The following is a 55,003-nucleotide window of genomic DNA, read 5'->3' as shown; positions in this document are numbered from 1 at the left end:
CGACGGGCGAGGATCTTGCCGAACTGCATCTGCATGGGGGCAGGGCGGTCGTCGCGGCGGTGGAAGCTGCACTGGCGGAGATGCCGGGCCTGCGCCGCGCGGAACCGGGCGAGTTCACCCGCCGCGCTTTTGCCCATGGCCGCATCGATTTGGCGGAGGCCGAAGGGCTGGCCGATCTGCTCTCTGCCGAAACCGAATTGCAGCGCCGCTCGGCCATCGCCATGGCAGGCGGCGCCTTCTCGCGGCAGGTCGAGGACTGGCGCGAGCGCGTGCTGCGCGCTTCCGTGCAAGTGGAGGCCGTGCTCGATTTCGGTGATGAAGACGATGTGGCCGACCTGCCGCCAGACTTCGCGAAGGGGCTAGCCGCTCTGGCCGGTGAGCTTTCGGACTGGCTGGGCCGCCCGCGCGCGGAGGCCTTGCGCGAGGGCTTTCGCGTTGTACTGGCCGGGCCACCCAATGCGGGTAAGAGTACTCTGTTCAATGCGCTGGTCGAGGATGAGGCCGCCATCACCGCGCCGCTCGCCGGAACCACGCGCGATGTGCTTACGCGTGCGGTGGCGATCGGCGGTGTGCCTTTCGTTTTCGCCGACACCGCGGGGCTGCGTGACGAATCTGGCGACGAGATCGAAGTGATCGGCATTGCCCGCGCCCGCGCCGCGTTGGACCGGGCGGACCTGGTGCTGTGGCTCGGGCCGGAGGGGGAGGGGCCTGCCGGAAGCTGGGAGATTGCAGCGCAGTGCGACCGTGAAGGGGCGGTTGCCAAGACGAGCCCGCACCATCGTGTCTCCGCCGTGACAGGTGAGGGGCTCGACCCTTTGCGGCGGGACCTTACCGATGCAGCGGCGAGAGCGATGCCCCGCCCCGGCGACGCCGCACTCAACCAGCGCCAGCATGCCTTGCTGGCGCAAGCGGAAGCCGCGCTGCGCGATGCCCTGCGTGAGACCGATCCCTTGCTGGTGGCCGAGGCACTGCGTCTGGTCCGTGTGGCCTTCGACGCGTTGATTGGCCGGGCCACGACCGAGGATATGCTGGATGCATTGTTCGGGCGGTTCTGCATCGGGAAGTGATCTTCAGTTCGTATCGAACGACGTCTAACACGGATGGGCAGTGCCGGTCTGATTGTCCTCCCTCCGCTCATCCTGAGCTTGTCGAAGGATGTGGTTCCAGCGCAGCGTTGCGTCCTTCGACAAGCTCAGGACGAGCGAGCGCGGGGGGCTAATGAGACCATACGAAACCCAAACCAAAGTTTCACGTGAAACACACGAAGCGGCTTTGACGCGAATCTCGCTGTGGAGTATGCGCGCGCCATGCTTTCATTCGATGTGATCGTGATCGGCGGCGGGCATGCCGGCTGCGAGGCGGCTGCCGTGGCTGCCCGCATGGGCGCGCGCGTGGCGCTGGTCAGTTTCGATCTCGAAGCCGTCGGCGCCATGAGCTGTAACCCGGCCATCGGCGGTCTGGGCAAAGGGCATCTCGTGCGCGAAGTCGATGCTTTCGATGGCCTGATCGCCCGCGCCGCCGATGCCGCCGCGATCCACTACCGCATGCTCAACCGCTCGAAGGGCAGCGCGGTGCAGGGGCCGCGCGTGCAGGCCGACCGCAAGCTGTTCAAGGCGGCGATCCACCAGCTTCTGAAAGAGCAGGGCGACTTGACGCTGGTCGCTGGCGAAGCGGCGGCGCTGGTGCTTGAAGGGGGCAGGGCGGCCGGTGTGGACCTCGCCGATGGCACGCGCCTCGATGCACGGGCGGTGGTGCTTTGCACCGGTACGTTCCTGGGCGGAACCCTGTTCCGGGGCGAGGAGCGGATGACCGGCGGCCGCATTGGCGAGGCTTCGGCACAGAAGCTGGCCGCGCAGATGCGAGAGGCGGCGCTGCCAATGGCTCGCCTTAAGACCGGCACGCCGCCTCGCCTCGATGGCCGGACCATCGACTGGGCCCGGCTCGATGAGCAGCCCTCCGATCCGGAGAGCTGGACGATGTCGGCGATGGGGCCGGGGCGTGTAAACCCGCAAGTCTTCTGCGCGATCACCCGGACCAACCCGCGCAGTCATGACGTGATCCGCGCCAACCTCCATCGTTCGCCCTTGTTCTCAGGTGCGATCGGGGCACAGGGACCGCGCTACTGCCCGTCGATCGAGGACAAGATCCACCGCTTCGCCGACCGCGACGGGCATCAGATCTTCCTCGAACCCGAAGGGCTCGATACGCACCTTGTCTATCCCAATGGTGTGAGCACATCGCTGCCCGCCGATGTGCAGCTGGACATGCTGCGTACAATGGAAGGGCTGGAGCAAGTGGAGATGGCCGTGCCCGGCTATGCCGTCGAGTACGACCATGTCGATCCACGTGCCTTGCGCAGCAGTCTGGAGCTGCGGGCGATTCCCGGGCTCTATTGCGCGGGACAGATTAACGGCACCACCGGCTATGAGGAAGCAGCAGCGCAGGGGCTGGTCGCGGGCATGAATGCCGCAGCGGTGGTGCTGGGCCGCGAGACCGCTCCGCTCGACCGGGCCAACAGCTACATGGCGGTGATGATCGACGACCTCACGCTGCATGGGGTGAGCGAGCCTTACAGGATGCTCACGGCCCGCGCCGAGTATCGTCTGCGCCTCAGGGCCAACAATGCCACCACGCGGCTGACGCCGCTAGCCATTGCGGCGGGGGCAGCGGGGGCAGAGCGGACCGCGTGGTTCGCGCGGCGCGAGGCGGCGAAAGCGGCGCTCGCCGGTGCGTTCGATATGCCGGTTCCGGCAGCCGATCTCGCCGCCAATGGCCTGCCGGTACGGACCGATATCGGGCGCCTGCCCATCCGTGAGTGGCTGCGCTTCGGCGGGGTCGATCTTGCCGGGCTGTCGCACTGGATTGATCCTGTCTTGCTGGAGGACAGCGGGCTGGTGGACGAAATGGTCGAGGACGCGGCCTATGCGCCGTACCTCGAACGGCAGGAGCGCGAGCTGCGCGACTTGCGGGCGAGCGAGGCGCTGCCGCTGGGCGATCACTTCCCCTACGAACGTATCCCGGGCTTGTCGCGCGAGATGGTCGAGCGGCTGAGCAAGGCCCGGCCTGCCACGCTGGCAGCCGCCGGGCGCATTCCGGGTATTACCCCTGCAGCGCTGGCGGCGCTGCTGGTCCACGCCCGCCGGGAGGCCGCATGATCGAGACCGAAGATCAGGCGCGGGCCTGGCTCGCCCAATTGCCTGAATGCGACGCAGCGGCGCTGGAGCGGCTGGAGCTGCTCTGCGCCTTACTGGTGGAGGAGAACCAGCGGCAGAATCTTGTGTCGGCAGCGAGTCTCGATCAGGTCTGGCTCCGGCACATCGTCGACAGCGCGCAGCTTCTGCCGCACGTTCCACGTGAAACAACGGACCCTTGGCTCGACCTTGGGACCGGAGCCGGATTTCCCGGTCTGGTGATCGCAGCGCTGCGGCCCGAGTGCGAAGTGCTCATGGTCGAATCGCGTAAACGGCGAATCGAATGGCTAGACCGTGCGCGAATCGCCATGGGGCTCGATCGGGCGCAAGTGATCGGGCAGCGTCTCGAAATGGTCGAAACTCGTCAGGTCTCCGTCATATCGGCGCGGGCATTTGCGCCTTTGGAGCGTCTGCTGGCATTATCCGCGCGCTTTTCCACAAGCGACACGATATGGCTGTTGCCCAAAGGGCGCTCCGCACAGCAAGAATTGGATGACCTTCGCAAGTGGCGGCATATGTTCCACGTGGAACAGTCGCTCACCGACCCGCAAGCAGGCATTATTGCCGGAACTCTCGCCGGCAGGAAGGACAAGGCCAAGTGATCCGCATTGCCATCGCCAACCAGAAAGGCGGCGTCGGGAAGACCACGACTGCGATCAACGTATCGACCGCGCTGGCCGCCACCGGCTGGAAGACACTGATGATCGATCTCGATCCGCAGGGCAATGCCTCGACCGGGGTCGGCATTTCGGCGTCTGAGCGGGATGCGTCGTCCTATGACGTGCTGGTGGATCGCACGCCGGTGACGGACTGCGTGATCCCCACGAGCATTCCCGGGCTGGACCTGCTCCCGGCGACGGTCGATCTGTCCGGGGCCGAGGTTGAGCTGGTCAATGAGGACGACCGCGCTCATCGCCTCCAGCATGCCTTGCGCGGCGATCTGGGATATGATGTCTGCCTGATCGACTGCCCGCCTTCGCTGGGGCTGCTCACGCTCAATGCGCTGACAGCCGCCGATACCCTGCTGGTGCCGCTGCAGTGCGAGTTCTTCGCGCTCGAAGGGCTCAGCCAGCTCCTGCAGACGGTGGACCGGGTGCAGCAGCGCTTCAATCCCGATCTCGGTATCATCGGCATCGCGCTCACCATGTTTGACCGGCGCAACCGGCTGACCGATCAGGTCTCGGAAGATGTGCGCTCGTGCCTCGGCCAGCTCGTTTTCGAAACCACCATTCCGCGCAACGTGCGCTTGTCCGAAGCGCCTAGCCATGGCGTGCCCGCGCTGATCTATGATCATGCCTGTGCGGGCAGCCGTGCCTATATGGCGCTGGCGCGCGAACTGATCACCCGGCTGCCCGAGAAGAGGAAAGCGGCATGAGCGACGATTCCATTGTGCGCATCAGCGTGCCCCAGGCCCAGAAGGCCGCCCCGAAGCCAGGGCAGGCTGCGTCTTCTGCCAAGAAGTCCAAGGGGCTTGGGCGCGGCCTTGGCGCGCTTCTGGGTGAATCGCGCCGCGAAGAGCCGGTCGCGGCAGCATCTGGAGGGGAGGGCGGTGCTAGCCGGGCCGCTCCCGCTCGGGCCGGTGGACTGGCGACGCTGGCGATTGCTGACATTACGCCTCACCCGGACCAGCCCCGGCGCATCTTTGACGAGACGGCGCTTGAGGAGCTGGCGGCATCGATCGCCCAGCGCGGCGTGATCCAGCCGATCATCGTGCGTCCGACCGATAATGGCCGTTATCAGCTCGTCGCGGGCGAACGCCGCTGGCGCGCGGCTCAGAAGGCGCAGCTCCATGAAATTCCCGCGCTCGTGCGCGATCTCACCGAGCGCGAGGTCATGGCGCTGGCGCTGATTGAAAATCTCCAGCGCGAGGATCTCAATCCGATCGAAGAGGCCCGGGCCTACAACCGGCTGGCCGAACTCGAAAGCATGACTCAGGCCGAGATCGCCCGCATGGTCGATAAGAGCCGCAGTCATGTCGCCAATTTCCAGCGCTTGCTGGCGCTGCCGGACGGGGTGATCGGCCTTGTCGAGAAGGGCGACTTGTCGATGGGCCATGCCCGTGCGCTGATCGGCTGCGACGATGCCGAGGAGATCGCCGAAGCCGCCGTTGCCAAGCAGATGTCGGTGCGCGAGGTCGAAAAGCATGTGCGCAAGAAGCTGCGCGGCGATGCGGCCCCGCGCCGGGCCGCCCGCGCTGCCCGCAATACGACGGCCGAGGACGCGGATATTGCGGCCGTGCAGGGCCACCTCGAAGAATTCCTGGGGCTGCCGGTGAAAATCAATGCCGATGCCGATCCCAAATCGGGTTCAGTCACGATCCGCTATGCGACGCTTGATCAGCTTGATCTGATCTGCCAGCGGCTGACGGGCGGCGCGATTTAGGCTGCGGATCAAGGAGGCTTCGCCTTGCAGCGAGCCAGTGTGCTTCGTACGATCTAGACCTTTCTCCTCTTTAAGCCATAACTATCTGCTCTTGCCTTGACACTGTTCCGGATTCTGATCGCAATTGGATAAATACCTGTGGTAGGCGAGGCGCTTAGATTACAGCTACGTTTCTTCTACTGGCTGTTGGGAAAACAAACGCCGGCATAAGCGCGTCGGGCGTTTTTCAAGGTGAAAGCATCGCATTAGACCCCGCTTGTGCAGGTGAGCACGAGGGAATATTCAGCCGCAACACTCTCGTTATTATTGAGGGCGATAGGGGCAAGGTCACTGGCCTTGTCAGACGTTTCAGATCTAATGAGACAGGCGGACACTATGATCGTGGCAGGGGAATGATGAACAAGGCGGAAAAGGCACACGCTGACGGTGCGTTAGTCGCAAAGGCAGAGCATGATCCCTTTCTTGGTGCACCATCATTCACGTTGAAACACCGTATTTTCCGGTTCTGCTGGGCAATCGTCTGGGCGCTCTTTGCCTCTTGGACGCCACCTTTCATGCATCGCTGGCGCATTGCTTTGCTCAATCGATTTGGTGCTCAAGTCGATCGTTCATGTTTCATTTATGGCTCGGTCCGTGTTTGGTATCCACCACATTTGACAATGGAATCCCATTCGACACTTGGGCCTAGAGTAGATTGCTATTGTATGTCCCCAGTCAGAATTGGCGCTTATACCGTGGTCTCCCAAGGAGCCTTTCTGTGTACGGGAACGCATGATTTTCGCTCCCCGGAGTTTCAGATATATTCCCGTCCTATTTCCATTGGCGCTCTGTGCTGGATTTGCGCGGATGCATTCGTCGGGCCCGGCGTTACAGTCGGAGAAGGCGTGGTGTTGGGGGCTCGTGCAGCTGCATTTAGCGATCTGGAGCAGTGGATGGTCTACTCCGGGAACCCCGCTCAACCGGTGAAAAAGCGTGAAATCATCAAACGTGCATGAAGTGCTCTATCCGTGTGATGAAGGGGCGATCATACTATGGAAAAAGTATCTATTCCGGGGATTGGTTTGTCTGTTTCCCGGTTTATCTTCGGAACGGCAAGTCTGTTTAACGCTGGGGATTCATCTGCACGCCAGAAACTATTGCATTCAGCCGTTGAGCAAGGCTTCAGTCACTTTGATACAGCACCATACTATGGTTTTGGCGCTGCTGAAAGGGATCTTGCTCCAGTGTTACGCGCCTATCCTGGTGTTAGTGTGACAACCAAGGTCGGAATATATTCGCCTGGTGGTGAACGACAGCCAGATTGGCTGATCTTTGGCCGTAAGGTTGCGGGCCGGGCAATCAAAGCAATCTCGCGACCGGAAATCGATTTCTCGATTGATCGGGCAAAAAGGGCGCTTTCAGACAGTTTGAGTCGGCTCGGCCGTGACCACATTGAACTCTATATGTTGCATGAGCCAGAAATAGGCCTGCTAGATACAGATGAATGGCAATACTGGCTAGAGAAAGAGAAAAGCAGAGGGCGAATTGGCGCATATGGCCTTGCATTGCGGGCTGACCAGCTTCGTAGGTTTATTCAAGTCTGCCCACAATTTTGTGGCCTAATTCAGATGCAGGATAGCCTTGACTATAAAGAAGCCGATTTACTGGCCCTATTTAGTCAACCCATGCAGATAACATATGGCTATGTTTCGGCGGCCCGGGCGCGTGGCGACGAGCGTTCAGTTGCAATGATATTGCAGAAGGCGTTGGAGCGCAACCGTACCGGCGCGCTGATCGTGAGTTCGACGCGACCGGAACGATTGGGGCAGTATCGTGTCTTGCTGGAGAAGGGTTCGTGATCCGCGACCTAGCAGAAGCGGGGGACACGGCAGTAGAGACAGAATTTCTGGTTATCGGTGCTGGAACTGTGGGCCTGCCGATTGCGACGATGCTGGCGCGTGCAGGCAAGCAGGTGCATTGTATTGAATCAGGAGGCCGGGACCAGGCTGCGGAAACCCATCCATTCAATCACGTCGAGCAAGGCGGAATGGCATATGTGGGTGCGGACCAAGGCCGATTCCGCTGTTTGGGCGGGACATCAACCCGGTGGGGGGGCGCGCTTATTCCGTTCCTTGCCCACGACATGGCTGATGCCGACTGGCCTGTCGGTGTGGACGAACTCGCCCCTCAGGTGGAGCGGGTCGAGAAGCTTTTCGGCCTTCAATCGGGCCGTTATGAAGAGCCCGATCTCATGGGAGGGCCGGACCATATTGCAAGGCTGGCGAAATGGCCGCCCTTCCGAAAACGCAATGTCTATAATCTGCTCAAGGGGGAGGTGGACTCTGCGAAGGGGCCGGTCGTTTGGCTCAATGCCAGCGCTACCAGCTTCGAGATTTCCGATGGCAAGCTTGCCAGCGTGACAGCGCAGGCTCTGAGCGGCTCGACGTTGCGCATCGCGGCGCGGACCGTAATTTTCGCGGCGGGCGCCATTGAGACGACGCGGCTACTGCTTATCGCGGATCATCAAAATAGCGGCGTGGTGAGGGCCGGACAGGATATTTTGGGTCGATATTTTCATGACCATCTATCGACCGTTGTTGCCGATCTGCAGGTTTTCGACCGCAAGCGGCTCAATGAACTGGTAGGCTTTCGATTTGCTCCCGGGGGCGGCATGCGCAATGTGCGCTTCGAGCTTTGCGAAGATAGTGTTTTGCGATCAAATGTGCCGCCTTGCTTTGCTCACATAGCTTTTGACGATCAGGCAGGGAGCGGCTTCGACGCGTTGCGGGACCTGTTTCGTCGACTCCAGCGCCGACAAATCCCCAGCGTTGACCTTGCTATGAGGCTGGCGAGCGCCAGCCCGTGGCTCGCACGGGCGGTTTGGTGGCGTTTTGTTCAACATCGCCTCCTCTATCCGGACCGGGCGTCTCTACAAATGCATATGGTTGTGGAGCAGGCGGCGCGTCGCGAAAACCGGATCAGTCTTTCGCCTCGTCAGCTTGATCCTTTTGGTCAGCCGGTCGCCCGGATCGATTGGACGATAGGGGAGAGCGACTATAAGGCGATGCATCGTGCCACAGAGGCTTTTTGCGCAAGTTGGCAAAAATCAGCTTTTGCGGATTTGGCGCAATCTACGCGTCGGCCTGCGCCGGAAATCGAGGCTGCAATGGCCGAAGGTGGTGGAATCTACCATCCTGGCGGAACGACGCGCATGGGAAGAAGTCGACAGGATGGTGTTGTTGACCGGGACATGCGGCTCTTTTCGCTTCCCAACGTCCGCGTGCTCGCGACGTCGGTCTTGCCGACTGGAGGCGGTGCTAACCCGACGATGACACTGTTGTTACTAGCGATGCGCTGCGTTGATGACATGCTGCGTCATCCATGAGCGTTGCCCAGCCCAATAGCCGAGCCAGCCATCGTCCTGTCATGTTTCAAGCTTGTAGCCCGTGAGATTTTCCAGCGCGGAGCGTTTGTCGTCCGTCGTCCTGCAACGGGTCAATTCCATTTCGAACTCATAGATTTTGCAGGCGACTAAATAGCGATACCAGAAACCCTGCAGTAGATGGTATATTGTCCCTTCCTTGCCGTCGAGGAAACCCATCCGGATCACATAGCGGTAAAGGAAATATGCGAATGGCCCGGCCCAAAGCGGCAGATGATTGTAGATGTGTTCCTTGATCCAGCGTTTGATCTTGGCTTGACGGGCCGCAATGTGGAACTTTCTCTGCCGACTTGGGGATAAATTGTATCGATTGATCAAGACGTCGATGGCTTCGCGTGTTGCATAGCCATTGTGCTTTGCTATGAAAAAACTGAGGCCGTTCTCGTTTCGATCTTCAAAGCCCCCCTTGAACGTGATTGTCCGCCCGTCCCACACGTGCACGTGTTCGTCCATCCAGCGGTCTTCGACCCTGCCTTTTCCTGTTCGCCACAGCCGCAACATACGCAGCGGATATCGAGCCCCGTGGCGGATCCATTTGCCCATAAAAATATGCTTGCGATCGAAATTGACCCCTACAATGTCTGAGGGCAACAACGGCAGCTTCTGATTGATTTCCGAAGCTAAGTCGGACTCTATCACCTCGTCTGCATCCAGGCGCAGTACCCAGGCTGTACCGATATTGAGGTTGTCGAGCCCCCAGTTGAACTGCGCAGACTGGTTCACAAAAGCATGCTGTACCACTTCGGCGCCAGCGTCATGTGCGATAGCGACGGTATCATCGGTCGAATAGGAATCGATTACCAGGATGCTCTGTGCAATGTTGCGGACACTTTCAATGGCTCGTCTGATGTGAAGTTGCTCATTGTAGGTCAGGATGATAACCGTGATATCGCTATTTGTATGCTGGCTTGAGGGTGCCGCAGCTATTTGCATCGTGTCTCTTTCACAACTCTGCTCGTCGCATTTCAGCAGGAACTGGCCTTACCCGAAAAAGGCGGCTTGGCGGAGCAGCCATGATCGGATAACCTGATATCTCTTGACGTTGCAACATAATATGAAACTTGCAAGAAGATAGCGCTATATAGCACGGAACTTCAAAACAGTTTTGTATAAATTTGAAATACCGTGTTTAGGTGCTTTGTGTCCTGCATGACCATTTTATTCAATAGTGAAAAATTGTGTTGGTTTCATTTTTCGGAGCATTTGATGGATTATGCGGGAGGCTGGGCGCTGAGAGCGCGTCGTATCGGGCAAAATATCGGCATTCTAAGGCCAATGGTCCGCTTCTATAGAAAAATGTTAAACGTCGACTATGAACAAGCGTTCGACAGGGGGGTAACTCAACGCATCAGGCCGGGCGACACAATATGGGATGTCGGAGCCAACATAGGCCATTATTGTGCTGCATTCAGTCGGGCAACGGGGCCTGGCGGGAAGGTGATTGCGATTGAGCCTTCGCCCTCTTCACTCCAGAAATTGAACGAGTGTGCCCGCAATTTCACAAATGTGGCGGTTGAAAATCTGGGGCTGGCGGACACCGAAGGCCAGACGGCGTTTTACATCAGCAAGTCGGGAAACACAGTTGTAGAGGGGCTCAGTCGAAAATCTGTAAATGACGATGCAGAAGAAATTAGTGTAATGGTCATGAAGGGGGACCGATTAGCCAAAAAATACCCGCCCAATCTTATCAAGATCGATGTTGAAGGTTTTGAGCTTGAAGTTCTTGAAGGTTTGACAGAGACATTGAAGCATCCTGCACTCCATACTGTAGCGATTGAAGTGCACTTCATGACTCTAGCTAGCCGGGGCAGGGAAGAGGCACCAACTGCAATCCGAGATATTTTGGTTGAGAACGGTTTTGTGTGTCGATGGACCGACCCTTCGCATGTAGTCGCCTCGCGCACGTTTGCTTAAGGCATCGACGGCGGTGCGGCGTTTGCTTGGTTTCAGATCAATTCCTGAGTTCACGGGGCTGCACCAAGCGAGCCGAAATACTATCAATGGCCTTCGGTTACTTATAGTTTTGCCCAGCCAGTTCGCATAATGCGCTATATTTGAGTCAGCGTCTTGGCAAACTGATGAATGGTGTTTGCCGCTATGGCTTTTGGGATGGTCCCGTTGATATCGCCAAATAGACTCTGCAGTCCTATCGACTTTGAATGAGAGACTGCGTTAGCTTGAGCAAACGCAGTTTGCTGGCTCTTGAGTTGACGTAAATCAACGATGTGAAGGGGGCGGATATCCACTAAAGAAAAAATAGAAGCTGGGTGATGTTAATATACCAATAGATGGCGAAGGGTCTCTGTGAAGCAAGTTATTCTTCATATGAAAAATAAGGTACCAAGCGTATGTATCTTGGCATTTAGCGTATTCGCTATAGTGACAGCCTTAGGGGGAGGGTCTTCTCGTCCAGATATTTACTGGCTGTTGTTTGTGAGGCCGGTCACGGTTATATGCCTAATGGCGATGCTTCTATCTGCGAAACGGTTGCCTTGGGCAGAGATCCAGCCGCTTCCACTCTTGTTCGCAGCCTTTGCAATCACTATTGGAATTCAACTGATCCCGCTTCCGCCAGCCCTCTGGCACGGCATCCCAGGGAGGGCCCAATACGCTGCAGTGGCGGCAGCACTGAATGGCCTCCATGATTGGCATCCACTAAGCCTTGCGCCAGATCGGACTTGGAACAGCTTAATATCGCTTCTGGTGCCATTCACGGCAATGGTGGGGTTCCTGATCCTGAACGATCAGCAGCGCCGTGCATTGCTATGGCCGATATTGGGCTTCGTTGCATTTAGCATGTTGCTTGGGTTGGTGCAGTACGCGGGTGGTGCATCTTCTTCTTTTTATTGGTATTCTGTGAGTGGACGAGGGCAACCGATCGGACTGTTCGCGAACCGTAATCACCAAGGGGCCTTTCTGACTCTCGCATTGCCGCTTCTTCGCGTATGGGCATTGCAGGCACAAGAGAGCAGCTCCGCTCGCAAATTACGTAATATTATAGGAATAAGCGCAGCAGCATTTATCTTTGTCTATATTCTCGTCCTCGGTTCGCGGGCTGCCATGGGCCTTACCATCATCGGGTTGCTCGGAGCTTTTCTAGTTCAGCCCTCTTACGGTTCTGGTCGTCTGATGACAAAACGTCAGCGCATTTTGATCGTTGTGAGCTTGTTGATCGGTGTACTCCTCCTCACATTGGCAGCACTAAATGCGGATCGAGCCGAGACGATTATGCGCATTGTCCATAATAATAACTTTCTTGAAACTGAAGGGCGTGTGCGAGCTCTACCTACTCTTCTTCATATTATATCTCAAACATTCCCATTCGGGACTGGATTTGGATCATTTGTTCCGGTGTATGCAAGTTTCGAGCCTGATTATTTATTAAAGCCTACATATTTCAATAATGCGCATAATGATCTCATAGAATTAACTATAACTGGCGGCCTTCCGTCGTTGCTTGTTTTGGTTGCCTTCCTTGTGTGGTACGGACGTGCCGTATACCGGAGTTTCACAGTTTCTTCGCCAACGAGCATTTTACAACGCGCTGTTGCATTCTCAATCTTGATATTGTTACTTTCCAGCCTTGGCGATTATCCTCTACGCACTCCATTTCTAGGCGCCCTTTTCATAGTTTTTACTTGCTGGCTGGCTGCTTTACAAAAGAAAAATTTGCTCGAAAATTATAGATAAACGCCAGGTTTCACTAACAGAATGCTTCAGCCACAGCCCGTTCGTTCCCACACGGCTTTGATTTGCCGACGTCAATGATCGCCGTTGTACTTATCTAACTCTTGTAGAGCGCATCGATACGCGAGCCGTAGCGTTCCCTGAGCTTGTGGCGCCGGATTTTGAGGCTCGGCGTCATTTCCTCGTTCTCGATCGAGAACGGTTCGTCGGCAAAGGCGAACTGTCGGACTTTCTCGATAATCGAAAGCTCGGCGTTGACCCGGTCGATGGCGCTGCGGATAGAGCCGCGGAAAGCAGGAAGTGCCTGCAATGCCTTGAAATCGAATGTTTCTCCGTTCTCCTGCGCCCACTGCAGGGACCAGTCTGCATCGGGCACGATCAGGCCGACGACGTAAGGGCGGCGGTCGCCATGGACCATGGCCTGGGCGATCTCCGGCTGCAGCGTGAGCATCGATTCGACACGCTGCGGGGAGACATTGTCGCCCTTGTCGTTGACGATCATGTCCTTCTTGCGGTCGGTAATCTGGAGGCGGCCCTTGCTGTCGATATGGCCGATATCGCCGGTATGGAGCCAGGGGCCGGTGCCGGGGTGTTCGGGATCGAATTTCAGGACATTCGCGCTTGCCGCCTCGTTCTGCCAGTAACCGTGCATCACCAGTTCGCCGCGCACGAGAATCTCGCCGTCTTCGGCAATGCGCACATCGACTCCGCGCAGCGGCGGGCCGACCGTATCGAACTTGATGCCCGCCGAGGGGCGGTTGCAGCTGATGATCGGGCCCGATTCGGTCTGGCCGTAACCTTGCAGCACCGTGAGGCCCATGGCGCTGAAGAAGGAGCCGATTTCCGGATTGAGCGGTGCGCCGCCCGAAACCATCGCCTTGATTCGTCCGCCGAACTTGGCGCGCACCTTGGGCCGCAAGGTATGTTCGAGCAGCAGGCCCAGCGGGTAGTCGGTCAGGCGGCGGTGGCCGCTTTCCTTGCGCAGCGCGCTGGACACCGCCCAGTCCATCAGGTGCCGGGGGATCATGCCCCGCTTGTCGATCTGCTTCATGATCCGCGTGCGCAGCACTTCGAACAGGCGCGGCACGACGACCATGATCGAGGGGCGCACTTCCTCGATATTGGAGGCCAGCTTGTCCAGCCCTTCGGCGTAGTAGATCTGCGCGCCCAGGCCGATCGGGAAATACTGGCCGCCGGTATGCTCATAGGCATGGCTCAGCGGCAGGAACGAGAGGAAGGTCTCGTTCCTGTCACAGCCGAAATCGCGGGAAATGAGCTCGACCGCGCCCATCACATTCATCAGCAGCATGCCGTGATGCTGGCGCACGCCGCGCGGGGCGCCGCCAGTGCCGCTGGTGTAGATGATGCAGGCGAGGTCGTCGCGCCCGATGTCCACCAGCCGGGCTTCGGTTTCCGCACGGGCGAGGACGGGATCGCCTTCGAGCAGGCCATTCCAGTCATGGACGCCGAACGCGCCGCCCTGCAGGGGCTTGAGTGGCTCCATGGTGATGACATGGCGGCACATGTCCGTCTGCACGATCGCCGGGAGCAGGGCCTTGCCCAGCTTGGCGGAAGACACGATGGCCGCGCGTGCGCCGGAGTTTTCCAGAATGTGGATGTGATCGCGGGGGGTGTTCGTGGTGTAGGCAGGCACGGTCACGCAGCCCGCTGCCATGATCGCCAGATCCGCCAGACACCATTCGGGCCGGTTTTCCGAAACGATCAGCACCCGGTCGCCCGCCTGCAGCCCCAGACGGCGCAGCGAGGCGGCCATCAGGCAGACGCGGCGGGCGGCTTCGGCCCAGTTCAGCGAAACCCACTGCCCGTCGCGCTTGGCCCAGAGCATGGGCGATTCGCCATGCGCATCGGCGCGTTGCAGAAACAGCGAGACAAGATTCCTGCACTTGTCGAAATCTGCGAGGTCCATGGTGCCCCAGCCTTCCCCCGTTTGTGTCCTATACCGGCCCCGCCCCTGAGGCCTTCGTGTTACAGCCAAACGTCTAGGCGCGCCGGAAGGTTGCGGCAACCGTGCTTCATGCGGGCGTCTGGAGAGTGGGCTATTCGGTGCCCACGGCCTCTGCGATGGAAGCGAAACCGTCGCGTTCCATCAATCCGGCCAGCCCCTTGCAGATCCTGCGGGCAATGCCGGGCCCTTCGTAGACCATGGCGCTGTAGAGCTGGACGAGGCTGGCCCCGGCGCGGATGCGGGCCCAGGCGTCTTGTGCCGTGGCGATTCCGCCGACCCCGACGAGCGGGATCGCACCGCCGGTGGCTTTGCGGAAATCGCGCAGGCGCTGCTGCGCCAGATCGCGCAAGGGGGCGCCGGAAAGGCCGCCGGTCTCACCGGCATGGGCGGAGGCGAGCGGGGGGCGCGAAATCGTGGTGTTGGATACGATCAGGGCGCCGAGCTGCTTTTCGATGGCGATTCGCGCGATGGCATCGATATCGGCCGGTTCCAGATCCGGCGCGACCTTGAGGAAGACCGGCGGCCGCTTGTCCGGACCGCAAGCCGAGTCGCGCGCTTCGATCACGGCGTCGAGCAGCCCGGTCAGCGCCGATTCGTCCTGCAGGGCGCGCAGCCCCGGCGTATTGGGGCTGGAGATGTTGACGGCCAGATAGCCTGCGAGCGGGGCCATGATGCGGGCCATGGCGGCATAATCCGCCACCCGGTCCGGCGAATCCTTGTTGGCGCCGATGTTGATGCCGACCACGTCTGTCTGGAGCTTCGCCTTGGAGCCCGGCTCCCCGGCAAGGGCCGCGAGTCGCGTGGCTGCCGCTTCGGCGCCGCCGTTGTTGAATCCCATGCGGTTGATCACCGCGCGGTCCTCCACCAGCCGGAACAGGCGCGGTTTTGGGTTTCCTGCCTGGGGAAGCGGGGTGATCGATCCCACTTCGGCGAATCCGAAACCCAGGGCAAGCAGCGCGCCGGGCACTTCGCCGTCCTTGTCGAAGCCTGCGGCCATGCCCACCGGGTTGGGAAAATCGATTCCCGCGACTCGCGTGGCAAGCGCCGCAGGGCATGCGGGCGGACGGCCAGGTGCGGTCAGTTTGAGCGAAGCGATGGCAAGGCCATGGGCCTTTTCGGCATCGATTCGGAACAGGACGGGGCGGATGAGCGAATAGAACACGAGGCGAGCGCATAAACCGGGAATGGCTGTGGCTCAATTGCTTCTATCCATAACAACTTCGCTGCGCGGAGGGACCAAAATCGGTTGCATACCGGTCCGCCAGGTGCCGCATGTCGCAATTGTACAATAAATCGCCCGGGGTGGCGCATACACGAAACCCGCGACCCGAAGGGCTCGTAGCGGGATGCGCACGAGTTCTTACTTACCTTGATGGCGGTTTCCGGCTTGTCCGGAAACCGCCTTTTTTCTGGTCCGGGGTGCCATTTTCCGGCGGGTTTTGGTGCACTGCAAAAACACCCATTGAAACGGGCCCGGTGGTGCGGTAAATAAATCGGAAGGAATTGATCCGATTTAGCGGCCGCAGCGGCCAGACCCGGAAAGTGATCTTATGCGCCTGTCCAGTATGGCAGACTATGCTGTCGTGATCATGTCAGCCGCTGCGCGGCATTGTGGTGGCGCGCGCGTGTCTGCCGGGCAGCTGGCGGAAGAAACCGGGCTGCCGGCGCCGACCGTGCAGAAGCTGGTGAGCAAGCTCACGGCGGCGGGCCTGATGCGCTCTTCGCGCGGTGTGGGCGGCGGGCTCAAGCTGGCCCGGCCCCCGGCGGCGATCACGCTGGCCGATATTGTCGAGGCTGTCGAAGGGCCGATTGCGCTCACCGGCTGTCTCACCCCGGACCGCAAGGGCGAATGCGCGCGGGAAGACGCCTGCAGCGTGCGTGGCCACTGGCCGGAAGTGAATGCCGCCGTGCGCGGTGCATTGGCACAAGTGCCGCTGACTCAGCTTGCCGAGGAAGTGTGAATGACGGAAGAAGCCATCCCCACCGTACCCCAGGAGCGTGATGCCGCGGCTCGCGAAGCCGCCGAGCGTGTGGCCGATTACGAACACGGCTGGTCCTCCGATATCGAGCAGGAATTCGGCCCCAAGGGGCTGTCGGAAGACACGGTTCGTTTTATCTCCGCCAAGAAGAACGAGCCGGAGTGGATGCTCGAATGGAGGCTCAAGGCCTATCGCCGCTGGCTGGAAATGACCCCGCCGGACTGGGCCAAGCTCAGCATTCCGCCGATCGACTATCAGGAGTCCTATTACTGGGCCGCGCCCAAGGCCAAGGACGGGCCCAAGAGCCTCGACGAAGTCGATCCCGAGATCCTGCGCGTCTACGAAAAACTGGGCATTCCGCTGGAGGAGCAGAAAGTGCTCGCCGGGGTGGAAGGCGCGCGCAAGATTGCGGTCGATGCGGTGTTCGATTCGGTTTCGGTCGCCACCACGTTCCGCGCCGAGCTGGAGCAGGCGGGCGTGATCTTCCGCTCGATCTCCGAGGCGATTCGCGAATATCCCGAGCTGGTGAAGAAGTGGCTGGGCAAAGTCGTGCCGCAGCATGACAACTACTTCGCGGCGCTCAACTGCGCGGTCTTTTCGGACGGTACTTTCGTCTATGTGCCTGAGGGCGTGCGCTGCCCGATGGAGCTTAGCACCTATTTCCGCATCAATGCCGAGAATACCGGCCAGTTCGAACGCACGCTGATCGTGGCCGACAAGGGGGCCTATGTCTCCTACCTCGAAGGCTGCACCGCGCCGCAGCGCGACGAGAACCAGCTCCACGCCGCCGTGGTCGAGCTGGTCGCGCTGGAGGATGCTGAGATCAAATATTCCACGGTGCAGAACTGGTATCCCGGCAACGAGGAAGGCAAGGGCGGCATCTACAACTTCGTGACCAAGCGCGGGCTGTGCCAGGGCGCGCGCTCGAAGATTTCGTGGACGCAAGTGGAAACCGGCTCGGCCATCACCTGGAAGTACCCCTCGTGCGTCCTCAATGGCGAGGATTCGGTGGGCGAGTTCTACTCGGTCGCCGTCACCAACAATTACCAGCAGGCCGATACCGGCACGAAGATGATCCACAACGGCAAGGGCAGCCGCTCGACGATCATCTCCAAGGGCATTTCGGCAGGCAAGTCGAACAACACCTATCGCGGGCTCGTGCGCGTGGGCGGCAATGCGGAGAACGTGCGCAATTTCACCCAGTGCGATTCGCTGCTGCTGGGCAAGGAATGCGGTGCGCATACGGTGCCCTATATCGAAGTGAAGAACCCCACCGCGCAGATCGAGCATGAGGCGACCACCAGCAAGATCAGCGACGATCAGCTCTTCTACGCCTTGCAGCGCGGGCTCGATACCGAGCAGGCCGTGGCGCTGATCGTCAATGGCTTCGCCAAAGAGGTGCTGCAGCAGCTGCCGATGGAATTCGCCGTCGAAGCGCAGAAGCTGCTGGGCATCAGTCTTGAAGGGAGCGTGGGGTGAGCCTGAGCCCTCAACAAACCTCGGCGCGTACCAATTCCCCTCCCCTTCAGGGGAGGGGCAAGGGGTGGGGGCTATCGGCCGCACGCAATGCGCAGATTGCAAGCCACGCTCACGAAATGCGCCGTAACCCTACCGAGCCCGAAAAGCGGCTGTGGAGGGCGCTCTCCCGCTCGCAGCTTGGCGGTTTCAAGTTTCGCAGGCAGGCGCAGGTGGGGCCGTTCATTGCCGATTTCCTGTGCCCGCAAAAAGCGCTGATCGTCGAAGTGGACGGCGAGACGCACGATGTCGATTCCGACCGGAGGCGTGACGCGGCACTGCACGGGATGGGGTTCGCGGTTGTGCACGTCACCAGCCCGGACGTGATGCACAATATTGAGGGCGTTCAGGCTGCCATCCTTGGCGCCTTGCACGCCCGGCCAGACCGGTGGGAGAGCCCCCACCCCAACCCCTCCCCTGAAGGGGAGGGGCTTTGTGAAGACGTAGAAGGAAATTTTGAATGACCGCCGCTCGTAAAACCCTTGGCATCAGCCGCGCCGCCGCGCCCAAGGCCGATGCCCGTGCAGGGTTCAATGTGACCGGCGCCCGCCTTGAAACGCTCAAGGAACGTGCGCGCGAGCAGCGCCGCCATCCCACCGAAGCGCAGAAGGCGCTCTGGGCCGAGCTGTCCGGCTCGCGGCTGGGCGGGGTGAGGTTCATGCGCCAGTCGGTGGTCGGCTCGGTGATTGCCGACTTCGCCTGCCCCTCGCGCTGGATCGTGGTTTCGCTTTCGCCCGAAGGTGCCAATCCGGAAGTCGATGCGCTGCAGGACAAGAAACTCACCGACGTCGGCATTCGCGTGCTGCGTTTCGGCGAGGCCGATGTGCTGGCCGATACCGATGCCGTGGTGAAAGCGATCAACGCCGAAGTGAATCAGCCGTTCGACAAGCGCGCCGCCCGCCGTGGACCGGCCGCGAATGCTCCCGTCCCCACGTTTGAGGATGCCGAAGTATGACTCTGCTCAAGATCGATAACCTCCAGGCCTCCGTTGGCGAAAAGCCCATTCTCAAGGGCCTCTCGCTAACGATCAATCCGGGCGAGATCCATGCGATCATGGGCCCCAACGGCGCGGGCAAGTCCACCACCGGCTATGTGCTGGGCGGACGGCCCGGCTACACCGTGACCGGCGGCTCCGTCGAGTTCATGGGGCAGGATCTGATGGAACTCGAACCGCACGAGCGCGCCGCGCTCGGCCTGTTCCTCGGCTTCCAGTACCCGGTCGAGATTCCCGGCGTGTCCTTCGTCCAGTTCCTGCGCGAGGCGGCCAATGCCCAGCGCAAGGGGCGCGGCGAGGAGCCCTATTCGGGCGGCGAATTCCTCAAGCTCGCCAAGGAGAAGGCGGGGCTGCTCAAGATGGACATGGACATGCTCAAGCGGCCGGTGAACGTCGGTTTCTCGGGCGGTGAGAAGAAGCGCGCCGAGATGGTGCAGATGGGCATCCTCGATCCCAAGCTGGCGATCCTCGACGAGACCGACTCCGGCCTGGACATCGATGCGCTGCGCATCTGCGGCGAGGGCATCAATTCGATCATGCGCGCGCCGGACAAGGCGGTGCTGCTGATCACCCACTACCAGCGGCTGCTCGATTACGTGAAGCCGGATTTCGTCCACGTCCTCGCGGGTGGGCGCATCGTCAAGTCGGGCGGCCCCGAACTGGCGCTGGAACTGGAAGAGCAGGGCTACGAGGCAGTGGCCTGATGGGCGCTGCCTCCCTTTCGCACGGCAGGGAGGACCGGATATGAACGTCGAACTCACGCTCCCCACCCGCAAGGACGAGGATTTCCGGTACGCGGATATCGAGGCGCTCGGCACCGTCTGGCCCGTGCTGCGCGAGGAAATCGTCATCGCCGCCGGGCGGGAAGAATCGAGCCAGGTGATCGAGCTGGGCGAGGGCGCCGTCGTGCGCCATCTCGATATCCGGCTGGAGAAAGGCGCGAAGTTCGATCTGCGCGTGCTGACCGCCGGGCCCGGCTATGGCCGCATCGCCGTCGATGTGACGCTGGCCGAAGGTGCCGATTTCACGCTGGGGGCGGCGCAGCTCGCGACGGGCAAGGAGATGCTGGAACTCGTCACCAAGGTCCGCCATGCGGGCGAGAACGCCACGTCCAGCCAGATCGTGCGCACCGTGCTCGCGGGCTATTCCACCGGGACTTATCTTGGCTGCATCGCCGTCGATCGCGGCGCGGACGGGACCGATGCCGAACAGTCGGTGCGGGCCATGCTGCTCGACCGAACGGCGACGGCCAATGCGCGGCCCGAACTCGAAATCTACGCCGATGACGTCAAGGCGGCGCACGGCTGCGCGGTGGGCGAGCTGGACGACGAAGGGCTGTTCTACCTGATGTCGCGCGGGCTGCCGCCTGCCCAGGCCAAGAAGCTGATGCTGCAGGCCTTCATTGCCGAGGCTTTTGCCGGGGCGCCGGAGGAAGAGGCTCTCGATACCGCCGCGCTGGAGCGGCTGGCCAAGCTGGTGGAGGCCGGGCTGTGACGACTGCGACGCTGACGCTGAAGGACGAATTCCCCGGCCTCTCGGACGGCTGGCATTACCTCGATACCGCCGCCACCGCGCAGAAGCCGCAGGCTGTGATCGATGCCACCGTGAATGCGCTGGGCCGCGACTATGCGACTGTGCATCGCGGTGTCTATGCCCGCTCGGCCGAAATGACGCTGGCGTTCGAGAGCGCCCGCCGCCGCAGTGCCGCATTCGTGGGCGGGGCGGAAGAGGAGATCGTCTTCACCCGCGGCGCGACCGAGGCGATCAATCTCGTGGCGCAGACCTGGGGCGTGGCGAACCTCAAGGCGGGGGACCGCATTCTGGTTTCCATGCTGGAGCATCACTCCAACATCGTGCCCTGGCAGCTCCTGCGCGAGCGGACGGGCGTGGAGATCGATGTTTGCCCGCTGACGGCGGAAGGCGCGATCGATCTCGATGCCGCCGAAGCCATGCTCACGCCCGCGCACAAGCTGGTGGCCTTCGCGCATGTCTCGAACGTGCTGGGTGGCGTGCTCGATGTGCGCCGCGCGGCGGATCTGGCGCATGGTGTGGGCGCGCTGCTGCTGATCGACGGATGCCAGGCCGCGCCGCGCATCGCGCTCGACATGGCCGCGCTCGATTGCGATTTCTACGTGTTCTCGGCGCACAAGCTCTATGGCCCCACCGGGATTGGTGCGCTCTGGGCGCGCAAGGCGCTCCTCGATGCCATGCCGCCCTGGCAGGGCGGCGGCGCGATGATCGACCGGGTGACGTTCGAGAAAACGACTTTCGCCCCCGCGCCGCAGCGCTTCGAGGCGGGCACGCCGATGATCGTCGAGGCGCTGGGCATGGCTGCCGCGATGGACTGGCTGGCCGGCGTCGGGCTCGACCGGGCCGAACGGCACGAACGCGAACTGGCGGCCAAGCTGCGTGATGTACTGCGCAAGCGCAACGATGTGACGGTGTTCGGCCCTGAAGATTCGGTGGGAATCGTCAGTTTCGCGATCGACGGGGTTCACCCGCACGACCTCGGCACCATATTGGACGAGGAAGGTCCGGATGGGCAAAGGGTCGCGATCCGGGCGGGCCACCATTGCGCGCAGCCGCTGATGGACCACCTTGGCGTTCCCGCCACCGCCCGGGCCAGCTTTGGCCTTTACAGTGATGAAAGCGATATTGAGGCCCTCCTGAAAGGGATCGAGCGCACCAGGAGAATCTTCGGATGAACGACGAACCGCGCAAATTCGAGATCGAGGAAGTCGAATCGGCTGACCCGCCGCAGCGCGCGCGCGTGGAAGACGCGGAAACCCCGGCCGAAAAGCTGGAGCGCAAGCGTGACTATCTTGATGGTTTCCTCGCCGAAAAGCCGCAAGGGACCGATCCCGGCGCGCCGGGCGGAGCGATCTACGAAGGCGTGATCAGCGCGCTGAAGGAGATTTTCGACCCGGAAATCCCGGTGAATATCTACGATCTCGGCCTGATCTACGGCGTCGATGTCTCGCCGGAAGCTTCGGTGACGGTGACGATGACGCTGACGACACCGCATTGCCCGGTGGCCGAATCGATGCCGGGCGAAGTGGAACTGCGCATCGCCGCCGTGCCGGGCGTGCGGGACAGCGAGGTGAGCCTTGTCTGGGATCCGCCGTGGGACATGGCCAAGATGTCCGACGAGGCGAAGCTGGAACTGGGCATGCTGTGAACGAAACCGCTGCCCTTGATACCCTGGCCGTGACAGTGCGGCAGGCCGACTATGGCTATGCGCCCGATGCCGAAGCCGTTGTGGCGATGCTCGATGTCTATGCGCGCGACCCGATGGGCGGCGGCGCGCCGCTCGATCCCGCGGCGCGCGAACGGCTGATCAGTGCGCTTGATGCGTTCCCCGGCGCCTTTTCGTTGCTCGCCTTCGATGGCGATGAAGCGGTAGGGCTGGCCAATTGCTTTACCGGGTTTTCCACGTTCGCTGCGCGTCCGCTGATCAATATCCACGATCTGGCGGTGAAGCCGGACCTGCGTGGCAAGGGCGTGGGCCGCGCGCTGATGCAGGCCGTGGAAGAAGAGGCGCGTGCGCGCGGCGCCTGCAAGATCACGCTGGAAGTGCTAAGCGGTAATGCGCGCGCCAAGGGGCTCTACGCCGCGCTTGGCTACGGAAACTACGCGCTCGATCCCGAAGCCGGGACCGCGCAGTTCTGGGAAAAGAAATTATGACCACTGCAACCCGCGAACGCCCCGCAGCCGTCGTGCTGACTCCCGCCGCCGAAGCGCGCATTGCCAAGCTGATGAGCATGGCCCCGCAAGAGGCCATCGGCGTCAAGCTCTCGACTCCGCAGCGCGGCTGCTCGGGTTTGGCCTATTCGGTCGATTACGTGACTGAGGAAGCCAAGTTCGACGAGAAGATCGAAACCCCCGGCGGCACGTTCTACATCGATGGCGCGTCGGTGCTCTATCTGATCGGCAGCACCATGGACTGGCAGGAAGACGATTTCACCGCCGGTTTCGTGTTTGACAATCCCAATGCCAAGGGCGCCTGCGGTTGCGGCGAAAGCTTCACGGTCTGAGGGGGCCTACGGTTTGACCGGCGGGAGCGCATAGCGAAAGCTGTACGAGTGCTTTCCCTCTGCGACCGTGATTGTCATTGATCCGGTAATGCCAGTCAGGCTGCCGGTCCCCGAATCCGGCACTACCGTTACCGATTGCGTCTGCACGCCATTGTCCATCGTGCCGCTGTGCTGGAGGGCAAAAGTGCCCGTCCTGCCATCGAGCGTGCCCGAAACGCGCTCCATCGCGACGTAGCCGGCTGAGTCCTCGACGCCGGTGCGCACGGCGAGCATCTGCCCCGTGCTGGTGCCGGTCAGACCGCCATGGAACGTCTTGGCAATGGCCATGCTGCCGACAGTGGATTCGGAGGCTTCCATCGGCGTAAGCCGGATGTCGAATTCACCTGTTGCCGTGCGTTCCAAGCTGCGTTCTCCCGCGAATGAAGGGCTGACGGAACCCGCCTGTACGGCCAGGGCCACGATTGCGGCACGTGTCAGACACAGAGGGGCCTTCCGGATCATGCGGAAATAGTGCCGGGTCTTCCGGCGAAGCGCAACGGGGCCGAGGCGGCAGGCAGGCGAATTCGCAGCCTGCCGGATTTTACTCCGAAGCGAGCACCAGTTCGGCTTCGCTGCTGGCCTTGGGAAGCTGGGCCATGGCGGGCGGGGTCTGGCCGCCGTTGGGGCTGAGGTGCCCTTCGAGGCGCGCGCCTTGCTCGATGGTGAGCGTGTCGTAAGCGACATCGCCCTCGATCCGCGCGGTTCTGAGGATAACCACTTCGCGCGCGGCGATCGTTCCGCGCACCAGTCCGGCCACGCGCACGGTTTCCGCGCGGATGCCGCCGGTGATCTGGCTTTCCTCACCCTGCACCAGGGCGTTGCAGGCGATGTCGCCATCGATGCGGCCATCGATATGCAGATCGGCCGTCGCCTCGATATTGCCGGTGATGACCGTATCGGCCCCCAGCATCGAGAACGTGGAAGTGCCTGCGGGGCGGGGAGCGGCGGGAGTCCGGGCCATATCAGGAGTCTTTTTGCTGAACATTTCGGTTGGCTTCAAGGAAGGGACGCGGGTTGACCGGGCGGCCGTGAATGCGGACCTCGAAATGGAGGTGCGGGCCGGTGGAGCGCCCGGTGCTGCCCATCGCGCCGATCACCGTCCCGGCATCGACGTGTTCGCCAACGTGGGTCTTCTTGAAGCCGGAAAGGTGGGCGTAGCGGGTCATCAGCCCGTTGCCATGGTTGATCTCGATGCAGTTGCCGTAGCCGTGACGGCGGCCGACGAAGCTGACGGTGCCTTTGGCGGCGGCGTAGATCGCCGAGCCGCGCGGGCCGGGAAAGTCGAGCCCGGCATGGAACGCGGCGCCGCCGGTGAACGGATCGCGGCGATAGCCGTAGCTTGAAGAAACGTAGGCGACATGCGCCGGGCTGACCTGCGGGATAGAGGCCAGGCCGTTTTCCAGCGCATCCATGCGGGCCAGGCTCATGCCCATGCGCTGGAAGCGCGGATCGAGACTGCCGTCGGCCGAGGTGGCAAGGCGCATCAGCGGGCCACCCTCGGCGCCGTTCGAACCGGCGATGATGGCATTGGGATTGAGGCCCAGCTTGCGGATCGCGGCGCTGGCGCTGGCCGAGCGGCGGTCCGCATAGCGGGTCAGGCGTTCGACGAAGGCGAGCTGTTCAGCTTCGATCTGGGCGAGGCCACGCGCTTCGGGCAGGACTTCGCTGACCTTGCGCACCGTCTTGGCCGCTTCGCCGGAACTGTCGGAAACGGTTTCACCGGCCTTCTTGTCGTCGGGGAGGCCGCCGATATGGGCCTCTACCATCTGTTCGATGAATTTCTGGCGGCGGGCGAGATCGGCGGTCGTTTCGCTGATGTTGTCGCGATAGGCCTGAACGCGGCTTTCGGACTTGGCGACGGCGGCTTCGCGGTTCAGCAGCACGGCCTGTTCATGGCTGGCGTAGACTTTGGCGACAGCGGCGGCGCCCATCGTTCCGAGCCAGACCGTCAGGAGCGCGGTGGCGGCTCCCGCCGCGGCCATCTGCACGCGAGACGAGATTTGGATAAAACGAACCTGTCCCTGCGACCGCATGATGAACTCGCGATCGGGAAACATAGCCCGCAAGCGTGAAAGCCACGCCCCGGAGAATGTCAGCTTCAAAACGACCCCGCTTGATTTTTCGATCTCATTCCCGGGCCGGTGAGCTAGCAGGGAAGGGGGGGTAAGGCGAATCAGCTTATCGTGAACCCTTGCTGAATCGGGGTGAACCGACCCTGTAGTGCGATGAGCTGAAGGAACTTCTTGACCCGGCCGAGGTGCGTGACGGGTCTATGTCAAATGAAAACTACTGTAGAATGGAGTATGTTGCAATTATCACCGCTGGTGTTGCCTGGCAGGCACAGGCGGCGGAAACCGCAGGAAACGGTGACAATCGCGCGCTTCGGTGGTAGTCGGGCGCCATGACTGTACAGACTGCCCCTGTTGCTGACCGGCCTGCCGGTGCAGCCGGCGAATCGCCTGAAGATCTGGTCGCGCGTCTTGCCCGTGATGGCCGCGCCGCACAGCGCGTTCTGGCGCGGCTCACTGACGCACAGAAGGCGGAAGCCCTGCGCGCCGTGGCTGGCGTGCTTCGGGCGGCTGAACCAGCCATTCTGGAGGCCAATGCGCGCGATGTGGCGGCGGGTGAGGCCAAGGGGCTGACCGGCGCCATGCTTGACCGGCTGCGGCTCGATCCCGCGCGGCTGGCCGGCATGGCCGGTGCCGTGGAGCAGGTCGCGAGCCTGCCCGATCCGGTGGGCGAGGTGATTGCCGAGAGCGAGCGGCCCAACGGGCTGAAGCTCAGCCGCGTGCGCATTCCCATCGGCCTGATCGGCATCATCTACGAAAGCCGCCCCAATGTGACGGCCGATGCGGCGGCGCTGTGCCTGCGTTCGGGCAATGCCGTGCTGCTGCGCGGCGGCAGCGAGGCGCTGCATTCGAACCGGGCGATCGCGGCTGCCTTTGCTGAGGGGCTGGAAAGCGCGGGGCTTCCCGCCGCCGCGATCCAGCTCATGCCGACGCAGGACCGCGCCGCTGTCGGTGCCATGCTGACGGCGGTGGGCCTGATCGACATGATCGTGCCGCGCGGGGGCAAGAGCCTCGTCGCGCGGGTGCAGGCCGATGCCCGGGTGCCTGTGCTCGCCCACCTCGACGGCATCTGTCACACTTACATCCATGCCGCCGCCGATCCCGAGATGGCGCGCGGCGTCGCGCTCAATGCCAAGATGCGCCGCACCGGCATTTGCGGGGCGATGGAGACGCTGCTGATCGACACGCAGTTCCCCGAAAGCGCCTCGGTGGTGGCGGGCCTGCTCGATGCCGGGTGCGAACTGCGCGGCGATTCCCGCGCGCGCTCGCTCGATCCGCGCATCCTGCCCGCCAGCGATGCGGACTGGGACACCGAATATCTCGATTCGGTGCTCTCGGTCGCGGTGGTGGACGGGCTCGATGCGGCGCTGGAACACATCGCCGCCCATTCCTCGCACCACACCGATGCCATCGTCACCGGAGATCCGGCGGCGGCCGAGCGCTTCCTCAATGAAGTCGACAGCGCCATTGTCATGGTCAATGCCTCCAGCCAGTTCGCCGATGGCGGCGAATTCGGCCTTGGCGCGGAGATCGGCATTGCCACCGGGCGCCTCCATGCGCGCGGCCCGGTCGCGCTCGAAGGGCTGACGACGTACAAGTGGCTGGTGCGCGGCAGCGGTCAGACGCGCCCGTAACGCCATGGCTTCACGGCGGCGCTGCGGCCCGGTGACCGGGCTCCTCGGCGGCAGTTTCAACCCGGCCCACGGCGGGCACCGGCGCATTTCGTTGTTCGCGATCGATGCGCTGGCGCTCGACGAGGTGTGGTGGCTGGTCTCGCCCGGCAATCCGCTCAAGCCCGCCGCCGGGATGGCGCCGCTCGCCGCGCGGGTGAATTCGGCCCGCCGGCAGGCCCGCCGTGCGCGCATTCGCGTCACCGCGATCGAGCGCGAACTGGGCACCCGCTATACCGTCGATACCTTGCGCAGGCTGCTGCGGCGCTATCCGAAACGGCGCTTCGTGTGGCTGATGGGGGCGGACAATCTGGCGCAATTCCACAAGTGGAAAGACTGGCGCGCCATGGCGAAACTCATGCCGATTGCAGTGATTGCCCGTCCGGGGTATGATGGCGCTGCCCTCGCGAGCCCCGCGATGGCCTGGTTGAGGCGATTCCGGAGGCCTCCTGCCAGTCTTCGCAGCCCGGAAAGGTGGAGCGCACCTGCGCTAGTGACATTGCGATTCGACCCCGATACGCGGTCGGCCACGGCGATACGCCAGGCCGATCCGGACTGGGCCCGGACAAGCGGAACGCGGGCTTTGCGTTCCATGCCCTGCCGGGACGCTGTCACGCACCGCCCCATCCCGGGAACCGCAGCGTGAACGGCCCTGAGGCCTTTTTCCTGCCCATCCGGCTTACCCCAAACATGATCGAAAACGGCGCGGTGGTTTCCACTGGCCCGGCGCGATCCCTGAAAGGAGCAGTTACCCACTAAGATGCCACAGGCACAGATACAGCCGGCCGCGGCCGGCACCACGCCCCCGGCGATAGTCGAAAGCGACGACCCGCTTCTCGCCCTTATCCTGCAGTCGCTTGACGACGATCAGGCGCAGGATCTCGTGACTATCGACCTCGAAGGCAAATCCAGCATTGCGGATTACATGGTGATCGCGTCGGGCCGTTCGACCCGGCAAGTGGCCGCCATGGCGCAGAAACTCGGCGAGCGGCTCAAACAGGGCGGCTTCGGCGGTCCCCGGATCGAGGGTCTGCCCGCGGCCGACTGGGTGCTGGTCGATGCCGGCGGCGTGATTGTCCATCTCTTCCGCCCGGAAGTGCGCAGCTTCTACAACCTGGAGAGGATGTGGGGCTTCGACGGACCCTCCGGCGCGGCCTGAGCGGCCAGCCCGGTTGACAGAACAGCCCGGCCCGGAAGCGGCCGGGCAGAGCGAGAGGACTTTTCGCGCAAGAAGCGCCGTGGCGTTCTGCGTGCTCCCGACATGCTGCTTCATATCATCGCCCGCGGAAAGATCGCCCGCTCGCCCGAGGCCGAACTGCTGGACCGCTATGCCAAGCGGATCACCTGGCCGTTCAAGCACAGCGAACTGCCCGACACCGGCGGCAAAGTGCCACCACCCGTGCAGACCCCGGTGCGCGAAGTGCTGCTGGACGAGCGCGGCAAGGCTATGACCTCGGAGGAATTCGCCGCCCTGCTCGGCCGCTGGCGAGACGAGGGCGTGCGCGAATGCCGCTTCCTGATCGGCGCCGCCGATGGCCACGGCGACAAAGCCCGCGCCCAGACTGATCACCTGCTCTGCTTCGGCAAGATGACCTGGCCGCACTTACTGGCGCGCGCGATGCTGGCCGAGCAATTGTGGCGGGCAACGGCGATTCTGGCGGGGCATCCCTATCACCGGTCGGGGTGAACGGCTTTGCTAACTTGAATGGCTGAAATGTGAGGTGAGCGGACATTTCAGCAACGGCTTGTTTGAGGGCGATCGTCTAGCTAGTGGTGCGATATCATCGGGGCCAAATCGCGATGTCTATCAATCCATTGATGGAGCAATGCCTCCCTCTCGACATATTCTAATGGGTCGATACAACTTCCTCCTGACAAACACGCGGGCGGAGTGATGAAACATAAGGTAGTCGCGTTCCTCGACATCCTCGGTTGGAAAGAACTGGTTGCTTTGGCAGAGAGGGATGCAGCTGCGGCTCAGCTTGTCCAAATTGCGCTTCAAATTATGCGCGAGACGCCCTGCTATAATCCACACCACGGCGTGTATTTCTCGACCTTCTCGGATTCCCTACTTATTTCGGCTGACCCAACACCGGGTGGGTTAAGTGCTGTGCTTCAAATATCCGAATTGGTCAGTATGAACCTGATCTCACAGTGCGAACGGCTGGTTCGTGGTGGAATTGTCCTTGGGCCACTTACCCATAACGAAAAAGGTGAGTGGGGTTCGGCATTGGCAAGTGCTCACCAACTTTGCGAACTGAAAGGTGCTCCGGGGCGTGTCGCATGTTCAGACGAGGTCGCTCAGCTGATTGAAGAAGTCTACCAAGATAGCAGCAAGCAATTGCTTCGCAGTCATCGTGTCCGCGGTAAAACTGAGCATTACATCAACACGCTATGGCATTTCGAATATCCCGATCCTCGTAATCCGCGTCCTGGCCAACTGGTTTTGGAAGGTGAAGCTGGACGCATTGTAGCTCTAATTGAACGCAGTCTTGCATCCCACAACCCCGCGAAAGTACAGCGTAAATGGCTTTGGTTTCGAGCAGCTTGGAACCGCAGCGTCCGACGTAATGGCGTCCTTGCGAAAGTCGTAAGACGAGGTTCGGTTGCATCAGAGGCTGGTGGCCCAGGAAGATCTGCAAAGTAGGCGCGTCTGGAGCGGAATTCGCCGAAATTCACCGTCTACCCGCGCCCTTTCGGGAAATGCTGGATGTCATCGGGCAGCTTCACCCATCTGTGCATCGATTGCTCCCAGACGGAGCGGGCCGGTGCCGGGAACTCCGGATCGGCAATCGCGCCGACGGCAACGCCGATCATGGTCGGGTGCTTGCTGGCCCTTGCGTAAACGGTTGAGCCGCACGAAGGGCAGAAGAACGTCTCGAAGCGATTGCCCTCGTCCGTCGGCCGTTCGAATCGCGTGGCCTCGCCATGGATGGCAAGCTGATCGGCGGGGTAGTAGGCGAGGACGCCGAAAGGCGATCCGCTGCGCCGCTGACAGGCGTTGCAATGGCAAGCCACCACGGTTGAGGCGGCGCCGGGAAGCGCGACGGTCAACTGGCCGCACTGGCATTGCGCTTTCATTTCGCCTCCTCATTTTAGTCCAAGATACAGTAGCTTATTCGAGCGCTTTCGCAAAGTCGGCATGCCCGGAACCGACACGTCCGGCTCGCCCGGATGAAGCAGGCCTCTATCCGGACGTGCCGGAACACGCGACTGTCACCGATCTGTTCCTGCCGCTCGCGTAGTGGCTGGAAATAGCCCCTTTGCGCACAACGCGCGCTGGCCTAGTTAGCGGCCTGTGAAGCCTGCCAGCCGCCTTTTCCTGACGATCGCCGCCTGTGCCGGAGCCGTGCTGGCCGTGCAGGCGGTATCGCAGCAGGGGGCGCTGGCGGTGCTCGATCCCGCTGCCGATGCCACCAAGGCGCAGGCAGACATGCTCACGGCGCGCCGCGAGGGCGAGGCGGCGCGCAAGCGGGCGGAGAAGCTGGAAGCGCGCGCGCGCGATGTCACAGCCAAGGCGGAAAAGACCGCGCGTGAGGCGGCGGCGGTGGCCGCGCGCATTCAGGAAACCGAGGCTGCGCTGGCCGCGCAGCAGGCGAAGATCACGCTGATCGCCTCGCAGCGGGCGGAACTGCGGGCGGAGCTGGCGGCGAAGCAGGTGCCGCTCGCCCGGCTTACCGGCTCGCTGCAGCGGCTTTCGCGGCGCCCGCCGCTGCTGGCGCTGCTGCGTCCCGGTTCGGTGCGCGATGTGGTTTATATGCGTGCACTGCTCGATACCGTGCTGCCTGAAGTACAGGCGCGCACGGCGGACCTGCGCGCCGAGATCGAGCGCGGGCAGGCACTGGAGCGCAGTGCGCAGGCGGCTGCGGCGGATCTGGGCAAGACCGAGGCCCAGATGCGCGCGCGCCGCAAGAAGCTCGCCGGGATCGAGGCGCGGCAGCGCCTGGCCAGCCGGAAAGTCTCCGGCATTGCCGCACGTGAAAGCGAGCGGGCGCTGGCACTGGCAGAAAAGGCCCGTGACCTTGGCGAACTGGTCGAGGAAATGGGCAAGCAGGGCGAATTGCGCGACGAACTGGCCGCGCTGCCCGGCCCGGTGATGCGCCCGCCGCGCCCTGAGGATGCGACAGTCGTGGCGGCCTCGCAATTCACGCCGCCGCCGGAAGGGCTGCCGGGCTATATGCTTCCCGTCACCGGGCGGCTGGTGACAGGCTTCGGCGAGGATGCGCCGGGGCAGGCGCGGTCCGGCGGGCTGGTGCTGGCCGCGCGGGCCAATGCGCAGGCTGTGGCGCCCGCTCCGGGCCGGGTGGCCTTTGCCGGGCCCTATCGCGGCTATGACCGCATCGTCATCATCGAGCACGAGGGCGGCTGGACCTCGCTCGTTACCGGGCTGGCGCGGCTCAATGTGACGGTGGGCGACACGGTCGTGGCCGGATCGCCGATCGGCGTTACCGGCCCCGGCAGCCCCGAAGTGATGGTGGAACTGCGGCGCAACGGGGAGCCCGTTAATCCCCTGCAATATATCCGTTCGCTATGATGCGGCGACTGATTCCGCCCGGGCTCTTTGCGCGGCGCCGCTGGCGTTTGCAGCAAAGGGCGAGTAGGATCGCACCCGAAAACCCCTCCGGCTCCCCATGCGCTCCTACGCGTTCGGCGCCGGACGTGAAGAACGAGAGGCCTGTCGCCCGATGAAATTCGCACCCCTGATGCGCGCCGCGCTGCTGGTGTCAGCCGTTGCCGTGCTGCCTGCCGCGACCTCCGGGCTCGCCGCGGTTGATGGCCGCGCCAATCACGAGTTCGACAAGCTCTTCACCATCTATCAGCTGATCAAGCAGAACTACGTCGATCCGGTGGATGACGACAAGCTGCTGAAAGGCGCGATCGACGGGATGCTGGAAAGCCTCGATCCGCATTCGAACTATCTCGACGGCCCCTCGCTGCAGCGGCTGGAGACGATGATCGACGGCAAATATACCGGCCTTGGCCTCTCGGTGGTGGAGGATGACGGCGCGGTGAAGATCGTCTCGCCGTTCAAGGGCAGCCCGGCAGACAAGGCCGGGCTCAAGGCGGGCGACTACATCACGCACCTCGACGGCGTGCTCTATTACGACCGCGATCTGGACGAGGCCGTGGAGCAGATGCGCGGGCCTGCGGGCACGTCGATCAAGCTGACGATCTACCGTCCCGGCCGCGACGAGCCTTTCGACGTGACGGTGACGCGCGGCGTGATCGAGCTGAAGCCTGTGACCTGGGAGCTGAAGGACGATGTCGGCGTGATCAGCGTCAACGAGTTCTCCCGCGATGTTGGCAATTATGTGCATGGGGCGATTACCGACCTCAAGAAGCAGGCGGCCCTCAAGGGTTCGGGCAAGCTGACCGGGCTGGTGCTCGATCTGCGTTCGAATCCGGGCGGTTCGCTCGATGAGGCGGTGGCGCTGTCCGATCTGTTCCTCGACCATGGCGATATCGTCTCGCAGCGCGGGCGGCTGGCCAGCGAGAATCAGTTCTACCGGGCCGAAACCGTGTTCAAGGGCGATGCCGCACGCGGCTTGCCGGTAGTCGTGCTGGTCGATGCCGGGTCCGCTTCGGCGTCCGAGATCGTCGCGGGCGCGCTGCAGGATCAGCACCGCGCGGTGATCATGGGCCAGCGCACCTTCGGCAAGGGCTCGGTCCAGTCGTTCATCCAGCTCGACAAGGACAGCGCAGTGAAGCTGACGACGGCGCGTTATTACACGCCTTCGGGCCATTCGGTGCAGGAAGGCGGGATCGTGCCCGATATCAAGGTGCCGCAGCTTTCCGATCCCGATGCCCGCGCGAGGGCAGAACGGGCGGTGCGCGAATCCGATCTGCGCGGCCACTTGATCAACGATGCCGCGCTCAAGGACAAGGATCTGGAAACCGATACCAAGCAGGATCCGCGCTTCCAGATCTCCGCAGAGGAGCTGAAGAAGGAAGGGATCACCGATTTCCAGCTGCACTATGCGATCTCCACGCTGGAGCGCACGGGCGGCAAGCCTGCGCTGGCCGCCGCGGCGGCCAAGGACGCGAACTGACGGACGCGGACGGGGATAAGAGATCATGACCATTCCTGTCGCCGGATCGCTGCGCCCGGCTCGCTGGTTTGTCCTGCTGATCCCGGCCGCGGCGCTGGGCGGGGCCTATCTGGCGCAATACGGCTTTGGCCTGGCGCCTTGCGAGATGTGCTGGTGGCAGCGCTATCCGCACATGTTCGCGCTGGTTTTCGCGGCGCTCGCCTTCTTCTGGCGCCCGGTGCGCCCGCTGGTTGCGGTGGCGGCGCTGGGAATCGTAACGTCGGGCCTGATCGGCGGTTTCCATGCCGGGATCGAATATGGCTGGTGGAAAGGCGTGACCGCCTGCACCGCCAGCCCTTTCGCGGCGGGCGCCGATCCGCTTGATGCGATCATGAACGCGCCGGTGATTCGGTGCGATCAGGCGCCCTGGAGCCTGTTTGGCATCTCGCTGGCGGGCTGGAACTTCCTGTTCTCAACAGCTGGCGGACTGGCGGCCTTCGTGCTGCTGGCCCGTGGCGGAAAGGCGAAAGCATGACTTCTTCCCGCAGCGCGCGGATGTTGCGCGTCGATCAGGCCGGGGAATACGGCGCCACCCGGATCTATGCCGGGCAGATGGCGGTGATGGGCAACCGCGCCCCGCATTCCACCGAAGTGGCGGGCATGGCCGCGCAGGAAGAGGATCACCGCGCCCGCTTCGATGCGATGATTGCCGAGCGCGGCGTGCGGCCGACGGCGTTGCAGCCGGTCTGGTCCGTGGCGGGTTTCGCGCTGGGCGCGGCGACGGCGCTGATGGGGCCGAAGGCCGCGATGGCGTGCACTGCCGCGATCGAGACCGAGATCGACCGCCACTATACCGAGCAGCTCGACGAACTGGATGGTGACGATCCCGAACTGGGCGAGGCGATCCGTGAATTCCGCGATGACGAGCGCGAGCACCGCGATGCCGCGCTGGCCGCGGGGGCGGAGCAGGCTCCGGCCTATCCGCTGCTGTTCAATGCCATCCGCCTGGGCTGCCGCGCCGCGATCAAGCTTTCGGAACGTATCTGATATTTCGCGGTTTGTTGGAGGCATTGTTGTTCTGGCGCAAGGCCCGCGCCTGTGCTTCAGCTACCGTTCAACGGCGCATGGTCCTATAGTGCGCCATAACCAGAATGATTGGAGCCCCTGGATGTCTCGTCTCCTGACCGCCGTTGCCGCCGCCGCTATCGGCCTGACCCTGGCTGGGGCGCCTGCCGCCGCGCAGGATGACGATAGTGTTTCCAGCCCGGATGGTGAGAAGATCAACCAGCTCATCGTCTATGGCGACGATCCCTGCCCGGCATCCTCGCAAGGGGAAATCACCGTCTGCGCGCGCAAGCCGGAGGCGGAGCGCTACCGCATTCCCAAGCCGCTGCGGGGCATCGATTCGCCCAAGTCGGAGGCCTGGTCCAACAAGGTGGAGGCTTACGAGACGGTCGGCGCGTTCGGCACGCTGAGCTGCTCGCCGGTGGGTGCGGGCGGATCGCTGGGCTGCACCCAGAAGCTGATCGATCAGGCTTATGCCGAAAAGAAGAACGGGTCGGACGTGAAGTTCAGCGAGCTGATCGCCGCCGAGCGCGCCAAGCGCCTTTCGACCATCGATACCAAGGCCGCCGTCGAGCAGAAGGAAGTCGAACGGGAAGAGAAGGCCTATTTCGACGCGCAGAAGAAGCAGGAAGCCGAACAGGCCGCCGCTGAGGATGAAAGCGGCAAGGCCACGGCGGATACGCCGGTGCAGGAGCCGGAAACCGCGCCTAAGTAAAGCTTTCGCAGGCACCAGTTTCCGGCGTCCGAGTATATCTGGCGGCTGCGCATATGAAAAAGGCCGGAAGTTTCCTTCCGGCCTTTTCCGTTTTCAGGCTCGGGCCTGTCAGCCCAGCGCGATATCCGGCGCGTCTTCCTGCTTCATGCCCACGGTGTGATAGCCGGCATCGACATGATGCGTCTCGCCCGTCACGCCCGAGGACAGATCCGAAAGGAAATAGAGCCCGGCCCCGCCGACATCGTCGATCGTGACATTGCGGCGCAGCGGTGAGTTCAGCTCGTTCCACTTGAGGATGTAGCGGAAATCGCCGATGCCGCTGGCGGCCAGCGTCTTGATCGGGCCGGCCGAGATGGCATTGACGCGCACCCCGTCCGGGCCGCAGTCATTGGCGAGGTACTTTACCGACGATTCCAGCGCCGCCTTGGCCACGCCCATCACGTTGTAGTGCGGCACCACCTTTTCCGCGCCGTAATACGTCAGCGTCAGGATCGAGCCGCCGCTGGACATCATCGGCATGGCCCGCTTGGTGACGGCGACCAGGCTGTAGGCCGAAATGTTCATCGTCATCAGGAAGTTGTCGAGCGTGGTGTCGTAGAACTTCCCGCGCAGCTGGCTCTTGTCCGAATAGCCGATGGCATGGACGATGAAGTCGATCGTCGGCCAGCGTTCGGCCAGTGTGGCGAAAGCGGTATCGAGCGCTTCCATCGAGGAAACGTCGCAATCGATCAGGAAATCGCTGCCCAGACTTTCGGCTAGCGGCCGCACGCGCTTTTCCAGAGCTTCGCCCTGGTAGGAAAAGGCCAGTTCGGCCCCTTGTTCCCGCAGCTTCTTGGCAATGCCCCAGGCCAGCGACTTGTCGTTGGCAAGGCCCATGATCAAGCCGCGTTTACCCTGCATCAAACCGGTCATTCGTGTTCTTCCCGTGTTTCGTTCTCACTCGGCCCCAAGGCCGTTGCGGACCGCCCGAACATGCCCCTTTCTTCAGGCGATTCCGCGAGTGCCGCATTGAGTTCGGCGCCCACAACCATCCCTAAGCCTACCAGCCAGAAAAAGAAAAGCGCGATCATCACTCCGGCGAGACTTCCGTAGGTCAGATCGTAGACGAAAAAATTACGCAGCACCTTGGGCAGCGCGAAAGCCACCAGCAGCCACCATGCCGTGACCAGCGCCGCACCCGGCCATTTCGGGTAGATCCGCTTCTGGTATTCCGAAGGTGTGAGCAGGTAGAACAGCATGTAGATCGATCCAAACAGGGCCCCGGCACTGATCAAGCTGGAAACGGTGATCTGCTCGGACAGCGTGTCGAGCTGTGGAAACAGAGTGAAGACGATCGTCTGCGTGGCCGATATCAGCACCTGCGAGGACAGTGAGATCAGCAGCATCATCACCGCGCCGAAGATAAGCCCGGTGGAAAACAGCCGGTAACGCCAGTAGCGCTGGCGCTTGCTGGTGCCGTAGGCGCGGTGGAGGATGTCGCGGATTGTCTCGATCAGGCTGGTCGCGGTCCACAGCCCGAACAACCCGCCGATCCACAGCAGCCAGCCGTGCCGCGCCGCCACCACGTCATGCGCGACGGGGCCCAGCACTTCGGCCACGCGCGGTGGCATCGCGCGCAGCACCGCGTCGATCGACGATCCCAGCCGCGCCTTCTCGCCGATTGCGGAAAAGATGGCGGCCACCGCGATGAAGAAGGGGAACAGCGCCAGCAGTGTCATGTAGGCCAGGTTGCCTGCGTGAATGAACCCGTCCTGCCACGCGCCGCCCGCCACCCGGGTGATCACGGTGAACACGCGCGATCCCGGCCCCGCGCGCCGCTTGATCCGCTGGCGCAGCCCTTCGTGCTGCAACAGCGCACTTCGCCGTCGTCCTTCGGGCGAAAGATCGGGCGGGCCGCAGGGGTCTATGGGCGGTTCGGCGTGCACTGGCCGGTCATAGGCAATGCATGTGTCAGGTTCAATTTGGAGTTCCGCATCTTACGGAGCGTTTACCGGGTCAGGCCCGCGCCTTGACACTATTAGGACATTTGACCTAGAGAAATTTAGGTCAAATGTCCTAATAGTACCGGCAGGGTGAAGGAGGCTGTGTCTTGAGTGCAAGTGCCACGCGCGGACAGATTGTTTCCGTCGCAGACCGCCTGTTCTACGAACAGGGCTACGAAGCCACCTCATTTGCCGACATCGCCGCCGAGGCCGGTCTGTCCCGCGGCAATTTCTACTATCATTTCAAGGCGAAGGATGCGATTCTCGAGGCCGTCATCGCCGCGCGCATGGCCGATACCCGCACCATGCTGGAGAGCTGGGAAGATGGCGCGAGCGATCCGCTCGAACGCATCCGCAGCTTTGCCCATATCGTGATCCGCAATCAGGCGAAGATCATGGCCCACGGCTGCCCCGTCGGCACGCTGTGCAACGAACTGGCCAAGCTGGAACATGGCGCAAAGGGCGATGCGGCCGGGGTGTTTGTCCTGTTCCGCGATTGGCTGGCCGAACAGTTTGCGGCGCTGGGACGGGAACGGGATGCCGAGGCGCTGGCCTTGCACGTGCTCATGCGCAGTCAGGGAATCGCCACGCTCGCCACGGCGCTGGGCGATGAAGACTTCGTCCGCCGCGAGGTGCGCGCCATCGATCAGTGGCTGGAGGACCAGCTTCCCGCCGTAACCCGTCCATTGCAGGAGTGATCATGTACGCCGTGATTTTGAGATTCGCTGACAAGGCCCGGGCGCCGGCGCTTATGGAAGCGCACAAGGAGTGGATCACGCGCGGCTTCGACGACGGCGTTTTCCTGCTGGTGGGCGGATTGCAGCCGGACGGAGGCGGCGCGATCCTCGCGCACGGCCTGCCGCGCGCAGACCTGGAAGCGCGCGTTGCGCAGGATCCGTTCGTGGAGCATGGTGTGGTCCATGCGGAAATCCTGGAGATCGCGCCGGGCCGCACCGACGCGCGGCTGGCCTTCCTGAAGGCGGGTCAATGAGCGCGACGCTCCCCGGACCCGACGGCGAACCGCGCTGCAAGTGGTGCCTGGGGGTGCCCGAATTCCTGCCCTACCACGACACCGAATGGGGCTTTCCGGTGAAGGACGACCGGCGCCTGTTCGAAAAGCTGTGCCTGGAAGGGTTCCAGTCAGGCCTGAGCTGGCGCACGATTCTGGCCAAGCGCGAGAATTTCCGCGCGGCCTTTCACGGCTTCGATTTCGACCGGATTGCCGCGTTTACAGAGGTCGGCATCGAACGCCTGCTGCAGGACAAGGGCATCGTGCGCCATCGCGGCAAGATCGCGGCCGTCGTCAACAATGCCCGGCGGGCGCGGGAACTGGTGCAGGCGGAAGGCTCGCTTGCCGCCTATGTCTGGCGGTTCGAGCCCGATCCCGCGACGCTGCCCCCGCCGCAGACCGCTTCGACCTCGGCTGCGTCCATCGCCCTGTCAAAGGATCTCAAGAAACGCGGCTGGGCTTTCGTGGGGCCGACCACGGTCTATGCCTTCATGCAGGCGATGGGGCTGATCAACGATCACGCCGAAGGATGCGTCACGCGGGCGCAGGTGGCAAAGGCGCGGCAGGCTTTTGAACCGCCGCGTTAGAGTATGACCCGCTTTGAATGAACCACTCGTCATTGCGAGCGAAGCGAAGCAATCCAGGGCGGGGTGCCACTGCGCTCTGGATTGCCGCGGCCTTACAGGCCTCGCAATGACGATTTATAGCCCAACGATCAGGCGTTAGACACCCAGTTTGCCCCTTACGTCGCGGCTGTCCTTCCAGCCTTCGAGGCGCTGGGCCAGATCCGCGTCATCCTCGGGCAGGACGATTTCCAGCGTGATGTACTGATCGCCGCGCGATCCGTCCTTGCGGCTCATGCCGCGGCCCTTGAGACGCAGCACTTTGCCCGAGCTGGAGCCTGCCGGAACCGAGAGCATGACCGCGCCCGAAGCCGTCGGCGCCTTGACCTTGGCGCCGTTCATCGCCTCGTCGAGCGTGATCGGCAGGTCCAGCCGCAAGTCGTCGCCATCCTGCTTGAAGAAGGCGTGGGGCTGGATCTGGATGGTGATCAGCGCGTCGCCCGGGCCGCCGGGGCCCGGCTCGCCCTTGCCGCCGAGCCGCATCTGGGTGCCGTCCTCGACCCCCGCAGGCAGCTTGAGGTCGATGCTCTTGCCATCGGACAGGGTGATGCGCTGGTCCTTGCGCTCGGCCGCGTCGGTCAGCGGCACGGAGAGGCGGTAGCTGACATTGGCGCCGCGCGGGGCCGCACGGCTGCGGCCTCCACCCATGCCCCCGCCGAAGCCGCCCGGACCGCCCGCACCATGCCCGCGCGCGCCGGCGCCGCCGAAGATGCCGCCGAACAGGTCTTCAAGGTCGATCCCTTCGTTGCCGCCGAAGCCGCCCGAAAAGCCGCGTTGGCCGCCGCCTCCGCCGAAGCCGCCGCCAAAGCCGCCCCCGCCGCCGAAGGGCGAGGTGGGATTGCCCTCGGCATCGATCTCGCCCCGGTCGAACTGGGCGCGCTTGGCCTTGTCGGACAGGAGGTCATAGGCGCGGGTCACGTCGGAAAAGCGTTCCGCCGCCTTGGGGTTGTCCTTGTTGGTATCGGGGTGGAGTTCCTTGGCGAGCTTGCGATAGGCGGATTTGATCTCCTTCTCGCTTGCGCCGCGTGAAACACCCAGGGTGGTATAAGGATCTGCTGCCATGATGATGCTTAGCTAGGTGTCCTCGCTGCTTACGGCAAGTTGTGTATGCGCGTTGGCTTTCCTACATGAGCGCTGACGGCTATCCCTGCTTCTATGTCTTCCCGGGTGCCCGTGAATTGTTCCGGATCAACGCGCTGTGCGGCGTCGCGGGGCAGGGGCGCGATCCTATCACTGTCTTACGTCAAGGCCCTGCCAACTGTGTCAACCGCATCAGGAAATCGCCATGGAAACTGAACTTGCGCGCGAAGTCGTCCCGCACGGCGATCCCATCGATCTGTTCAAGGTCTGGTACGATGAGGCCCGGGCCGCCGAACCCAACGATTCCAACGCCATGGCGCTGGCCACGGCCACGCCGGACGGTTTCCCGTCAGTGCGTATGGTCCTGCTCAAGGGCTATGGGCCGGACGGTTTCGTGTTCTACACCAACGGCCATTCGCGCAAGGGGCGCGAGATTGCCGCGAATCCGAACGTGGCGCTGCTGTTCCACTGGAAAAGCCTGCGCCGCCAGATCCGCATCGAAGGCCATCTGCAGCCGGTGACGCCGGAACAGGCCGATGCCTATTTCCACTCGCGCGCCCGCGATTCGCAGATCGGTGCGGTGGCGTCCGACCAGTCCGCCCCGCTCGACTGCCGCGAGACGTTCCTTGCCCGCTACGAGGAAGCGCGCGCCCGGTTCGAAGGCAAGGACGTGGAGCGCCCGGGGCACTGGGGCGGCTACCGCGTGGTGCCCGCCGCGATCGAATTCTGGCACGACCGGGCCCACCGCCTGCACGAGCGCCGCCGTTTCATGCGCGATTCGGACGGGGGCTGGTCCAGCACCCTGCTTTATCCGTGAGCGGGGCGGCATGACCGGGCACGCCCGCCTCAATCACAGCGCCGCCATTGCCAGCATCAGCGCGGCCCTGCTGCTGCTGGGCATCAAGGGCTGGGCGGCATGGTCGACCGGATCGACGGCGATGCTGGGCAGCCTGGCCGATACCACGCTCGATCTCGTGGCCAGCCTCGCCACGCTGCTCGGCGTGTGGATCGCCGCGCAGCCCGCGGACGACAAGCACCGTTTCGGCCATGGCAAGGCAGAGGCGATCGCCGCGCTGTTCCAGATCGTGCTGATCTCGATCTCGGCGCTGGGCATTGCCAGCCGCGCGGTGGAGCAGTTCCTTGCCGGCAGCCGGGTAGAGGCGGCGGCGGAAGGCATCGGCGTGTCGCTGGCGGCTATTGCCGTGACCTTCGCGCTGCTGGCCTGGCAGCGCCACGTGATCCGCAAGACCGGCAGCCTCGCGATCTCGACGGACAATGTGCATTACCAGTCCGACCTGCTGCTCAACCTGGCCGTGATCGTGGCGCTGGCGCTGGACCAGTACGCGGGATTCAAGGGGGCCGATCCGCTGTTCGGGCTGGGCATCGCCGCGTGGCTCGGCTGGGGCGCGCGGCGGGCTTCGTCGCAGGTTATCGACCAGCTGATGGATCACGAGTGGCCGAAGGAGAAGAAGCGGCGCTTTCTCGAAGTCCTGGCCAGCTATCCCGACATTACCGGCGTGCATGACTTGCGCACCCGGACATCGGGCAACAAGGACTTCGTGCAGTTTCATATCTGGGTCGATCCCAAGATGACCGTCTGGCAGGCCCACCGGGTGATGGACGATATCGAATCGCGCATCCATGCCGAGTTTCCCGATATCGAAGTGCTGATCCACACCGACCCGGAAGGGCTGGTCAACGAAGCGGGCAACGCAGGCCGGAACGTCCTGCTGCCGATCCGGGCGAGGGCGGAGTAGGACCGGCGGTTACGGCTGCCCGCCGGGGAACAGCGTGAGCAATTCGCCCAGCCGCCGGTGTAGTACGCGCTGCTGCGCGGCGTCGCTTTCGCCGAGGCGCACCACGGTGAGAAGCTGGGCGGGCGAGCCGATCACATATTGCCCGTATTCGCCGGTGCAGGCGAAGAGGCTGGACGGCAGGATATTGGGGTAGAGGCGCGCATCGCCGCCCGGCGGGGCGCGGTTGAGCCAGACGCCCGCGCCGTAGCCTTCGTTGCGCGGGCTTGGCGCCAGCATGAACTGGATCCAGCGGCGCGGCAGGATCTGCGCGCCTTTCACCGAGCCGGAATGGCGCAGGAACTCGCCGAGCTTCGCCCAGTCGCGGGCATCGGCATGGACCATGGCGGCGCCGATCATGGTGCCCGCGGGGTCGTATCCCACTTGCATCGAATTCATACCGATGGGGGCCAGCACGCGGTTGCGCAGATAGTCGTTCACCGCCTGGCGCCGCCGCGTGGGATCAGGGTCCGGAGCCAGCACGCGCGCGGCCAGGTCCGAGAGGATGACTGGCGTGGCCGAGGAATTCTCGAACACCCGGCCCGCCGGAGCTTCCAGCGGCTGGGCCTCGGCATAAGCGGCCATGTCGTCGCGCCCGTCGAGAAACAGCATCCGCACGCGGTCCGATTCGATGCGCTCCTCGCCATCGCCCACTTCGGGGTTTTCCGCATGGCGCAGGCCCGAGCGCATCTGCAGCAATTGCTTGAGCGTGATCACGCCGCGCGGGTCGCCGGGGCGCTGCCAAGCGGGCACCGGCGCCGATTCGTTGAGCCGCAGCCGCCCGTCGCTGACGAGCTGGCCGATCATCAGCGCGGTGACGCACTGGCCCATGCTCCAGCCGGGCAGGCGCGTCTTCGCGGTGATGCCTTTGCCATAGCGTTCGGCGATCACCGAGCCGCGCTTCATGATCACCAGGGCTTCGGTCCTGCCCACGCTGTCTGCATCGAACAGCGCGTCTATGGCGCGGGCGAGCGGCACTTGCGGGGCGCCGCCATCGTCCTTGATCGCGGCGATGGAGGCGTTGCTCGGCGGCGGCGGGCCCTCGGGCGCGGACTGTCCACAGCCCCACAGGGTTGGCAGGGCGAGCAGGGCGAGGATATGGGGAAGGCGGCGCACCGGCATGACGCGCGGTGTGATGTGCGAGGCGCGTGCGAATGGCAACACCTGGAAAATGGCCGATGGGGGACAAACAGGCCGCGCCCTATCGAACGCGCCAGCCCGCACGCTGGCTGCGCAATGTGATTTTGCTGCTGATCGTGGCGGTGGTAGCCGTGCTCGGCTGGAACTGGGCGCATTTGCGCGAAGAGGCGCTGGTCGGCTCGGCCTATGGCGCGCAAGCGGGCTGCGTGTGCCGCTATGTCTCGCAGCGCCCGCTCAAGAGCTGCGAGGGCGATCTTGACGTGGCCGGGCTCGGGCGCGTGGCGGGCCTCGTTTCGCTGTCGGACGATGCGGAGACGAAAACGGTCCGCGCGGGCGTGCCGCTGCTGGCGCACCAGAGCGCCACCTACAGCGCGAAGACCGGCTGCCAGCTCGAACCCTGGGACGAGTGATCGTCTTGTTAACGTATTGAAAATCGGCAGGCGCATGTCCGGTTTTGCTTGCGCGGGGGGGCGGGGATGATAAATTCGCGCCTGTCGAAACGGTAAGGCGCACTGCTCCGGCAGTGCCCAAGGAGCAGGTGTAACGGCGTTCTGGCTTGAGCTTTAGGTCCGGTGCTTTTGGGGGCATGAACTCCTTGCGCACATTGTGATTTTGGCTGTCGCTTTCGTCGTCCTGCGCCTGCGCGCTCCGCCTTCGGGCTTGCCGCGCATCCCTCGACCCCGAAATTCCTCCAGCAAGAGTTCCTCCGTTCCGGGGGACGGACCCGGCTGTCTGCCGGACGCCTGTTCGCGTGCCGCCCATCGGCACCGGCAGGGGAGCGGTTCTCCCCCAGGCGGAGAAGAGAAATGAGCTATAGTGATAATCGGCGCCGGGGCGGACTGTCCCGGCTGGCGCGGGCCGTGCGTAGCTTTCCGGGCCGGGCCGGATGGGTGGCCGGGCTGGTTGCGGTGGGCCTGCTGGCCTCGACCTCGCTGGCGCGGGTGGAGCCGGGCAATGTCGGCATCCGGGTGAACAACATCGCGGGCGGCGTCTCGCCGGATTCGCTGGGCGTGGGCTGGTATCTCGCGCCGCCGGGAACGCATATCTACGAATATCCGGTGTTCACGCGCACTTATACCTGGACCGCCAATCCCACCGAGCAGAGCCCGATCGACGAGAGCTTCAGCTTTCAGGACAAGAACGGGCTGTCGCTCTCGGCCGATGTGGCGGTGAGCTATCACGTCGACCCCGCGCGCGCGGCGATCCTGTTCCAGCGTTACCGCACGGACATGGACCAGATCATCGCCGGTCCGCTGCGCAATGCGATCCGCAATGCGATTGTCGAGCGTGCGGCGCAACTGGGCGTCGAGCAGATCTACGGCGATCACAAGGCCGAACTGATCCAGACCGCGCAGAAGCGGGTGGAGGCCTTCTTCGCACCGGTGGGGCTGCAGGTGGAGCAGGTCTATTGGGCGGGCAATATCGTCGTGCCCAAGCAGGTGCTCGCGCAGATCAATGCCAAGATCGCCAACGAGCAGGCCGCGCTCGCCGCGCAGGCCAATGTCGCGACCGCCAAGGCCGATGCCGAGGCGCGCGTCGCCAAGGCGAAGGGCGATGCGCAGGCGATCCAGGTGGAGGCGGAAGCGATCCGCACCAACCCCGAGATCGTGAAGATGCGCGCGGTCGAGAAGTGGGACGGCAAGCTGCCGACCTATAGCGGCAGTGGCCCGCTGCCGTTTCTCGGCGTGAAATAGCGCAGGCATGGCGGGTGGGCCGCAGGACGCGGTTCACCCGCCGCAAACGCTCCCTCCGTTACCCCCGTTCGTGTCGAGCGAAGTCGAGACACGTTAAACCAGTGCTACCGTGTCTCGACTTCGCTCGACACGAACGGAACCTGATGCAGATCTAATGCCTGTCTTTAGCTGTCGAGCGCGGCGCCGACGGCGGCTTCGGCGTGGAGCCGGGTGGTGTCGAACAGAGGCACGGCGGCATCCGTGTCCGAAACGAGCACGGGGATTTCGGTGCAGCCGAGGATCACGCCTTGCGCGCCCCGGTCCACCAGCCGGGCGATCACGTCGCGATAGGTCTGGCGCGAAGTGGGTTCGATCCGGCCCGCGATCAGTTCCTCGTAGATCACGCGGTGCACTTCGGCCCGGTTTGCTTCTTCAGGCACGATAACGTCGAGCCCGAAGCGCTCGCGCAGCCGTTCGCGGTAGAACGGCTGCTCCATGGTGAAGGCGGTGCCGAGCAGGCCGACCCGGGTGAGGCCCTGCCGCGCAATCGCCGCGCCTGCCGCATCGGCGATGTGCAGCAAGGGAAGCGGGACCGCCGTCTGCACCTCGTCCGCCATGCGGTGCATGGTGTTGGTACAGATCAGCAGCATTTCCGCGCCGCCTGCCTCCAGCCGCCGCGCGGCATCGATCATGCGTTCGGTCAGGCCGGGCCAGTCGCCCGCCCGCTGGAGTGCGGCGATCTCGGCGAAATCGAACGACCACAGCAGGCATTGCGCCGAAGCCTCGGGCCCCAGACGGTCGCGCACGGCCCGGTTTATGATGCGGTAATATTCCGCCGAGCTTTCCCAGCTCATGCCGCCGATCAGGCCGATCGTCTTCATCCGGCGGGATTTTCCCAGGGCGTGGTCTCTTCGATCCAGCCGCCGCCGACCACGCGCTCTCCGGCATAGATCACGGCGGCCTGTCCGGGCGCGACGCCATATTCGGGCTGGGCGAAGCGGATCGTGGCCTCCGCGCCATCGCCCAGCGGCCCTTCCAGCGTGACCGGCACCGGCTTGGCGAGCGAGCGGACTTTGGCGGTGAGGGGGCCATCAGGCAGCGGGCCGATGCGGTTGGTTTCGGCGATCCGGGCCGATGCGGTGGCGAGCAGGCGGCGCGGCCCGGCGATGACGCGCCGGGTCTCCGCATCGATGCGGGTGACATAGAGCGGCTCGGGCTGGCCGCCGATCTCCAGCCCCCGGCGCTGGCCGACGGTATAGTGGATCACGCCGCGATGCGAGCCCAGCACTTCGCCGGTTTCGGCATGGACGATCTCGCCCGGCGCCTCGCCTTCGGGGCGCACTGCGCGCACGATCTTGGCATAGTCGCCATCGGGCACGAAGCAGATGTCCTGGCTGTCCGGCTTGTCCGCCACGCGCAGTCCCGCCGCTTCGGCGAGGCGGCGGGTTTCGGTCTTGGGCAACCCGCCCAGCGGAAAGCGCAAGAAATCGAGCTGTTCCTCGGTGGTGCCGTAGAGAAAATAGCTCTGGTCGCGCGCGGGATCGGCGGCGCGGTGCAGTTCGGGCCCGGCAGGCCCCATCACCCGGCGCACATAGTGCCCGGTCGCCAGGCAATCGGCGCCCAGTTCGCGGGCCATGGCCAGCAGATCGGTGAACTTGGGCCCCATGTTGCAGCGGATGCAGGGGATCGGCGTGCGGCCCTGGAGGTAGTCGTTGGCGAAGCGTTCCACCACTTCCTCGCGAAAACTACTCTCGTGGTCGAAGACATAATGCGCGATACCCAGCCGGTCTGCTACGGCACGGGCATCGCGGATGTCGTCCCCGGCGCAGCAGGCGCCTTTGCGCCCGGTGGCCGCGCCGTAGTCGTAGAGTTGCAGGGTTACGCCAATAACTTCCGCGCCGCTCGCGGCAGCCAGTGCCGCGACGACCGAGCTGTCGACGCCGCCCGACATGGCGACGACGATACGGCGGCCGGCCAGCGGTTCGGGCAATTGCCAGAGGTTAACCGGATCAAGGCCGGTGGACAGGTTGGACAGAAGGCTCATGGGGCGCCCCATACAGCCAAAGGGGCGGCATTCCTACCATCGAACGCCGCTGCCGCAGGAAGGCCAGGCGTTTACGGATGCCGTTAAGCTTGGTCAACGAAGCGTAAGTCCGTCCTTTACCGTCCCTTGACCAAGTCGGAGTTATAAGCGGCATCATGAATATCGTTTATGACTATAAAACCTGCATGACAGGGCATCCGCATGGTCGCGCGGGTGATGCGTTAACGGAATTCCGGTTGCCGCTCGATTGGCAGGACCTGCGCTCGCGCTTGTTCGCCGGGCACGAGGTCCGCACCGTTTTGACCCGGGACGCAGGGCCTCTGCGGCTTCGGCTGCGCGGCAGCTTCGATGGCTGCGCGGCTTCCGTGTTAACTACATACGAAGATGTATCAAGATCCGTTAACCCAACTGCTTCAGTCTATTGCAAGCCAGGCGAGGCAAAAACCTCTCCTGTCGCCGGCACAAGCAGCACCGGCGTGCGAGGGTAAAGATGATCGAGAACCAGAAAATCCGTCCTGCTCAGGTGATCGGGCCTCTCGGCGAGCCGCTGACCCTGGAGACACTGCCGCCGCCGAACACGACCCGCTGGGTCGTGCGCCGCAAGGCGGAGGTTGTGGCGGCCGTCAATGGCGGGCTGCTTTCGATCGACGAAGTCTGCGAGCGCTATCAGCTGACGCTGGAGGAATTTGCCTCGTGGCAGCGCGCGGTCGACCGCTCCGGAATGCAGGGGCTGCGTGTGACCCGAATTCAACACTATCGCGATCTCTACGAGCGCCAGCAGAAATACTGACACGGCGCTTCGAGAAAGAAACAGCATGACGGACGGCGGCGAAATCGATTTTCGCCGCCGTTTTTCGTTGTTTTCCGCAACAAAAAGAATGCGCCGATGGGCTTTTCGGCAATGATGTCGTTCGTCGATGCGCATCCGCCCCAAACCGAGTGCACGTTGCCACACTTGGGCCGCCCGTATATGGCTGCGGGAATGGATGTATGGCTTGCAAGTTGTCCGTATCGAACACGGCCGGTCTTCTTGCGGTAAATAAAGTCACGGTGCCCGCAAGGCGAAAGTGACTGATGCGGTGACCTGATGAACTATGACACCAAGATCGAAATGATGGGCGATGATGTGATGGAAGCAACCGGCAATCCATTGGCGGAAGGCTTCGATCAGGATCGCGGATCAAGCCGCAAGATCTGGATTATTGCGCTCGCCGCAGTTGCCGCGATTATCGGTATCTGGTTTCTGCTGCACAGCGGCGGGGCGGGCGAAGGTGCGGATACGGCCGCGGACCAGATTCCCGTGGTGACGGTCGTGGCACCCGGCAAGACGACGGTGGCCGGGCAGATCCATGCGACCGGCACGCTGGCCGCGCGGCGCGCAATGCCCGTCGGTTCCGTGGGTGAGGGCGGCGAAGTCCGCTCCGTGCGCGTCGAACCGGGCGACTGGGTGGAAAAAGGCCAGGTGCTGGCCGTGGTCGACCGTTCGGTGCAGAGCCAGCAACAGGCCAGCCAGGCCGCGCAAGTCAGCGTGGCGCAGGCCGATGCCCGGCTGGCACAGGCCAATCTCGACCGTGCGCTCAAGCTGGTGGATCGCGGCTTCATCTCGACCGCCGATGTCGACCGGCTGACGGCAACCCGCGACGCCGCAGCGGCGCGCGTCAAAGTGGCGCAGGCCACCTTGCGCCAGTTGCAGGCCCAGGCGGCGCGCCTCAACATCGTCGCTCCGGAAGCGGGCCTCGTGCTGACCCGCGATGTCGAGCCCGGCCAGGTCGTCGGCGGGGGCAGCGGTGTGCTTTTCCGCCTCGCCAAGGGCGGACAGATGGAATTGCTGGCGGAGCTGAGCGAGGACGATCTCTCCTCGATTTCGGTGGGCGTTCCGGCGCGGGTGACGCCGGTTGGATCAGGCAAAAGCTTCACGGGCCAGGTCTGGCAGATCTCGCCGGTTATCGATCAGGCGACGCGGCAGGGCACGGCCCGTATCGCGCTTAGCTATAATCCGGCGCTGCGGCCGGGCGGGTTCGCCAGCGCCGTGATCGATAGCGGCACGGTGGTGGCGCCGATGCTGCCGGAATCGGCGATCCAGAACGATGCCAAGGGATCGTTCGTCTATGTTGTCGATGCCAAGGGCGTGGCGCACCGCACTCCGGTCAAGACCGGGCTGGTGACGGCGAATGGCATTGCCATCACTTCCGGCCTGACCGGCAAGGAGAAAGTGGTGTTGCGCGCCGGCGGATTCCTCAACGATGGCGACAAGGTGAAACCCAAGCTCGTCACTGAAGACAAGTGAGGCGCGCATGAGCTTGCGCAATATTTCGGCCTGGTCGATCCGCAATCCGATCATTCCGATCGTCTTCTTCATCGGCGTGATGATCGCGGGTGTGGTCTCGTTCGGCCGGATGGACGTGAACAACATGCCGGATGTCGAGTTCCCCGGCGTGATCGTGCGCGTGACCCAGCCGGGCGCGGCGCCGACCGAGATCGAGACGCAAGTCACGCAGAAGGTCGAAAGTGCCGCCCGTTCGGTGCCGGGGGTTGAGGAAATCCAGTCGACCGCTTCCGAAGGCGGCTCGACCACGGTGGTGCTCTTTTCGGTGGGCACCAATGCCGATGTTGCGACCAACCAGGTCAAGAACGCGGTCGACCAGATCCGCAGCGACCTGCCGGAGGGCATTCTCGAACCGCAAGTGACGAAGATCGAGGCGGGCGGCGATGCGCTCGCCCACTTCGCGGTCAGTGCGGACGACATGACGATGGAGCAGCTCAGCTGGTTCGTCGATGATACGATCGCCAAGTCGCTGCTGTCGGTCGAAGGCCTTGCCGAAGTGAACCGCAACGGCGGCGTCGACCGTGAGATTCGCGTCGTCGTCGATCCCGAACGCATGAATGCGCTGGGGGTCACCGCGCGCGACGTCAATATCGCGCTGCGTCAGGTCAATACCGATGCCGCGGGCGGGCAGGCCGAAATCGCCGGATCGCGCCAGTCGGTGCGCGTGCTGGGCAACGCCGACAGTGCCTTCGATCTTTCGAAGACCCGGGTCAATCTGGGCGGCGGACGCCAGATCAAGCTGTCCGATATCGCCCATGTCTATGACGGTTATTCCGAACAGAAGCGGATTGCCCGGCTGAACGGCCGCCAGGTCGTGACCTTCAATTTCAAGCGTGCGCTCGGGGCTTCCGATGTCACCGTCTACGACGAGGCGATGAAGAAGCTGCACAAGATCGAAAAAGACAATCCGAACGTTCACATTACGCAGCTTTTCGCGCCAGTCGATTATACCAAGGAGCAATATACCAGCTCCATGGAAGCGCTGGTGGAAGGCGCGGTGCTGGCGATCGTGATCGTTTACCTGTTCCTGCGCGACTGGCGGGCCACGTTCATTTCCGCGATCGCGATCCCGCTTTCGGCGATCCCGACGTTCTGGTTCATGGACATGCTCGGCTTCACGCTGAACTTCCTCTCGCTGCTGGCGCTCAGTCTGGTAGCGGGCGTGCTGGTCGATGACGCGATCGTGGAGATCGAGAACATCGTGCGCCACATGCGCATGGGCAAGAGCGCCTATCAGGCCTCTATCGACGCGGCCGACGAGATCGGCCTGGCCGTCGTCGCCACCACGTTCTCGATCGTCGCGGTGTTCCTGCCGGTGGGCCTGATGCCCGGCATTCCGGGGCAGTTCTTCAAGGCTTTCGGTCTCACGGTCGTGGTCGCGGTGCTGATGAGCCTTGCCGTGGCGCGTCTGATCACGCCGATGGTCGCGGCTTATTTCCTGAAAGCTCATGGCCATGCCGAGCACGGCGGCGGCAAGGCGATGGACTTCTACATGAAAGTCCTGGCCTGGACGCTGGATTCCACCGAAGCGCACCGCCGCAAGGCCGCGCTGGTGAAAGCCCCCGCGCGCTGGTGGTACTATATTGTCGCCACGGTCCTGATCGTGGCGCTTCTGGGCGCGGGCTTCGCGCTGGCGGGCGGCATATTCAAGGTGACGCAGGGCGGACTGGAGACCTTGGGGCTCGACAAGGCCGCTTTCGTGCTGGCCGCTGTGATCGCGCCGCTCGGCATTCCGGTGGCCGTGTTCGTGCTGGGCAAACTGTTCCGGCTGGCGGCCTTGCTGCTGGGCGGGCTCGGCCGCTGGTACCGGTACTTTTCGGACCGGATCGCGGCGCGCATGCACGATCACCGCTTCTATGCCTTCTGCGCGGGTATCTATGCGCTGGTGGTGACATTCGCACTGCTCGCGGGGCTGCCGCAACAGTTCCAGCCCAATACCAACGATGATTACAGCCAGGTCAATATCGAGATGGTACCCGGCACCACGATCGAGCAGACCGATGCCGTTGCCTCCCGCGTGACCCACCTGATCGAAGCGCAGCCTGAAGTGGAGCACGTGCTGCAGGCAAGCCGCGAAGGCTCGGGATCGCTCTACATCGCGCTGAAACCGGCCAGTGAACGCTCTGACACGAGCGTCGAGTTCGAACGCCGTCTGGCCCCCGAACTGCAGCAGATTCCCGATGCGCGGGTGACGTTTGCCTCGCAATCGGGCGGATTCGGCAGCGGGCGTGACATTTCGGTCATGCTCTCGGGCAGTGACAGCGAACTGCTCAACAAGACCGCGCAGACGCTGGCCGAGCAGATGCGCACCATTCCGGGTGTGGTGGCGCCGCGTATCGCTGCTGACCTGCAGCGGCCGGAACTGGTGATCGTCCCGCGCCTTGATCTGGCGGCGCAACTGGGCGTCACCACGGCCGCGCTGAGCCAGACGATCCGCATCGCGACGATGGGCGAGATCGATCAGAACGCCGCCAAGTTCTCGCTGAGCGACCGCCAGGTGCCGATCCGCGTCATTCTGGGCCGGTCCTCGCGCCGCGATTTCTCGACGATCGAGAACCTGCCGGTGGCGACCGCGTCCGGCGGTTCGGTGCCGCTCAAGCGCGTGGCCGAGATCCGCTTCGGTGCAGGGCCGACGCAGATCCAGCGCTACAATCAGGCGCGCCGCATCTTTGTCGGCGCGGACCTCGGCGAAGGCCAGGTCAAGGGGCCGGTGCTGACGGCGATCCAGAACCTGCCGATCATGAAGAACCTGCCCACGGGCGTCTCCAATGCCCCGGTGGGTGAGGACAAGTGGCAGGCCGAGATGGTGCAGAGCTTCATCATCGCGGTGATCAGCGGCATCTTCCTCGTCTTCGCGGTGCTGGTGCTGCTCTACAAGCGCTTCGTCTCGCCGCTGGTGAACATGGCCTCGCTGCTGCTGGCGCCGCTGGGCGGGCTGCTGGCACTGACCGTGGTGGGCCAGCCCATCTCGATGCCGGTCTATATCGGCATCCTGATGCTGCTGGGCATCGTCGCCAAGAATTCGATCCTGCTGATCGACTTCGCGATCGAGGAAATGGCCAAGGGCGTCGACAAGCTCCATGCCATCATGGACGCGGGCCACAAGCGCGCGCAGCCGATCATCATGACCACAGTGGCGATGACGGCGGGCATGGTGCCCACGGCGCTGTCGCTGTCCGGTGACGGCGCCTTCCGCGCGCCGATGGGCCTGACGGTGATTGGCGGCCTGCTGCTTTCGACCTTGCTGACGCTGGTGATCGTGCCTGCAGCCTTCAGCCTCGCCGATGGTTTTGAAAAGCGGGTCGGCCCGCGTCTGCGCAAGGCGCTGCTGACCTTCGAACCCCATCACGCCGACGAGGCGCACCGCGGCCATCACGGCGGCGAGGCGGCTCCGGCGGAGTAAACGGAAGAACGCCATTGCCGCCAGTCCGGCGCAGCCAGGCCGCGATAAGGCAAGACATGATGCCCGGCAGGGCGAAGCGCATGCGCGTGTTCGCCACGGCTTTGCTGCTGGTCATGGCGGCCGCGTTCCTGACGTTCCGGCATCTGGCCGGGCTCCATCCCGAATGGAGCGTGCCGCTGGGCTTCGCGATTGCCTTTACCGAGGCGGCGATGGTGGGCGGCCTTGCCGACTGGTTCGCAGTGACGGCGCTGTTCCGCCGCCCGCTGGGCCTGCCGATCCCGCACACCGCGATCATTCCGGTCAACAAGGACCGTATCGCCGATTCGATGGGGCGGTTCCTGCAGGACAATTTCCTGACGCCGCAAGTCGTCGCCCGGCGGCTGCACGGGTTCAATCTCGCCGCCAGCGCCGGGACGTTCCTGTCCGGCCCGCGCGGCGGCGAGCAGTCGCGGTTGAGCGAAGGGACTGCCGGGCTTCTGGCGGACGTGCTGGAATCGCTCGATCCCGAACAGATGGGCGGCATGGTCAAGGCGGGGCTGCGCAGCCAGCTTGAAAAGACCGAGCTGGCGCCGCTGCTGGGGCAGATGCTGGACCATGCGATTGCCGACCAGCGCCACTTGCCAGTGCTGGAAAGCCTGCTGCGCAAGACCGGCGAACTGGTCGAGGCCAATGAGCCGATGATCCGCGCGATGATCCATCAGCGGGCCAACACTATCATGCGCTGGACGGGGCTCGACGAACGGCTTGCCAATGGCGTTCTCGACGGAACCTACCGCGTGCTCGCCGAAGTGATCGTGCAGGCCGATCATCCGCTGCGCGCGAAAATAGACGATGCCCTGGCGCAGCTCGCGGATGACTTGCGCAACGATCCGGCGATGCGCCTCAAGGTGGAACGGGTGAAGCTGGAACTCCTGGCAAACCCTGCCGTGGCGGCCTGGATGGATGCGATGTGGGAGCGCGCCCGCGCCGCGCTGCTGCGCGCGGTGCGCAATCCGGACAAGGCGCTGGCGGGCAGTCTGGGGGCGTCCATGGCCCAGCTTGGACAGGCGCTGGGGCAGGACGCGCGGCTGCAGGCGCTCGTCAACCGCTTCGCCCGGCGCACGCTGGTGGGTATTTCCTCGCGCTATGGCTCGGAAATCGTGCGGCTGGTGTCGGAAACGGTGAAGCGCTGGGATGCGAAGACCGTGTCCGGCCGGATCGAGGGCGCGGTGGGGCGCGACCTGCAGTTTATCCGCATCAATGGCACTGTCGTCGGCGGGCTTGCCGGGCTGGCCATCCACGCCGTAGACCGCTGGTTATGAACCACGGCCCGATACTGACCACCGATCGTTTCGAACTCTGGAAACCCGCCGCCAGCGACCTGGACGATCTCGTCCGCCTGCTGGAGGGCGAGGACATGACGCGCTTCCTCGGCCCGGCGCGCGCCGAAGCGCAGCCGCAGTTTGAACGGCTCATGCGCAATGCCGGAAGCTGGTCGCTCTACGGCTACGGGATCTTCTATGTCCGCCGTCCGGGCGAAAGCGGGATCATTGGCAGTTGCGGCGTGTTCCACTCCTGGCGCGGCTTCGGCAAGGGGATGGACGATACGCCCGAGGCGGGCTGGATCGTTCGGCAGGACTGGTGGGGGCAGGGCGTGGCCGGGGAAGTCATGCGCGCTGTGCTGGCGTGGTTCGACGAGACGCACGGGCACCAGCGGATCGCCTGCATGATCGAGGAAGGCAACACCGCGTCTGAGAAGCTGGCAGCGGCGCTGGGTTTCGTGAAATACGCCAGACATGCGCCCGAAGGGGACGTGGCGCTTAACCTGTTCGAGCGCGTTGCGGCGTGACGGGAGCGGCTGCTATTTCTGATGGTAGGCGATGAAATTCGCGTAGTAGGACGCTACCGGCTGGCCGTTTCTGTCCAGCGCCGGGTGAAAACGCGCCTTGTCGAGGATGATGCCGCAGGCGCGGACGTCGAAGTCCGTGTTGTCGAAAGTCTGCACCGTGTCGCAACGGGTGGGCATGCCTTTCTCGTCCACTCGCACAAGGATGTGCACTGTGGCATTTCTGGCCATCGCGAAGAGTTCGGGCGGAAATTCCTTCTGGATCGGGTCTATCCATCTGGACGGATCGATGGGCTTTATTCGCCGGGATAGTGCATTCTGGACCTCGGGATCGAAACCCCGCAGTACTATGAGATTGTCCGTGCATTGGCGTAACGCGCTCAGCGCCTTTGCCATCGGCCCGGTGTTGAGGATCAGCTTGCGCCTGACTGTGGAGATCGCGATCCGCTGCAACCCGTTTTCAAATTCGGTATCGGGATATGCCTTCCAGTTGGGCAAGGTGCTCGTGAAGATCACGGCCGGACCATATGTATTCATATGGCCATTTTGAGGGGGGCCGATCGCTTGCGGTTCGCTATCGCCGTAGGCAACCAGCAAGCCCCCCTTCCGGTAGCCCCAGGTCTGCGCTCCAGCCAGGGTAACCTCGAACTGATAGCCCGGTGCATAGGCTTTCAGGCTGAGCAGAAATGGCTTGCTTCCGGTTCCGAATTTGCGGGCGAGGATGCAACTGGTCTGCGACCATTTGACGACCCATCCCGATGCCGGATCGAGCGTGAATGACTTGGCCTTAGCGTGTGCTGTTCCTGCGAACGCACTCGTCGCAATCAGCAGAAAAAGGAACAGGATGCCCGTTACCGGGCCATTGCTGCGCAGGATCGGTCTGTTTGGCCAGGACATGCAAAAACCCCCCGAAGTTACCTTCGGGGGGCATGTAGTTCTGCAATTTGACCAAACGCTTACAGCTTCCCGGTAAGCTCTGGCACGGCATTGAAGAGGTCCGCGACGAGGCCGATGTCGGCGACCTGGAAGATCGGCGCGTCCTCGTCCTTGTTGATGGCAATGATGGTCTTGGAGTCCTTCATGCCGGCGAGGTGCTGGATCGCGCCCGAGATGCCAATGGCAATGTAGACTTCCGGCGCCACAATCTTGCCCGTCTGGCCGACCTGGTAGTCGTTGGGCACATAGCCCGCGTCCACCGCCGCGCGGCTCGCGCCCACGGCCGCGCCCAGCTTGTCGGCGAGCGGCATGATGTATTCCTCGAACGTCGGCCCGTCCTTCAGCGCCCGGCCGCCCGAGACGATCACCTTGGCGCTCGTCAGCTCCGGACGCTCCGACTTGGCGACTTCGGC

Annotated in this window: 58 protein-coding genes (1 of these 58 cut by a window edge); 43 read left to right on the top strand and 15 right to left on the bottom strand. The window is 63.3% G+C overall.

The genetic code is table 11. From position 1 onward, the window contains the following. From mnmE to MTR66_RS21370, 8 genes are all read left to right on the top strand, one after another. Positions 1-1,067, top strand: partial view of a tRNA uridine-5-carboxymethylaminomethyl(34) synthesis GTPase MnmE gene (gene mnmE / locus MTR66_RS11715; RefSeq protein ID WP_243921185.1) — the 3' portion only. 211 nt of this gene lie to the left of the window's left edge; 1,067 of the gene's 1,278 nt are visible here — the last part of the coding sequence; its start codon lies beyond the left edge, outside the window; its stop codon occupies positions 1,065-1,067. A gap of 240 nt (positions 1,068-1,307) precedes the next feature. Then, a complete protein-coding gene (mnmG, locus tag MTR66_RS11710; protein WP_243921182.1) occupies positions 1,308-3,155 on the top strand; it encodes a tRNA uridine-5-carboxymethylaminomethyl(34) synthesis enzyme MnmG in 1,848 nt (615 codons plus the stop codon). Next, positions 3,152-3,793 carry a 16S rRNA (guanine(527)-N(7))-methyltransferase RsmG gene (rsmG, locus tag MTR66_RS11705; protein ID WP_243921180.1) on the top strand — a complete coding sequence of 214 codons (642 nt, stop codon included), beginning with the start codon at positions 3,152-3,154 and terminating at the stop codon, positions 3,791-3,793. Before mnmG ends, rsmG begins: the two co-directional genes overlap by 4 nt. Further along, positions 3,790-4,566, top strand: a complete 777-nt coding sequence (locus tag MTR66_RS11700) for a ParA family protein (protein ID WP_243921178.1) — start codon at positions 3,790-3,792, stop codon at positions 4,564-4,566. Before rsmG ends, MTR66_RS11700 begins: the two co-directional genes overlap by 4 nt. Next, positions 4,563-5,573: a ParB/RepB/Spo0J family partition protein gene (locus tag MTR66_RS11695; RefSeq protein WP_243921176.1), complete on the top strand. Its 1,011-nt coding sequence runs from the start codon at positions 4,563-4,565 to the stop codon at positions 5,571-5,573. The genes MTR66_RS11700 and MTR66_RS11695 overlap by 4 nt, the downstream gene beginning before the upstream one ends. 392 nt (positions 5,574-5,965) lie before the next feature. Beyond that, entirely contained in the window at positions 5,966-6,568 is a 603-nt protein-coding gene (locus MTR66_RS11690; protein WP_243921174.1) for an LbetaH domain-containing protein, read from the top strand. A gap of 36 nt (positions 6,569-6,604) precedes the next feature. Further along, entirely contained in the window at positions 6,605-7,411 is an 807-nt protein-coding gene (locus MTR66_RS11685; protein ID WP_243921172.1) for an aldo/keto reductase, read from the top strand. Then, the gene (locus MTR66_RS21370) at positions 7,408-8,937 is read left to right on the top strand and encodes a GMC oxidoreductase (protein WP_243921170.1); all 1,530 of its coding nucleotides are present in this window, start codon (positions 7,408-7,410) and stop codon (positions 8,935-8,937) included. The genes MTR66_RS11685 and MTR66_RS21370 overlap by 4 nt, the downstream gene beginning before the upstream one ends. A 39-nt stretch (positions 8,938-8,976) precedes the next feature. On the opposite strand, the gene MTR66_RS11675 is transcribed toward MTR66_RS21370, so the two are convergent. Beyond that, entirely contained in the window at positions 8,977-9,927 is a 951-nt protein-coding gene (locus MTR66_RS11675; protein ID WP_243921168.1) for a glycosyltransferase family 2 protein, read from the bottom strand. Between the two features lie 216 nt (positions 9,928-10,143). Between MTR66_RS11675 and MTR66_RS11670 the strand changes: the two genes are divergently transcribed. Together MTR66_RS11670 and MTR66_RS11665 are read left to right on the top strand one after the other, a co-directional pair. Continuing rightward, the gene (locus MTR66_RS11670) at positions 10,144-10,908 is read left to right on the top strand and encodes an FkbM family methyltransferase (RefSeq protein WP_243921165.1); all 765 of its coding nucleotides are present in this window, start codon (positions 10,144-10,146) and stop codon (positions 10,906-10,908) included. Between the two features lie 411 nt (positions 10,909-11,319). Beyond that, positions 11,320-12,684, top strand: a complete 1,365-nt coding sequence (locus tag MTR66_RS11665) for an O-antigen ligase family protein (protein ID WP_243921163.1) — start codon at positions 11,320-11,322, stop codon at positions 12,682-12,684. 94 nt (positions 12,685-12,778) lie between these two features. On the opposite strand, the gene MTR66_RS11660 is transcribed toward MTR66_RS11665, so the two are convergent. After that, on the bottom strand, positions 12,779-14,608 hold the full coding sequence (locus tag MTR66_RS11660; protein ID WP_243921161.1) for an AMP-dependent synthetase/ligase: 1,830 nt from the start codon (positions 14,606-14,608) through the stop codon (positions 12,779-12,781). 130 nt (positions 14,609-14,738) lie between these two features. Beyond that, positions 14,739-15,809, bottom strand: coding sequence for a quinone-dependent dihydroorotate dehydrogenase (locus tag MTR66_RS11655; RefSeq protein ID WP_243921159.1), 1,071 nt, complete (start codon positions 15,807-15,809; stop codon positions 14,739-14,741). A gap of 388 nt (positions 15,810-16,197) precedes the next feature. Between MTR66_RS11655 and MTR66_RS11650 the strand changes: the two genes are divergently transcribed. Genes MTR66_RS11650 through MTR66_RS11605 form a run of 10 tightly spaced genes read left to right on the top strand, consistent with a single transcriptional unit; the run spans position 16,198 to position 23,169 of the window. After that, positions 16,198-16,608, top strand: a complete 411-nt coding sequence (locus MTR66_RS11650) for an SUF system Fe-S cluster assembly regulator (RefSeq protein WP_243921157.1) — start codon at positions 16,198-16,200, stop codon at positions 16,606-16,608. After that, positions 16,609-18,105, top strand: a complete 1,497-nt coding sequence (gene sufB, locus MTR66_RS11645) for a Fe-S cluster assembly protein SufB (RefSeq protein WP_243921155.1) — start codon at positions 16,609-16,611, stop codon at positions 18,103-18,105. A 2-nt stretch (positions 18,106-18,107) separates the two neighbouring features. Next, positions 18,108-18,605, top strand: coding sequence for an endonuclease domain-containing protein (locus MTR66_RS11640; RefSeq protein ID WP_268740466.1), 498 nt, complete (start codon positions 18,108-18,110; stop codon positions 18,603-18,605). After that, positions 18,602-19,096, top strand: a complete 495-nt coding sequence (locus MTR66_RS11635; protein WP_243921151.1) for an endonuclease domain-containing protein — start codon at positions 18,602-18,604, stop codon at positions 19,094-19,096. The genes MTR66_RS11640 and MTR66_RS11635 overlap by 4 nt, the downstream gene beginning before the upstream one ends. A gap of 2 nt (positions 19,097-19,098) precedes the next feature. Next, a complete protein-coding gene (gene sufC, locus MTR66_RS11630; RefSeq protein WP_243921402.1) occupies positions 19,099-19,839 on the top strand; it encodes a Fe-S cluster assembly ATPase SufC in 741 nt (246 codons plus the stop codon). 40 nt (positions 19,840-19,879) lie between these two features. Continuing rightward, positions 19,880-20,629: a SufD family Fe-S cluster assembly protein gene (locus MTR66_RS11625; protein ID WP_243921149.1), complete on the top strand. Its 750-nt coding sequence runs from the start codon at positions 19,880-19,882 to the stop codon at positions 20,627-20,629. Continuing rightward, positions 20,626-21,840: an aminotransferase class V-fold PLP-dependent enzyme gene (locus MTR66_RS11620; protein WP_243921147.1), complete on the top strand. Its 1,215-nt coding sequence runs from the start codon at positions 20,626-20,628 to the stop codon at positions 21,838-21,840. Before MTR66_RS11625 ends, MTR66_RS11620 begins: the two co-directional genes overlap by 4 nt. Continuing rightward, positions 21,837-22,313, top strand: coding sequence for an SUF system Fe-S cluster assembly protein (locus MTR66_RS11615; RefSeq protein WP_243921145.1), 477 nt, complete (start codon positions 21,837-21,839; stop codon positions 22,311-22,313). Before MTR66_RS11620 ends, MTR66_RS11615 begins: the two co-directional genes overlap by 4 nt. Beyond that, positions 22,310-22,819 carry a GNAT family N-acetyltransferase gene (locus MTR66_RS11610; RefSeq protein WP_243921143.1) on the top strand — a complete coding sequence of 170 codons (510 nt, stop codon included), beginning with the start codon at positions 22,310-22,312 and terminating at the stop codon, positions 22,817-22,819. Before MTR66_RS11615 ends, MTR66_RS11610 begins: the two co-directional genes overlap by 4 nt. Beyond that, positions 22,816-23,169: a HesB/IscA family protein gene (locus tag MTR66_RS11605; protein ID WP_243921141.1), complete on the top strand. Its 354-nt coding sequence runs from the start codon at positions 22,816-22,818 to the stop codon at positions 23,167-23,169. The genes MTR66_RS11610 and MTR66_RS11605 overlap by 4 nt, the downstream gene beginning before the upstream one ends. Positions 23,170-23,175: 6 nt before the next feature. On the opposite strand, the gene MTR66_RS11600 is transcribed toward MTR66_RS11605, so the two are convergent. From MTR66_RS11600 to MTR66_RS11590, 3 genes are all read right to left on the bottom strand, one after another. After that, on the bottom strand, positions 23,176-23,571 hold the full coding sequence (locus MTR66_RS11600) for a DUF3224 domain-containing protein (RefSeq protein ID WP_243921139.1): 396 nt from the start codon (positions 23,569-23,571) through the stop codon (positions 23,176-23,178). A 178-nt stretch (positions 23,572-23,749) separates the two neighbouring features. Next, entirely contained in the window at positions 23,750-24,169 is a 420-nt protein-coding gene (locus MTR66_RS11595) for a bactofilin family protein (protein ID WP_243921136.1), read from the bottom strand. Between the two features lies 1 nt (position 24,170). Then, positions 24,171-25,265 (bottom strand): M23 family metallopeptidase, encoded by a 1,095-nt coding sequence (locus MTR66_RS11590; RefSeq protein ID WP_407673048.1) that lies wholly within the window; start codon positions 25,263-25,265, stop codon positions 24,171-24,173. 344 nt (positions 25,266-25,609) lie between these two features. Between MTR66_RS11590 and MTR66_RS11585 the strand changes: the two genes are divergently transcribed. The 5 genes from MTR66_RS11585 (at position 25,610) to MTR66_RS11565 (ending at position 29,594) form a co-directional block, all read left to right on the top strand. Further along, positions 25,610-26,911, top strand: coding sequence for a glutamate-5-semialdehyde dehydrogenase (locus MTR66_RS11585; protein WP_243921131.1), 1,302 nt, complete (start codon positions 25,610-25,612; stop codon positions 26,909-26,911). Between the two features lie 4 nt (positions 26,912-26,915). Next, positions 26,916-27,593: a nicotinate-nucleotide adenylyltransferase gene (locus tag MTR66_RS11580; RefSeq protein WP_243921129.1), complete on the top strand. Its 678-nt coding sequence runs from the start codon at positions 26,916-26,918 to the stop codon at positions 27,591-27,593. 114 nt (positions 27,594-27,707) lie between these two features. Then, positions 27,708-28,106, top strand: coding sequence for a ribosome silencing factor (gene rsfS / locus MTR66_RS11575; protein ID WP_243921126.1), 399 nt, complete (start codon positions 27,708-27,710; stop codon positions 28,104-28,106). Positions 28,107-28,208: 102 nt separating this feature from the next. Next, a complete protein-coding gene (locus MTR66_RS11570) occupies positions 28,209-28,634 on the top strand; it encodes a 23S rRNA (pseudouridine(1915)-N(3))-methyltransferase RlmH (RefSeq protein WP_243921124.1) in 426 nt (141 codons plus the stop codon). A gap of 207 nt (positions 28,635-28,841) precedes the next feature. Continuing rightward, complete coding sequence (locus tag MTR66_RS11565) at positions 28,842-29,594, top strand: hypothetical protein (RefSeq protein ID WP_243921122.1); 753 nt, start codon at positions 28,842-28,844, stop codon at positions 29,592-29,594. A gap of 35 nt (positions 29,595-29,629) precedes the next feature. On the opposite strand, the gene MTR66_RS11560 is transcribed toward MTR66_RS11565, so the two are convergent. Next, positions 29,630-30,028 (bottom strand): GFA family protein, encoded by a 399-nt coding sequence (locus MTR66_RS11560; RefSeq protein WP_243921120.1) that lies wholly within the window; start codon positions 30,026-30,028, stop codon positions 29,630-29,632. 217 nt (positions 30,029-30,245) lie between these two features. Here MTR66_RS11560 and MTR66_RS11555 point away from each other — a divergent pair, with 217 nt between their 5' ends. From MTR66_RS11555 to MTR66_RS11535, 5 genes are all read left to right on the top strand, one after another. After that, positions 30,246-31,481, top strand: coding sequence for a murein hydrolase activator EnvC family protein (locus MTR66_RS11555; protein ID WP_243921118.1), 1,236 nt, complete (start codon positions 30,246-30,248; stop codon positions 31,479-31,481). Between the two features lie 151 nt (positions 31,482-31,632). Then, complete coding sequence (locus MTR66_RS11550; protein WP_243921116.1) at positions 31,633-32,997, top strand: S41 family peptidase; 1,365 nt, start codon at positions 31,633-31,635, stop codon at positions 32,995-32,997. A 25-nt stretch (positions 32,998-33,022) separates the two neighbouring features. Then, on the top strand, positions 33,023-33,511 hold the full coding sequence (locus MTR66_RS11545) for a disulfide bond formation protein B (protein WP_243921114.1): 489 nt from the start codon (positions 33,023-33,025) through the stop codon (positions 33,509-33,511). Then, complete coding sequence (locus tag MTR66_RS11540; protein WP_243921112.1) at positions 33,508-34,023, top strand: demethoxyubiquinone hydroxylase family protein; 516 nt, start codon at positions 33,508-33,510, stop codon at positions 34,021-34,023. The genes MTR66_RS11545 and MTR66_RS11540 overlap by 4 nt, the downstream gene beginning before the upstream one ends. A gap of 121 nt (positions 34,024-34,144) precedes the next feature. Further along, positions 34,145-34,756 carry a hypothetical protein gene (locus MTR66_RS11535; RefSeq protein ID WP_243921110.1) on the top strand — a complete coding sequence of 204 codons (612 nt, stop codon included), beginning with the start codon at positions 34,145-34,147 and terminating at the stop codon, positions 34,754-34,756. A gap of 108 nt (positions 34,757-34,864) precedes the next feature. Here the strand turns inward: MTR66_RS11535 and fabI are convergent, their stop codons facing one another. Together fabI and MTR66_RS11525 are read right to left on the bottom strand one after the other, a co-directional pair. Then, a complete protein-coding gene (gene fabI / locus MTR66_RS11530) occupies positions 34,865-35,668 on the bottom strand; it encodes an enoyl-ACP reductase FabI (RefSeq protein ID WP_243921107.1) in 804 nt (267 codons plus the stop codon). Continuing rightward, positions 35,665-36,681: a YihY/virulence factor BrkB family protein gene (locus MTR66_RS11525; protein ID WP_243921105.1), complete on the bottom strand. Its 1,017-nt coding sequence runs from the start codon at positions 36,679-36,681 to the stop codon at positions 35,665-35,667. Before MTR66_RS11525 ends, fabI begins: the two co-directional genes overlap by 4 nt. A gap of 164 nt (positions 36,682-36,845) precedes the next feature. Here MTR66_RS11525 and MTR66_RS11520 point away from each other — a divergent pair, with 164 nt between their 5' ends. From MTR66_RS11520 to MTR66_RS11510, 3 genes are read left to right on the top strand one after another with little or no spacing between them, the layout of a single operon-like run. After that, positions 36,846-37,436 carry a TetR/AcrR family transcriptional regulator gene (locus MTR66_RS11520; RefSeq protein WP_243921103.1) on the top strand — a complete coding sequence of 197 codons (591 nt, stop codon included), beginning with the start codon at positions 36,846-36,848 and terminating at the stop codon, positions 37,434-37,436. 2 nt (positions 37,437-37,438) lie between these two features. Then, the gene (locus tag MTR66_RS11515; RefSeq protein ID WP_243921101.1) at positions 37,439-37,729 is read left to right on the top strand and encodes a YciI family protein; all 291 of its coding nucleotides are present in this window, start codon (positions 37,439-37,441) and stop codon (positions 37,727-37,729) included. Then, positions 37,726-38,334, top strand: coding sequence for a DNA-3-methyladenine glycosylase I (locus MTR66_RS11510; RefSeq protein ID WP_243921099.1), 609 nt, complete (start codon positions 37,726-37,728; stop codon positions 38,332-38,334). The genes MTR66_RS11515 and MTR66_RS11510 overlap by 4 nt, the downstream gene beginning before the upstream one ends. Before the next feature lie 135 nt (positions 38,335-38,469). Here MTR66_RS11510 and MTR66_RS11505 read toward each other — a convergent pair whose 3' ends face one another. Then, positions 38,470-39,432 carry a DnaJ C-terminal domain-containing protein gene (locus tag MTR66_RS11505; RefSeq protein WP_243921097.1) on the bottom strand — a complete coding sequence of 321 codons (963 nt, stop codon included), beginning with the start codon at positions 39,430-39,432 and terminating at the stop codon, positions 38,470-38,472. A 223-nt stretch (positions 39,433-39,655) separates the two neighbouring features. On the opposite strand from MTR66_RS11505, the gene pdxH reads away from it, so the two are divergent. After that, positions 39,656-40,267: a pyridoxamine 5'-phosphate oxidase gene (pdxH, locus tag MTR66_RS11500; protein WP_243921095.1), complete on the top strand. Its 612-nt coding sequence runs from the start codon at positions 39,656-39,658 to the stop codon at positions 40,265-40,267. A 10-nt stretch (positions 40,268-40,277) separates the two neighbouring features. Further along, the gene (locus tag MTR66_RS11495) at positions 40,278-41,207 is read left to right on the top strand and encodes a cation diffusion facilitator family transporter (protein WP_243921093.1); all 930 of its coding nucleotides are present in this window, start codon (positions 40,278-40,280) and stop codon (positions 41,205-41,207) included. A gap of 9 nt (positions 41,208-41,216) precedes the next feature. Here MTR66_RS11495 and MTR66_RS11490 read toward each other — a convergent pair whose 3' ends face one another. Next, positions 41,217-42,365: a serine hydrolase domain-containing protein gene (locus tag MTR66_RS11490; RefSeq protein WP_407673047.1), complete on the bottom strand. Its 1,149-nt coding sequence runs from the start codon at positions 42,363-42,365 to the stop codon at positions 41,217-41,219. Between the two features lie 32 nt (positions 42,366-42,397). Here MTR66_RS11490 and MTR66_RS11485 point away from each other — a divergent pair, with 32 nt between their 5' ends. Further along, a complete protein-coding gene (locus tag MTR66_RS11485) occupies positions 42,398-42,793 on the top strand; it encodes a hypothetical protein (RefSeq protein ID WP_243921088.1) in 396 nt (131 codons plus the stop codon). A gap of 396 nt (positions 42,794-43,189) precedes the next feature. Continuing rightward, positions 43,190-44,077, top strand: a complete 888-nt coding sequence (locus tag MTR66_RS11480) for an SPFH domain-containing protein (protein ID WP_243921086.1) — start codon at positions 43,190-43,192, stop codon at positions 44,075-44,077. A 164-nt stretch (positions 44,078-44,241) separates the two neighbouring features. Here the strand turns inward: MTR66_RS11480 and MTR66_RS11475 are convergent, their stop codons facing one another. Beyond that, entirely contained in the window at positions 44,242-44,937 is a 696-nt protein-coding gene (locus tag MTR66_RS11475) for an aspartate/glutamate racemase family protein (protein ID WP_243921084.1), read from the bottom strand. Next, entirely contained in the window at positions 44,934-46,100 is a 1,167-nt protein-coding gene (mnmA, locus tag MTR66_RS11470) for a tRNA 2-thiouridine(34) synthase MnmA (RefSeq protein WP_243921082.1), read from the bottom strand. Before mnmA ends, MTR66_RS11475 begins: the two co-directional genes overlap by 4 nt. Positions 46,101-46,255: 155 nt before the next feature. On the opposite strand from mnmA, the gene MTR66_RS11465 reads away from it, so the two are divergent. The 6 genes from MTR66_RS11465 (at position 46,256) to MTR66_RS11440 (ending at position 53,657) form a co-directional block, all read left to right on the top strand. Then, entirely contained in the window at positions 46,256-46,588 is a 333-nt protein-coding gene (locus tag MTR66_RS11465) for a hypothetical protein (RefSeq protein ID WP_243921080.1), read from the top strand. A gap of 2 nt (positions 46,589-46,590) precedes the next feature. Next, entirely contained in the window at positions 46,591-46,890 is a 300-nt protein-coding gene (gene sciP, locus MTR66_RS11460; protein WP_243921078.1) for a CtrA inhibitor SciP, read from the top strand. 297 nt (positions 46,891-47,187) lie between these two features. Further along, complete coding sequence (locus MTR66_RS11455; RefSeq protein ID WP_243921077.1) at positions 47,188-48,387, top strand: efflux RND transporter periplasmic adaptor subunit; 1,200 nt, start codon at positions 47,188-47,190, stop codon at positions 48,385-48,387. Between the two features lie 7 nt (positions 48,388-48,394). After that, positions 48,395-51,829 (top strand): efflux RND transporter permease subunit, encoded by a 3,435-nt coding sequence (locus MTR66_RS11450; RefSeq protein ID WP_243921075.1) that lies wholly within the window; start codon positions 48,395-48,397, stop codon positions 51,827-51,829. 80 nt (positions 51,830-51,909) lie between these two features. After that, on the top strand, positions 51,910-53,130 hold the full coding sequence (locus tag MTR66_RS11445) for a DUF445 domain-containing protein (protein WP_243921400.1): 1,221 nt from the start codon (positions 51,910-51,912) through the stop codon (positions 53,128-53,130). Continuing rightward, complete coding sequence (locus MTR66_RS11440) at positions 53,127-53,657, top strand: GNAT family N-acetyltransferase (RefSeq protein WP_243921073.1); 531 nt, start codon at positions 53,127-53,129, stop codon at positions 53,655-53,657. The genes MTR66_RS11445 and MTR66_RS11440 overlap by 4 nt, the downstream gene beginning before the upstream one ends. Positions 53,658-53,669: 12 nt before the next feature. Here MTR66_RS11440 and MTR66_RS11435 read toward each other — a convergent pair whose 3' ends face one another. Both MTR66_RS11435 and MTR66_RS11430 read right to left on the bottom strand, forming a co-directional pair. Continuing rightward, positions 53,670-54,551 (bottom strand): energy transducer TonB, encoded by an 882-nt coding sequence (locus MTR66_RS11435; RefSeq protein WP_243921071.1) that lies wholly within the window; start codon positions 54,549-54,551, stop codon positions 53,670-53,672. Positions 54,552-54,610: 59 nt separating this feature from the next. Continuing rightward, a partial coding sequence (locus MTR66_RS11430) for an FAD-binding protein (protein WP_243921069.1) occupies positions 54,611-55,003 on the bottom strand: 393 nt, incomplete at its 5' end.

Origin of the sequence: Novosphingobium beihaiense (assembly GCF_022832375.1) — a bacterium.
Lineage (GTDB): Bacteria > Pseudomonadota > Alphaproteobacteria > Sphingomonadales > Sphingomonadaceae > Novosphingobium > Novosphingobium beihaiensis.
Note: the sequence above shows the minus strand (reverse complement) of the source record. Positions and strands in the feature narration are given on the sequence as shown.

What these genes read in the sequence shown, in the direction of transcription:
- mnmG (WP_243921182.1), top strand. Translation starts at nt 1,308, where the DNA reads ATGCTTTCATTCGATGTGATCGTGATCGGCGGCGGGCATGCCGGCTGC.
- rsmG (WP_243921180.1), top strand. Translation starts at nt 3,152, where the DNA reads ATGATCGAGACCGAAGATCAGGCGCGGGCCTGGCTCGCCCAATTGCCT.
- MTR66_RS11695 (WP_243921176.1), top strand. Translation starts at nt 4,563, where the DNA reads ATGAGCGACGATTCCATTGTGCGCATCAGCGTGCCCCAGGCCCAGAAG.
- MTR66_RS11690 (WP_243921174.1), top strand. Translation starts at nt 5,966, where the DNA reads ATGATGAACAAGGCGGAAAAGGCACACGCTGACGGTGCGTTAGTCGCA.
- MTR66_RS11685 (WP_243921172.1), top strand. Translation starts at nt 6,605, where the DNA reads ATGGAAAAAGTATCTATTCCGGGGATTGGTTTGTCTGTTTCCCGGTTT.
- MTR66_RS11675 (WP_243921168.1), bottom strand. Translation starts at nt 9,927, where the DNA reads ATGCAAATAGCTGCGGCACCCTCAAGCCAGCATACAAATAGCGATATC.
- MTR66_RS11670 (WP_243921165.1), top strand. Translation starts at nt 10,144, where the DNA reads ATGACCATTTTATTCAATAGTGAAAAATTGTGTTGGTTTCATTTTTCG.
- MTR66_RS11665 (WP_243921163.1), top strand. Translation starts at nt 11,320, where the DNA reads ATGAAAAATAAGGTACCAAGCGTATGTATCTTGGCATTTAGCGTATTC.
- MTR66_RS11660 (WP_243921161.1), bottom strand. Translation starts at nt 14,608, where the DNA reads ATGGACCTCGCAGATTTCGACAAGTGCAGGAATCTTGTCTCGCTGTTT.
- MTR66_RS11650 (WP_243921157.1), top strand. Translation starts at nt 16,198, where the DNA reads ATGCGCCTGTCCAGTATGGCAGACTATGCTGTCGTGATCATGTCAGCC.
- sufB (WP_243921155.1), top strand. Translation starts at nt 16,609, where the DNA reads ATGACGGAAGAAGCCATCCCCACCGTACCCCAGGAGCGTGATGCCGCG.
- MTR66_RS11635 (WP_243921151.1), top strand. Translation starts at nt 18,602, where the DNA reads ATGACCGCCGCTCGTAAAACCCTTGGCATCAGCCGCGCCGCCGCGCCC.
- MTR66_RS11625 (WP_243921149.1), top strand. Translation starts at nt 19,880, where the DNA reads ATGAACGTCGAACTCACGCTCCCCACCCGCAAGGACGAGGATTTCCGG.
- MTR66_RS11615 (WP_243921145.1), top strand. Translation starts at nt 21,837, where the DNA reads ATGAACGACGAACCGCGCAAATTCGAGATCGAGGAAGTCGAATCGGCT.
- MTR66_RS11605 (WP_243921141.1), top strand. Translation starts at nt 22,816, where the DNA reads ATGACCACTGCAACCCGCGAACGCCCCGCAGCCGTCGTGCTGACTCCC.
- MTR66_RS11595 (WP_243921136.1), bottom strand. Translation starts at nt 24,169, where the DNA reads ATGGCCCGGACTCCCGCCGCTCCCCGCCCCGCAGGCACTTCCACGTTC.
- MTR66_RS11590 (WP_407673048.1), bottom strand. Translation starts at nt 25,265, where the DNA reads ATGTTTCCCGATCGCGAGTTCATCATGCGGTCGCAGGGACAGGTTCGT.
- MTR66_RS11585 (WP_243921131.1), top strand. Translation starts at nt 25,610, where the DNA reads ATGACTGTACAGACTGCCCCTGTTGCTGACCGGCCTGCCGGTGCAGCC.
- MTR66_RS11580 (WP_243921129.1), top strand. Translation starts at nt 26,916, where the DNA reads ATGGCTTCACGGCGGCGCTGCGGCCCGGTGACCGGGCTCCTCGGCGGC.
- rsfS (WP_243921126.1), top strand. Translation starts at nt 27,708, where the DNA reads ATGCCACAGGCACAGATACAGCCGGCCGCGGCCGGCACCACGCCCCCG.
- MTR66_RS11570 (WP_243921124.1), top strand. Translation starts at nt 28,209, where the DNA reads ATGCTGCTTCATATCATCGCCCGCGGAAAGATCGCCCGCTCGCCCGAG.
- MTR66_RS11565 (WP_243921122.1), top strand. Translation starts at nt 28,842, where the DNA reads ATGAAACATAAGGTAGTCGCGTTCCTCGACATCCTCGGTTGGAAAGAA.
- MTR66_RS11560 (WP_243921120.1), bottom strand. Translation starts at nt 30,028, where the DNA reads ATGAAAGCGCAATGCCAGTGCGGCCAGTTGACCGTCGCGCTTCCCGGC.
- MTR66_RS11550 (WP_243921116.1), top strand. Translation starts at nt 31,633, where the DNA reads ATGAAATTCGCACCCCTGATGCGCGCCGCGCTGCTGGTGTCAGCCGTT.
- MTR66_RS11545 (WP_243921114.1), top strand. Translation starts at nt 33,023, where the DNA reads ATGACCATTCCTGTCGCCGGATCGCTGCGCCCGGCTCGCTGGTTTGTC.
- MTR66_RS11540 (WP_243921112.1), top strand. Translation starts at nt 33,508, where the DNA reads ATGACTTCTTCCCGCAGCGCGCGGATGTTGCGCGTCGATCAGGCCGGG.
- MTR66_RS11535 (WP_243921110.1), top strand. Translation starts at nt 34,145, where the DNA reads ATGTCTCGTCTCCTGACCGCCGTTGCCGCCGCCGCTATCGGCCTGACC.
- fabI (WP_243921107.1), bottom strand. Translation starts at nt 35,668, where the DNA reads ATGACCGGTTTGATGCAGGGTAAACGCGGCTTGATCATGGGCCTTGCC.
- MTR66_RS11515 (WP_243921101.1), top strand. Translation starts at nt 37,439, where the DNA reads ATGTACGCCGTGATTTTGAGATTCGCTGACAAGGCCCGGGCGCCGGCG.
- MTR66_RS11510 (WP_243921099.1), top strand. Translation starts at nt 37,726, where the DNA reads ATGAGCGCGACGCTCCCCGGACCCGACGGCGAACCGCGCTGCAAGTGG.
- MTR66_RS11505 (WP_243921097.1), bottom strand. Translation starts at nt 39,432, where the DNA reads ATGGCAGCAGATCCTTATACCACCCTGGGTGTTTCACGCGGCGCAAGC.
- pdxH (WP_243921095.1), top strand. Translation starts at nt 39,656, where the DNA reads ATGGAAACTGAACTTGCGCGCGAAGTCGTCCCGCACGGCGATCCCATC.
- MTR66_RS11495 (WP_243921093.1), top strand. Translation starts at nt 40,278, where the DNA reads ATGACCGGGCACGCCCGCCTCAATCACAGCGCCGCCATTGCCAGCATC.
- MTR66_RS11490 (WP_407673047.1), bottom strand. Translation starts at nt 42,365, where the DNA reads ATGCCGGTGCGCCGCCTTCCCCATATCCTCGCCCTGCTCGCCCTGCCA.
- MTR66_RS11485 (WP_243921088.1), top strand. Translation starts at nt 42,398, where the DNA reads ATGGCAACACCTGGAAAATGGCCGATGGGGGACAAACAGGCCGCGCCC.
- MTR66_RS11480 (WP_243921086.1), top strand. Translation starts at nt 43,190, where the DNA reads ATGAGCTATAGTGATAATCGGCGCCGGGGCGGACTGTCCCGGCTGGCG.
- MTR66_RS11475 (WP_243921084.1), bottom strand. Translation starts at nt 44,937, where the DNA reads ATGAAGACGATCGGCCTGATCGGCGGCATGAGCTGGGAAAGCTCGGCG.
- mnmA (WP_243921082.1), bottom strand. Translation starts at nt 46,100, where the DNA reads ATGAGCCTTCTGTCCAACCTGTCCACCGGCCTTGATCCGGTTAACCTC.
- MTR66_RS11465 (WP_243921080.1), top strand. Translation starts at nt 46,256, where the DNA reads ATGAATATCGTTTATGACTATAAAACCTGCATGACAGGGCATCCGCAT.
- sciP (WP_243921078.1), top strand. Translation starts at nt 46,591, where the DNA reads ATGATCGAGAACCAGAAAATCCGTCCTGCTCAGGTGATCGGGCCTCTC.
- MTR66_RS11455 (WP_243921077.1), top strand. Translation starts at nt 47,188, where the DNA reads ATGAACTATGACACCAAGATCGAAATGATGGGCGATGATGTGATGGAA.
- MTR66_RS11450 (WP_243921075.1), top strand. Translation starts at nt 48,395, where the DNA reads ATGAGCTTGCGCAATATTTCGGCCTGGTCGATCCGCAATCCGATCATT.
- MTR66_RS11445 (WP_243921400.1), top strand. Translation starts at nt 51,910, where the DNA reads ATGCGCGTGTTCGCCACGGCTTTGCTGCTGGTCATGGCGGCCGCGTTC.
- MTR66_RS11440 (WP_243921073.1), top strand. Translation starts at nt 53,127, where the DNA reads ATGAACCACGGCCCGATACTGACCACCGATCGTTTCGAACTCTGGAAA.
- MTR66_RS11435 (WP_243921071.1), bottom strand. Translation starts at nt 54,551, where the DNA reads ATGTCCTGGCCAAACAGACCGATCCTGCGCAGCAATGGCCCGGTAACG.